This is a genomic window from Mycolicibacterium boenickei (assembly GCF_010731295.1).
Taxonomy (GTDB): Bacteria; Actinomycetota; Actinomycetes; order Mycobacteriales; family Mycobacteriaceae; genus Mycobacterium; species Mycobacterium boenickei.
This window is the reverse complement of sequence record NZ_AP022579.1, coordinates 6,192,656-6,249,276: the sequence shown is the minus strand read 5'-3', so window position 1 is coordinate 6,249,276 and position 56,621 is coordinate 6,192,656. Positions and strand designations below refer to the sequence as shown.

The following is a 56,621-nucleotide window of genomic DNA, read 5'->3' as shown; positions in this document are numbered from 1 at the left end:
ACCTGCGGCGGGCCGCGGAGATGACCGCTCTCAGCTCGGAGGAGATGCTCGCCGCCTACGAGGCGCTGCGTCCCCGCCGGTCGAGCTTTGCCGAACTCGAGGAACTGGCACAGCGCCTCGCGGACCGGGACGCGCCGACCTGTGCGGCACTCGTCCGGGAGGCGGCGACGGCGTACCAGCGGCGCGGCCTGCTGCGGTGACCGTCTGGGCCGGTGTCGACATCGGCAACTCCACCACCGAGGTGGTGCTCTGCCGGATGGCCGACGAACTCGCGGTGCTGGCCAGTGCCCGCACTCCGACCCGTGGTGGCAAGGGTTCGTCCCGGGCGGTGCAGGGTGCCGCACAGTTGGTGCGGCGCCTGGCCGAGGCGCATGGGCTGGTGCTCGACCGGGCCGCGTTCGCCCCGACTCCGCCCGTGCACTCGACCGTCGAACAGATCCAACTGGAGACCCGGCGGACGGGCAGGCTGACGATCGTCACCCGGTCAGCGGCCACCACCGCCGGGGACGCGGTGGGTGTGGGCCGGCCGGTTCCGGTCGAGTGCCTCGGCGGTGTCGAGCCCGGGCGCCCGGTCGTCGTCTGCGCGACGGCCCAGTGGGGCTACCAGGAGGTGGCGGCGCGAGTGAATGCCGCTGTCGCCCAAGGGTGCAACGTCACCGCGGTGCTGACAGCCAACGATGAGGCCGTGCTGGTGTCGAATCGGCTGTGCGTGGCACTGCCCGTAGTCGATGACGTCGACGTCACGACGTTGTCGGCGTCAGCCCGCGTCGCGGTCGAAGTGCGCCAGGGCATCGCGCCGCTGCAACGGCTCACCGACCCGTTCTGGCTTGCCGATGTGTTCGGCCTGAGTGATGCCGAGCGGGCGGACGCGCGGGTGATCGCCGACCAGCTCTTCGACAGTGCCTGCGCGGTGGTCTGCCTCGGTGATGCCGAACCGGCGGTTCCGGAGCCCGTCGTCCGGCCGGCGGGGGACGGCGGCTACGTGGTTCATCTCGCCGATATCGCGGCGCAGGCGAATTCGCGTCGGGGGTCGGTCGCCGTGGACAGCCTGGTGATGGCGACCCTGGGCGGGGCGCAGGAACCGCCGGCAGGAGCCGACGAGCTGGCCCGGGCATTGGGGATACCGGTGACGAGTGTCGATTCGGAGGCTGCGGCGGCCCGCGTCGGCGCCCTCACCACACCCGGGATCACCCCTGATGTCGTCGTGGTGGATGTCGGCGGCGGCACCGTCGACGTCGTGTCCGACGGATCCCGCAGCGTGCTGCCGGGCGCGGGACAGCTGCTGACGGCGGCGACGGCCGCCGCGCTGGAGATCTCCCGAAGTGCGGCCGAATACGCCAAACGTGCCGAGGCGGTCACGGCGGTCACGGTCCAGCTCATCGAGGACGAACATGGCCGGCGGCAGTTCTTGGACACCCCGGTCAGCGGCCGGTGCAGCGGATGGCTGTTGACCGCGGCTCCCAGTGGCTGGTTGCCGTTCACGTCGCGGCTGTCGGGGGCCGAGTGGCGCAGTTGGCGCCTGGCGGCCAAACGGCAGGTCATCGGCGGCAATGTGATGCGGGGCATCGAGCGGGCGGCGCCCGGAGTGACCGGGGTGCTGCTCGTCGGAGGCGGCGCAGGCGACGACGAACTGGTCCGTGCCGTCACCGAACAACTCGGCCATGACGTGAGCGTCGGACGCGGAAACGTGGCTGGTCAGCTGGGGCATCGTTTCGCGGTGGCCTACGGGCTGGTGGCCATGGCGGCGCGGATGCCGGGCGGCCAGCCGTGCGATGAAGGGCTGGACCGGGACGACCGGTCAGGCGGTGGCGCGAAGGTGTACGACGTGGATGTCGCTGGAGAACACCCGAGCGCCCGTAGGTAGCGGTGGGGCGGTACTTCGATATGTGCGCCCGGTGGGCGTCGTGATCTCGGTGGTGTGGCGGCCGTACCGGTCGTAGGTGGTCGCGGTGTGCCACCCTGGGCTTTCTTTTGCGTAGTTGCAGCGTTCGCACAGCCCTTGGCCGTTGCCTGCGCTGGTCGGACCGCCGTCGGCGTGGCGGGTGATGTGATCGACGTGGCGAACCGGTGCGTCGCAGTAAGGGGTTCGGCAGCGCTGGTCACGCAGGGCGATCAGCCAGCGCAGTCCCTTGGGAAATGCCCGGGCGGCGGACTCCATCGCGACCAGGTTGCCGGTGGCCGGATCGGCGTAGAGCTTGCGCACCGCGGCTTCGACCTGGGGGTCCAGCAGTGCCGCCAAAGCCATCTGCCGGGCCACGGCCGCTGGAATGGGGCCGTATCCCTGCAGCACTGCCGGGTCGGGGCCGTCGGCCAACAAGCTCTCATCGGAGACCACCAGATTGAGCGCGACCGGGACCGCCGCCCCGACCTCCCGCCCGGTGACGCGCCGGTAGAAGGCGTCGGCCCTCAACGGGCCCCGTCCCTCGCATCCCTCTCCGGCGGCGATCGAGGCGGCCGCGGCCGCGGCGGCCTCCGCTTGCAACGCCTCATAGGCCGTGACGCCTTCGGCTGCGGTCAGCAGCGCCGTCACGTACGCCATGCCGTGCGGAGCGGGACGCAGCGTGACGGTGCGATCGCACTGATGGCGGCTGATGCGCTCCATCACCGCGTCGCGATCGAGCCGAAACGCCACCCGCCCTGCCTCGGCCTCAACCTTCCTGTCTCCCTGACCATCCAGCACGTCAGGGTCGGCACACAGTTCGGCATCCATCACGTGTCGGTCTGCTGGTGACAGGCAGGCGGCCTGGTCCGCGATGATCATTGCCCGGTTTTCGGTCAGCACGCCGGACTGCAGCGCCGCGAGCGTATAGGGCATGTCGTCGACCAGGATCCTGGACATCTTCAGATACTTGGCCCCGTGCCAAGGGGAGGACTTGCGGGCCAGCCCCACCTCGGATGCCAGCCCTTGGGCGCGTCTGGCGGCAGGCACACCCTCAGCGGCCCTACGTGCGAGGCGCTTGGCTTCCAGCATCGTCGTCACTCTTGCCTGGGCCGCGGCAATGCCGGCGGTCGCGCGGGTCATCGCAGCTAGTTGATCGACCAACGCTGCTTCTGTGGCGTCGGGGTCGATGTTCCAACTAACTTCGAACATATGTTCGACTATAGCACTGACTCGAACTTTTGGCAGGATTTCAGGCCTTCGCTGGGTTCGCGTGCGGCGCACAACCCACCCTTGAGTGCTAGCACTCGCATGTATAGAGTGCTAGGTGGCACGCGGCCAACCCCCCAGCGCCGGCACCCGCGACGACGGAGCGAGGGGCACGGGCGCATGCCGAACACCTGGTAACCGGCATCTGGGGATCCCCCCGGATCCACACCCAAACAAGTGGAGGGCTTCCATCGTGGCAGTCAACATCAAGCCACTCGAGGACAAGATCCTCGTTCAGGCCAACGCGGCCGAGACCACGACCGCTTCCGGTCTGGTCATCCCCGACACCGCCAAGGAAAAGCCGCAGGAAGGCACCGTCGTCGCAGTTGGCCCCGGCCGCTGGGATGAGGACGGCGAGAAGCGGATCCCCCTGGACGTTGCCGAGGGCGACACCGTCATCTACAGCAAGTACGGCGGCACCGAGATCAAGTACAACGGCGAGGAGTACCTGATCCTGTCGGCCCGCGACGTGCTGGCTGTCGTCGCCAAGTAAGTACTCGTGCGTCCGCCCCGGAGATCCCCGCGTTCAGTGCGGGCGGTTTCCGGGGCGGTATGCGTTAGGAGTCATGAAAGAGACTTATGAGCAAGCAGATTGAGTTCAACGAGACTGCGCGCCGGGCCATGGAGGCCGGCGTCGACAAGCTCGCCGATGCGGTCAAGGTGACGCTGGGTCCGCGCGGTCGGAACGTGGTGCTCGCCAAGGCCTTCGGCGGCCCGCAGGTCACCAATGACGGTGTGACCATCGCGCGCGAGATCGACCTGGAAGACCCGTTCGAGAACCTCGGTGCCCAGCTGGTGAAGTCGGTCGCCACCAAGACCAACGACGTCGCAGGCGACGGCACCACCACCGCCACCGTCCTGGCACAGGCCCTGGTCAAGGCCGGCCTGCGCAACGTCGCGGCCGGTGCCAACCCCATCGCCCTGGGTCAGGGCATCGGCAAGGCCGCCGACGCCGTGTCCGAGGCCCTCCTGGCCGCCGCCACCCCGGTGTCGGACGAAAAGGCCATCGCCCAGGTCGCCACGGTGTCCTCACGCGATGAGCAGATCGGCCAGCTGGTCGGCGAGGCGATGACCAAGGTCGGTCACGACGGTGTGGTCACCATCGAGGAGTCCTCGACGCTGAACACCGAGCTCGAGGTCACCGAGGGCGTCGGCTTCGACAAGGGCTTCATCTCGGCGTACTTCGTCAACGACTTCGATTCGCAGGAAGCCGTGCTCGAAGACGCCCTGGTGCTGCTGCACCGCGACAAGATCAGCTCGCTGCCCGACCTGCTGCCGTTGCTGGAGAAGGTCGCCGAGAGCGGCAAGCCGCTGCTGATCATCGCCGAGGACGTCGAGGGCGAAGCCCTGTCCACGCTGGTCGTCAACGCCATCCGCAAGACGCTCAAGGCCGTCGCCGTCAAGGCGCCGTTCTTCGGCGATCGTCGCAAGGCGTTCCTGGACGATCTCGCGATCGTCACGGGCGGCCAGGTCGTGAACCCCGACGTGGGCCTGGTGCTGCGTGAGGCCGGCCTGGACGTGCTGGGCACCGCGCGTCGCGTGGTGGTCAACAAGGACAGCACCGTGATCGTTGACGGCGGCGGTTCGGCCGACGCGGTTGCCGATCGGGTCAAGCAGCTCAAGGCCGAGATCGAGACCACCGACTCCGACTGGGATCGCGAGAAGCTGCAGGAACGGCTGGCCAAGCTGTCCGGCGGCGTCGCGGTGATCAAGGTCGGCGCGGCCACCGAGACCGACCTGAAGAAGCGCAAGGAAGCGGTCGAGGACGCCGTCGCGGCGGCCAAGGCTGCCGTCGAGGAGGGCATCGTCACCGGTGGTGGCGCCGCGCTCGTGCAGGCTCGCTCTGCTCTCGACAAGCTGCGCGGCGAGGTCAAGGGCGACGAGGCCCTCGGCGTCGAGGTGTTCGCCTCCGCGCTGTCGGCCCCGCTGTACTGGATCGCCACCAACGCCGGCCTGGACGGCTCGGTTGTGGTGAACAAGGTCAGCGAGCAGTCGAACGGGCAGGGCTTCAACGCCGCCACGCTCTCCTACGGCGACCTGGTCGCCGAGGGCATCGTGGACCCGGCCAAGGTGACCCGCTCGGCGGTGCTCAATGCCGCATCGGTGGCGCGCATGATCTTGACGACCGAGACGGCCGTCGTGGACAAGCCTGCCGAGGAAGAAGATCACGGGCACGGCCATCACGGTCACGCTCACTAGGTAGTCCCGTAGAACACCCCCGGTCCTCTTGAGCCGGGGGTGTTTTCGTTGGCGGGCTGAATTGCTCGCCGAGACTGCGGTGAGATCGCATTTTTCGGCCAAACAGCGATCCCAGCGCAGGCTCGATGATCCATGCGCAGACACGATGAGTTTGTGAACCCGTACAGGTCGGTACGGGTATGACTGACGAGACCATGAGCGCCGCGTGCGCCATCAATGCGCCGGCCGGCACCGTGTTTGCGGTGCTGGCCGACCCGACCACCCATCAGGCGATCGACGGCACCGGCTGGGTGCGGGAGTCGCTCGACGGCAAGCAGCTGACCGAGGTGGGCCAGATCTTCCGGATGGCGATGTACCACGACAACTACGGCGGCATGCACTACGAGATGGCCAACCGGGTCGAGGTATTCGATCCGCCGCACGCGATCGCCTGGCTGCCGGGGCAGGGCGATGACGACGCGCACCTCGAATTCGGCGGTTGGGTCTGGCGGTACGACCTCAAGCCGATCGGTGCCGACCAGACCGAGGTCACCCTGACCTACGACTGGTCGGCGGTGCCGGCCGAGCTGCGCGAGCACATCGAGTTCCCGCCGTTCGACCGGCAGCACCTGGACAACTCGCTCAAGCACCTCGCCGAATTGGCGCAGGCTCGGGCGTAGACCACCCGCGCCGGATCGTCAGCTCTCGATCGGCGCGTACCAATCCGCGTTGGTGAGCAGGACCCGCGTCCCCAGATCGCGGTTCCACTCCGGTTCGATGCCGTGGCGGCGCACGATCGGGAACACGACCTCGTCGAGCATGCGGGCCACATCGCTGAAGTACAGGCCTTCCTTCGCCTCGTCGCTCAGCTGGTTGTACGCGTCCTCGTCGAAGTTCTCGGGCGCGAACGCCCCGTAGCCGATGTAGGTGCTGCCGTCCTCGACCAGGCGGTCGGTGTCCTGGCTGTGGAAGTAGATGTAACCGCTCCAGTGGCGGCTGTCGTCGCGCTCGTCGCCGATCTCGGCGGAGGCGCAGGTGCCGCAGCAGGAGAAGTCGGCGCGGGCGATCACGCCGTTGGCGTTGAGTTCCTCGAACGCCGCCAGCGTCCGGGACCGGTAATCACCGATTTCGGTCTGCTGACGCAGCCTCGACTCGCGCAGCGCCGCGAAGGCCGCGGTGAGCTGCTCGTCGGTGAGTTCGTAGTCCTCGGCGTAGATCTCGAGGAACTCCTCGACGTCGTCGTTGCCGGTGACCAGCATGCCCCAGATCTCCGAGGTCAGGGTGGCGCGGTCCTCGTCGTCCAGCGAAAGATCGGGGAGCGTGGCGTAGGCGGGGATCACGTTCGGGTTCGACGGTGCGCTCACGGCGCTGGCCTCCAGATGTGCTGTCGGAACCGGGCGATCACCCGGCGCTGGCGATCGTAGCCTCGGGACAGAATCGGTATCGGACTGATACCTGGATCCACGTGTGGCACGGCGGTTTTTCGCCGCCGGTGGCCGACAATTCGGACATGACGGTACCGCGGGAGACACCGCGCGGGGTCTCGCGTCAGACATTCCTGCGCGGCGCGGTGGGGGCGTTGGCCGCCGGCGCGGTGTTCGGATCGAGCCGGGCAGCTGCCGAACCCCGGGCCTCCGGCTGGGGTGACCTGTCGGCCGCCATCAACGGGCAGGTGATCCTGCCGGACAACGGTGGACAATTCGCTTCCGCCAAAAGTGTTTTCAACACCAACTTCAACGGCCTGACCCCGGCGGCGGTCGTCACGCCGACATCGGCGGCGGATGTGCAGAAGGCGATGACTTTCGCTGCGTCCCACAACCTCAAGGTCGCTGCACGCGGTGGTGGGCATTCCTACGTCGGTGCGTCGACGGCCAACGGCACGATGGTCCTGGACCTGCGGCAGTTGCCCGGCGACATCAACTACGACGCAGGCACCGGGTATGTCACCGTGACGCCCGCGACCGGTCTATATGCGATTCACCAGACTTTGGCCGGAGTCGGCCGGGGGATCCCCACCGGTACCTGTCCGACGGTCGGCGCCGCCGGGCACGCCCTGGGCGGAGGACTGGGCGCCCAATCGCGGCATGCGGGTCTGATGTGCGATCAGTTGGTGTCGGCGACGGTGGTGCTGCCCGGCGGCGCAGGAGTCACAGCGTCGGCGAACGAGAATCCAGATCTGTTCTGGGCGTTGCGCGGTGGTGGCGGCGGCAACTTCGGGGTGACCACCGCTCTGACCTTCGCCACGTTCCCCATCGGCGACGTGGACGTGGTCGGCCTCCATTTCCCGCTGCAGTCTTTCGCGCAGGTTCTGGTCGGGTGGCAGAACTGGCTGCGGACCGCTGACCGCAGCAGCTGGGCGCTGGCGGACACCGTCACCGACCCGCAGGGCGCGCACTGCCGCATCCTGGCGACCTGCCCGGCCGGGTCAGGTGACAGCGTCGCCGCCTCGGTCGTCAAAGCGGTGGGCCTGCAGCCGGCCGGGACCGAGAACCGCACATTCAATTACCTGGACCTGGTGAAGTTCCTTGCCGCAGACAACCTCAATCCGTCACCGCTCGGTTATGTCGGCGGGTCCGATGTCTTCCAGTCGATCACTCCCGCTGCCGCGCAGGGGATCGCGGCGGCTTTCAATGCGTTCCCCGGCGGGGCCGGCCGGCCGTTGGTGATCATGCACGCGCTCGACGGCGCGTTGGCCACTGTGGGGCCGGGGGATACCGCGTTCCCGTGGCGGCGGCAGTCCGCTCTGGTGCAGTGGTATGTCGAGACCTCCGGTTCGCCTGCGCCGGCAGCCAATTGGCTCGCTACCGCACATCAGGCCGTGGCGCCGTATTCGGTGGGCGGCTATGTGAACTACCTCGAGGCCAACCAGCCGGCATCACGGTATTTCGGCGCAAACCTGCCGCGGCTGGCTGCTATTCGACAGAAGTATGACCCGGGCCGGATCATGTTCTCGGGTGTGAACTTCTGAACCGGACTCGCGCCTCGATGTCGGCGAGGGTTTCGAATTCTCGCCCGAACGAATGGACGGACGGGCAACTCGCGACCGGACAGTGAGCGCTCAACCTCGAACCGCGTTCACTCCCCGCATTCCGCCCACCGGCATAGCCTCGAGGCGTTGGGTCTCACCTGCCGTCTGGACGAGTGAAGGAACTGAGCATGCGAGCAACCGTGATGTATGGGGCCGGCGACGTGCGTGTCGAGAACGTGCCCGACCCCATCGTGAAGGAGCCGACCGACGCCATCGTGCGCGTCACCCGGGCCTGCATCTGTGGCAGTGACCTGTGGCCGTACCAATCCATGCCGCACAAGGACGGTGGTCGCCGGATGGGCCACGAGTTCATCGGCGTCGTCGAGGACGTCGGCTCCGACGTCTCCGGCCTGCAGCGCGGGGACGTGGTGGTCGCGCCGTTCGTCTGGGCGGACAACACGTGCGACTTCTGCCGGGAGGGGCTGCAGACGTCGTGCCGCCATGGCGGCGGGTGGGGTGCGCCCGGAGTCGACGCCGGCCAGGGTGAGGCCGTGCGCGTTCCCCAAGCGCAGGGCACGTTGGTGAAGCTCCCGGTGGCCGAGGATGCGGCGCTGATGCCGTCCCTGCTGACCCTGTCGGACGTGTTCTGCACCGGCCACCACGGAGTGGTGACGGCCGGGGTCGGGCCGGGATCCTCGGTGACGGTCATCGGTGACGGCGCGGTGGGGTTGTGCGCGGTGCTGGCCGCCAAGCGACTGGGCGCCGAGCAGATCATCCTCAACGGACGCCACAAGGTCCGGACCGACCTGGGGCGCGAGTTCGGCGCCACCGACGTCGTCGCCGAACGCGGTGACGAAGCCGTCGCGAAGATCCGCGAACTGACCGGTGGTGACGGCACCCACGCGGTGATCGAGTGCGTCGGTACCGAGCCCTCGGTCGCCACCGCGCTCGAGGCGGTCCGCGCCGGTGGCCGCGTCAGTCGGCTCGGGGTATCTCAATACACCCAGGTGCCAATGGGTTTCGGCACCTTCTTCCGAAATGTCACGCTCACCGGCGGAGTGGCGCCCGCGCGCGCCTACATCGAGGAACTCATGCCCGACGTACTCGACGGCACCATCGAGCCCGGGCGGGTCTTCGACCGCACCATCGGCCTCGACGAAACCCCCGACGGCTACCGGGCGATGGCCGACCGCGAGGCCCTCAAGGTGCTGATCGAGCCATGACACTGCTGCTGCAGGATCGCGACGATCGCGGTGTCGTCACGCTGACATTGAACCGGCCCCAGGCCTTCAATGCGTTGTCGGAGGCGATGCTGACCGCGCTCGGCGACACCATGGACGCGCTGTCCCGGGACGACACGGTGCGGGCCGTGGTGCTCGGCGCATCAGGGAAGGCGTTCTGCGCCGGGCATGACCTCAAGGAGATGCGGGCCGAGCCGTCGACGGAGTACTACGAGCGGCTGTTCGCCCAGTGCACCGCGATGATGCTGTCGATTCAACGGCTTCCGGTGCCCGTGATCGCCCGGGTTCAGGGGATCGCGACGGCGGCAGGCTGCCAGCTGGTCGCGATGTGCGATCTCGCGGTGGCAAGTGACGACGCACGGTTCGCCGTCAGCGGCGTCAACGTCGGGTTGTTCTGCGCGACACCGGGAGTGGCTCTCTCGCGCAACGTCCCGCGTAAGGCTGCCTTCGAGATGCTCGTGACCGGTGAATTCATCTCTGCCGAGCAGGCCCGGGTGCTGGGCCTGGTGAACAGGGTGGTGCCGGCCGACGCCCTCGACGCGGAAGTGGAGACGGTGGTCGCCAGCATCGTGGCGAAGCCCCGGGTGGCCATCGCGATGGGAAAGGCGTTGTTCTACCGCCAGATCGACGTCGGCATCGAGTCCGCATACGCCGATGCCGGGACGACGATGGCCTGCAACATGATGGACCCCAGCGCGCTCGAAGGGGTGCAGGCGTTCATCGACAAGCGTCCGCCCAGCTGGTCGGGGGAGCGGGTGTAGCGAGCGGGCCGGCTCAGCTGGGCATCAGGCTGGCATTGACCTCGAGGAGGATCTTGCCCCGGACGTGGCCCCCGGCGATACGGCGTTGCGCTTCGGCGGCCTCCTCCAGCTGCAGGATCTCGATGTGTGGGGCGCGGATGCGGCCGGTCGCGAGCGCGTCGACCAGTGCGTTGAGCTGGCGTTCCTGATTGGCGTAGTTGGACATGGTCGGGACCACCGACACACCGAGCTCGGCGGCCCGGACCGGATCGGGCATCGGCTCGTCGGCGATCAGCGTCGCGATCGGGGTGACGATGCCACCACGTCGCACCATCTCGATCGAGTCGGTCAGGGAGCCCTGCCCCACCGTGTCGACCACCAGGTCGACACCCTCGGGTGCCCACTCGCGCACCTGCTCTCGGACCCCTCCCTGTCGGTAGTCGATGGCCAGGTCGGCGCCCAGGTCGCGGACATAGCTGAGGTTTGACGGCCCGCATGTGGCGGCCACCCTTGCCCCGGCTGTCGCGGCGAGCTGGATCGCGTAGCTACCCATGCCGCCCGCGCCGCCGTTGATCAGCACCGACGAGCCTTCGGTGACACCGCCGACGTCGAACAGCGCCTCCCAACAGGTGCACCCCGCGGTCGGAATCGCGGCCGCCTCGGCGAAGCTGATCGAGTCGGGCAGCTTGACAACGCGTTCCCGGTCGGAGGCCACGTACTCGGCGTAGGTGCCGCGTTCCCCGCGGCCCATGTTCGACGCGGTGAGCACCCGGTCGCCGACCGTCAGGTCGGTGACGTCGGCGCCCACTTCCGTGATGACGCCGGCCGCGTCGAAACCCAGCACGAACGGGAACCGGTATTCGAAGAACTGGGCCAGCCACCCTTCGCGGTTCTTCCAGTCGGCCGGGTTCACCCCGGCGTAGGCGACGTGGATCACCACGCCGTTCGGCGCGGCCGACGGCCGGTCGATCGACGCCGGGTAGAGGACCTCGGGTCCGCCGAACTCGTCCAGCACCATCGCACGCATGGTCGGCTGTGATGTCATGGCCCGACGGTAGGGCCCGGGAATTCCGGTCCCGGAGTGCCGTTCCGCTCACCGGGACTCGAGCGCGGGCAGTATCAGCGGCGCTGCAATTCGATGACCGGGATGACCCGGTCGGTCTTGGTCTGGTATTCCCCGAATCCCGGTGCCTTTTCGACGATGCGTGGGTAGGCGGCGTCGCGCTCGGCCAGTGGCATCTCGCGCGCGTGCACGTCGTAGGCGTCGGTGCCGATCTCGATGTGGGCATCGGGATGCGCACGCAGATTGTGCAACCACGCGGGGTCGACGTCAGCGCCCGCGTAGGACCCGACGATGGCGAGTTTCCCGTCGAGGTCGAATGCCATCACCGGGTTGACGCGTTCCTTGCCGGACTTGGCCCCGGTGGTGTGTAGCAGGAGCAGCGTCGCACCCTCGAACGGCCCGCCGACCTTGCCGCCGTTGGCGCGGAACTCCGCGATGATCTTGTCGTTCCAGTTGTCGGTCATGCCTTCTTTCCTACGCCTGGCGGTCGTGACGGTGTCGGCAGATCACGAAATCGCCGTCGTGGTGATGTGGACCGACGAGGTCAGGGTCTGATGCACGGGGCAGCGTTCGGCGATGCCCATGAGGCGCTCCCGCTGGGTGTCATCGAGCTCGCCGACCAACTCGATCTCGCGATCGATATGGTCGATCATGCCCTTGGCGGTCTCGCAGTCGGCGCAGTCTTTGGCATGAATACGTGAGTGCCGCAACGATACTCGTACCTGCTCAAGCGGCCAGCCCTTCCGGTTGGCATACATCCGCACCGTCATCGACGTACACGCGCCCAGGCCGGCCAACACCAGGTCGTAGGGATTCGGGCCGGCGTCGTCGCCTACCGGAAGCGGTTCGTCGGCGACGAATTGGTGACGTCCGGCGGTGACCTGCTGGGTGTAGGTCCCGGCGCCGGTTTCTGCGACGGTCACCACGCCGTCGCGCTCGGCTTGCTCAGATGTCATGCCAGTCTCCTCAGCGGGTTGTCCGATCGCTTCGGGTCGGATCGTCGCATGAGTCTTCCCGCCGAACCCCGCAGTTGCGGATCGACGCGCGGCGGGGTTTCGGAATTGATCAAATGATCAAGCTTCTTGAGCTGGTCGTTGACAGCTCGATGTGGTCTGTGTCACCGTTCTTGATCGATCGACCAAATTATTGCGACGTCGTATGGAGTCGAATATGAGCAGCGACCGTCAACCCGTCAACCGTGTGCCCGCCCCGCTCGCATCGAGTACGCCGGCCTCTCGCGCACCATCCCGAACAGCAGGCCACACCGCCCTGAAAGTCAGCGGATACGGCGGCATGGCCGTCGCGGCGTGGTTGGTCGCCGCGGTGGCGACCGGGTACGGGATCTCCGCGGCCGAGACCGACGGCACATCGGCGGACTCGCCGTCGACAAGTTCGGAGTCCTCGGCCTCAACCGCGGGATCGGCCACCGGCGGAACCCCAACGGCCGCAGGTGCATCCACGAGCGCGAGCGATGGCGACCCGACGTCGGCGGGCGGACCTGCCGCAACCGGCGTGAAAACGGGCCCGAAGAATTCGGGAAAGACGTCGTCGAGCATCCAGGTCGCACCTGGCGTGACGATCAGCAGTAGCGGTGGGGCGCACAGCATCAAGATCGGCTCCCGCGACATCAAGCTCGGGCCGGTGAACGTGCCACATCGTCCGTCGGCGGTGATTCCCGGAATCGGGGCCCGACCGGAGTTGCCGGAGCCCGCCGCTTCGAACGCGACGGATGCGGTAGCTGAGGCCGGCGCCGAGTCGACGGCACCCATTCCGGCCGAGAACGATTCGAAGCCGACGCACCTCCCGTCGGTCAATGACGTTGAGAAATCGTTGAATACCGTGGCATCCGCACTGGACAACGCAGCCTCGAAGGTGAGCGCCTCGCTCGGAATCGGCAACGCCCGCGAGGCGGTCAAGCAGGTCTCCGACTCCGCAGCCGAGTCGATCACCGCGGCACCCGCGAAGTCGTTCGACGCCGACGCGGTCAGCGAAGCGGTGCAGACTCCGGCGGCAACGGCGGCGGTCACCCCGGTCAACGCCGTTGCCGCGGTCGACGAAGTCGGTTCTGGCGTATTCGGATTCGTGAACGGCATCGTCACCGAGATTCTCAACCCGTTCTTGGCGCCGGCTCCGGATTCACCGGAGCCGCTGACCCCGATGGCGTGGGCGCTGCTGGCCTGGGTGCGGCGCAACGCATTCAACCAAGCACCCACGATTTCCGACGATCCCACCACCACGGTGCAGACCGGACAGACCGTCACGGGCAACATCGGTGCCGTCGATGCCGAGGGCGACGAGCTCACGTACACCATCACCAAGCAACCCGAGCACGGCACGGTGACCATCGATCAGGAGACGGGGGAATACACCTACACCCCGGATGACATCGACTACGACTCGATCCAGACCGACTCGTTCACGGTGTCCGTCACCGACGGAAAGACCAACCTGCTCAGCCTGTTCCGCCCGCACAGCGCTCAATCGGACATCGCCGTGTCGGTACTGAATCCCGAAGTCGAACGGGTGATCCTGGAGATGCCTGACGGCGTCAAGAATCCGGTCAATCCGCGCTACTCCGAAGACGGGCAGTCCATCTACTTCTCGGGCACACCTACCGCCGGCGGCCGGACCGAGATCTACCAGATCAGCATCGACGGTTCGCATGTCGAATGCGTGACGTGCGGCGTGTCCACCGACGAGACCGGCAACCTGGCCAAACCGGTTCCCTTCACGGACGGTTCGGGACGGGTGCTGGTGCTGGTGAACGTCGAGGGGGAGGCGCCCCGCTACTCCGTCCTGGAAACCGGAGTCAACGGCAAGGAACTGGTGCCGGTCACGACGCCGGACGGCGGCGGGTACATCATCGACCGTCAGCGTGAGATGAGACCGTCTCCCGACGGAACGCACGTCCTGTTCACCCGAATTGTGGTGGGCCAGAACAACGCCCTGCAGGCCCTCCCGGTCGTGGGCACCTTGACCCGCACCGAGAACGGGTACGAGGTCACCGATGCGCGGGTGGTCTACGCGACCGGTGAAGGTAAGCAGTGGACCCCGGACGGCAAGGGCGTGATCATCCTCGGCGGCCAATATGACGCGGGCAATGTCGATGACATCATCGTCAATCTGGAGACCGGCGAGGTGACCCGGCTGACGGCCAACCCCGACTACGACGAAGACACCGATCTCTCACCCAACCAGCAGTGGATCGCGATCGGCAGCACGCGCGGCCTCGACGCACTCACACCGATGACGAGGATCGAGCGGCAGAACTTCCTGCCGGTCTACGTCGGCGCGCCGGTCTATGGGATGTACGCGCAACCGATCAACGTCTCGAATCAGGAGTGGGCGGTCGAGGTCGGCGACGAGCTGGAGGGCGAGAACGGAATTCCGTTGTTCGACACCGGCGACGGATACGCGGCTCGAAGCATGCCCAGCTGGAATCCCGATGGCACCGCGGTCACCTTCTGGGAGTCCAGTGTCGACGATCCGACCCAATCTCGACTGGTCATCGCGAACCTGAAGTACACGACCAGCGTCGGTCCGGTCGCAGCCGATCGCTCGACTCCGGACCCGGACTGGGCGCCCGAGCTCGGCAGCTATGTCGCCAACACGACGCCGCTGCCGGCAGCCGGAACGTACTCCGGCGCAAAGGGTGGCACCGCGGTGGTCACCGAGACCACCGACGCGACGGGGCATACCACCCGCAAGGTCGTCTACACCGACTACGTCAACGAGGACGGCATGATCCTCAACGGCTACGAGTCGGCCGACTACGCCGCCAGCCAGAACGAGGTGCACTATCTGGCGGACGTCACCGTCACCGGAACGCACACCGGCTCCCTGAAGGCCGACGCCACCATGAACGCCTTCCAGCAGTCACTGACCGGCTACATCACCTCTGATCTCGACGGCGATGTGCAGAGCCTGCCGGATCCGGATGCCGCGGAGGAGGCTCAGCAGAACGCCTGACCGGCGAGAAGACGTCAAAGTCCCCCAAATCAAGCGATCTGGGGGACTTTGACGTCTGTTCGTGCGCGCAGTGTCACGTTTCACGCTCGGCCCGCGTCAACACAGTGAACGATTCGCCAGCCGAACATTGGAGGCGACAAATCATGACGCTGCAACTCGGCGTGATCGCGACGTTGATCGTCGCGATCACCATCGCGGCCAATGCGGCGATGGCTGTCGGTGACCTGGTCGGGGCCAGTTTCGTGCTGGCCAACTCGGCAGAGGTCGGTGTCCCGCGGTCCTGGGTTCCGGTACTCGGGCTCCTCAAGGGCGCGGCCGCCGTCGGACTGCTCGTGGGCCTGTTCGTGTTCCCACCGCTCGGCATCGCCGCCGCGGTCGGACTGATCGCGTTTTTCATCGGCGCCGTCATCACCCACATTCGCGCGCAGGTCTTCTACAACATCGCCTTTCCTGCGGCGTTTCTCGTGCTCGCGGTGCTGTCGCTGGCCGCCTTCGTCGCAGGATGATCAACCCTGAAGCTGACAACTGAAAAGGCCCCACCCCGGTGGGATGGAGCCTTTTCAGATCGGCGAGTGAAGTTTTGCGGTATTGCTCAGGCGCTGCGGCGGATGCCTCGCTTGAGCAACAGCTCGCGCTCGGACTCGCTCAGGCCGCCCCAGATGCCGTACGGCTCACCGACGGCCAGCGCGTGGGAACGGCACTGGGTGATCACGGGGCAGCTGCGGCACATCTCCTTGGCGCGTAGCTCACGTTGAGCCCGAGCCCGTCCGCGCTCACCATCGGGGTGGAAGAACATCGACGAATCGACACCACGGCAAAGTCCCTGCATTTGCCAATCCCAGATATCCGCATTGGGTCCGGGAAGCTGCTGCGGTTGCGGCATATGGAAAACCCCTCTCTGCTCGCCCATTTCGCCAAAAGTGGGCGGGTATGAGTCGGTGGAACCGAACTGAGCTCGTGTCGCCGATGACCGCTCGTGCACACAAACTAGGGGGACTGAATAAAGCGAGTCAATAGGCCGCCGGTGTGCTAAAGGGCATAACCGCAGGTCGAGAATTTACATCACGTTCATCGTTGTGACGCTTCGGCTGAGACATGAGTGTTAAGACTCTGGCCACCCCGTTCGCGTTTCCCCTGTTCGGGCAGGCGGGGGCGTTGTATGCAATTCCGGGCGGGCGATAGTTAGTTGACATGCCATTAACATTCAAGCCATCAATTGTTAACTAATGACCGGGGAGCAAAGTGAATTTCGGTGTATCCGCCGGTACCGGGTTGCCCGGGGATCTGCATTGCCCCCGGGATTGATAGCGTCGCGAACCGATGACTGCAATCGCAGCGGCCGCTTCGGCCCTGGCTGACGCCGCCTTCGGGGCCGACCCCGGGCGGTGGCCGTTGCCATCCGCCACCACTCCGCAGGAGCGTTGGCTGCGGGCGGTCGCCGCAGGCGGGCAGGGGCGCTACGGCTGTGCTCTCGCCGAACTCGACGCGATCCTGCGGTGCCGGGATTCCGGTTCACTCGTGTCGCTGGCGTACAGCACGCGCGCCTCGTTCCTTCGCCAGCTGGGCGGGCATGCGCGCGCTCGCGGCGCCGACGGCCGGGCGTGGGCTGAGTACGGCGCCGATGCCGAGGCCGCGGCGGACGCGCTCGTCGGGCTGGCCGCCGATGCCCTCGGGCTCGGCCGGTTCGGTGTATCGGCCCGGCTGCTCGAGCGGGCGCGCGCCCTCGACACGCCCGAGGGCTCACGGCAGTCGATCCGGCTGGCGTGGGTGAGCGCCGAACTGGCGATGGTCCGGGGCGACGGTACGACTGCGCTCGCACACGCCCGCCGCGGTGTCGCCACGGCGGCCGGACACCGTTCGACGCGTCACGTCGTCAAGTCTGATGTCGTGCTGGCCGCGGCGCTGTGCAGCGCCGGTCAGATCGACGAGGCGCGGGAGGTCGCCGACGCGGCACTGCTGGCCACCGACAAATCCGGGTTGATCCCGCTGCGGTGGGCGGTGGCCTGCGTGCTGGCCGATATCGGCAGTGCCTCGCACGATGCTGAACAAATCAGCGCGATCCGGGACCTCAGCGCCGATACAGTGCGTCGCAGAGGCGGGGTGTGGGCCGGGCGCTAATCACGGTTACCCCACCCCGATCGTTATTGTTTAGCTGAGCCAATCGCCGCGAGTGTCGGTGCAACGTAACGCTGGAGAGATCGCCCACGATGACAAGTTCGGGAGACCGTCTCGACATTGTCGTTGCTGAGGCAGTGGCAGGTGATCGGAACGCGCTCTCGGAAGTGCTGGAGATCATTCGGCCGATCGTCGTTCGATATGTGCGGGCGAGGGTGGGGGCGACCGAGCGTAGTGGTCTGTCAGCTGATGACGTTGCGCAGGAGGTTTGCTTGGCCGCCATAACGGCGCTGCCGCGCTACAAAGATCAGGGACGCCCGTTCCTGGCCTTTGTCTATGGCATCGCTGCGCACAAGGTTGCTGACGCGCATCGCGCGGCGGCCAGGAATCGTGCCGAGCCCACGGATGTGGTGCCCGAGCGGTTCTCCCTTGACGCGGGGCCCGAGCAGTCCGCGCTCGACACCGAGTCGTCGGAACGGATGGCCAGGCTGCTGTCCGTGCTGCCCGAGAAGCAGCGCGAGATCCTCATCCTGCGGGTCGTGGTCGGCTTGAGTGCGGAAGAGACGGCCGAGGCCGTCGGCAGCACCGCCGGCGCGGTGCGCGTCGCGCAGCACCGGGCGCTGGCCCGGCTCAAGACCGAGATCATGGCGACGGGGCGTGACCATGCCTGACTTCGGCCGCTGGACTTCGAACGGTGGTGATCCGTCCCTCAACGAGATCAACCGGTCCGAGAAATTCATCGAGGCGTTGTCCCTCGAGCACCAGGTCTATGCCACCGACCGGGAAGAGGCCGAACTGGCCGTCCTGCTGGCCGGGTGGCGCGACGAGGCGCGGCGTACCCCGATGTCGGGTATCGCGACGCCCCGTGAGGCCGTGGCGGCGCTCAACAAGGCCACCTCGCAGGGCCGGGTGCGGATGCCGATGGCCCTGGTGGGGTCGATGGCCGCCGCGCTGCTGTGCCTGGGCGGGTTCGGTGCGGCGGTGTACGGCTCCGGTCCGGGTGACGCGCTCTACGGCGTGCGCGGCCTGGTCTTCGGCTCGGCGCCGGTGACGCGCGACGTGGGCGTCGAGTTGGCGTCCAGTGAGCTCAAGCAGGTTCAGCAGCTGATCGACGAAGGACAGTGGGAACAGGCGCAGCAGAAGCTGCAGACGCTGACCACCACGGTCGCCACCGTCGGTGACGAGCAGCGCAAGCAGGAACTCGTCGACCAGTGGCAGCAGCTGTCGGTGAAGGTGGAGAACCGCGATCCGAACGCGACCGTGCCGCCCGATGCGCCGCCGGTGGTGCTGCCCGAGGTGACGGTGACGACGACCCCGTCGACGCCGGCCGAGAGCCCGTCCGGGGAGACCCCGACGTCGACGCCGACGACCGGGCCTTCGACCTCGCCCACCTCGCCGACGGAAACCTCGCCCGGCTCGGAGACCTCCAACCCGTCGGCAACATCCACGCCGGCGGAGCCTGGGACCTCGCAACCGAGCACCACTGCGCCGTCGACGCCATCCTCGTCTGTGTCACCGGCACCGACGTCCAGCGCCGAGCCGAGCACGAGTGCCCCGTCGTCGCCCGCGCCGCAGCCGTCGGCGACGCGTACGACATCGGCACCCACCACTTCGGCCGCTCCGGCGGCTGAGGCACCGGTGACCACCACTACCGTCGCGCCGGCGGTGGAGCCCACGTCGGTGCCGTCGGCACCTCCGGCGCACACGTCGACGGCAGCGCCTGCCGAGACCGGAAGTGGCGCAGGTCACGAGGGCCCGTCGGGCGGGCGTAATGGTGAGGGCCCGGCATTGCCGGGGATCGAACTGCCCCTGTTGCCGGGGCTAGGCGGTCAGCGGTAGCCGTCGGTGTCCGAGGTGGCCTCGTTGAGGGACGCGTCGGCGTAACCGCGGCAGTAGTCCCACGTCACATAGGCGTCGGGCTCAGGATCGTAGGCCGGCTCGTGCGGGCGCACCGTGCCGTCGACAAGCAGCTGCAGCAGGTTGGCCCGCAGCATGTCCCAGTCGTGGTAGTGGTCCTGCTGGCATTCGTCACAGCAGACGACGAGGCCACGAATTCCCTTGTGTGCCAACAACGCTTCGTACACCGCCAGATCAGCGAGATCTGCCTCGACTGCCGTCCGTTCCTGGGGGTCCAGAGGCTGGCCCGGCTCGATCGCGTCCAGCGCAGCCGACGGATCGCAAGGATCGTCGGCAAACGGATCGGGCGGCAAACCAGGGGGGAGGTGGTCACGCACGAGTCCCACACTACGCAGCCGCACTCCCATCGCGCCAGCCGTCCTGATCTGCAGGCGCGGGTGCGAGGAGCGGCAACATCACTGTAAATATCCGAGCCGATAGAATCGGGTTATAAGCCCCACGCCTGCCACTGGAGGCCCCACCCATGTCGATCGCTGAAAGCAGCGTTCCCATCGCCGTACCGGTGCCGACCGGTGGCGATGACCCCACCAAGGTCGCAATGCTCGGCCTCACCTTTGATGATGTGCTGCTGCTGCCTGCGGCCTCCGATGTAGTTCCCGCCGCTGCCGACACCTCGAGCCAGCTGACCCGCAACATCCGTCTGCGGGTGCCGTTGGTCAGCTCCGCGATGGACACCGTCACCGAATCGCGGATGGCCATCGCGATGGCCCGCGCCGGCGGCATGGGTGTGCTGCACCGCAACCTGCCCGCCGCCGAACAGGCCGCCCAGGTGGAGATCGTGAAGCGCTCCGAGGCCGGCATGGTCACCGACCCGGTCACCTGCTCGCCGACCAACACCCTGGCCGAGGTCGACGCGATGTGCGCCCGGTTCCGGATCTCGGGTCTGCCGGTCGTCGACAACGACGGCCAGCTCGTCGGGATCATCACCAACCGCGACATGCGGTTCGAGGTGGACGAGAACAAGCCCGTCGCCGAGGTGATGACCAAGCCGCCGCTGATCACCGCGCAGGAAGGCGTTTCGGCCGAAGCCGCGCTCGGCCTGCTGCGCCGCCACAAGATCGAGAAACTGCCGATCGTCGACGGGCACGGCAAGCTGACCGGCCTGATCACGGTCAAGGATTTCGTCAAGACCGAGCAGTTCCCGTTGGCCACCAAGGACAGCGATGGCCGGCTGCTGGTCGGCGCCGCGGTCGGCGTCGGCGATGACGCCTGGGCCCGGGCCATGACCCTGGTCGACGCGGGTGTCGACGTGCTGATCGTCGACACCGCCCACGCCCACAACCGCGGCGTGCTCGACATGGTGGCGCGGGTGAAGCAGGCCGTGGGTGACCGCGTCGAGGTGGTCGGCGGCAACGTCGCGACCCGGGCTGCGGCCTCCGCACTCGTGCAGGCCGGTGCCGACGCCGTCAAGGTCGGTGTGGGCCCCGGCTCGATCTGCACCACCCGCGTGGTCGCCGGTGTCGGCGCCCCGCAGATCACCGCCATCCTCGAAGCCGTCGCGGCCTGCAAGCCCTACGGCGTCCCGGTGATCGCCGACGGCGGTCTGCAGTACTCCGGTGACATCGCCAAGGCGCTGGCCGCCGGCGCATCGACGGCCATGCTGGGCTCGCTGCTGGCCGGCACCGCCGAGTCGCCCGGTGAGCTGATCTTCGTCAACGGCAAGCAGTTCAAGAGCTACCGCGGCATGGGCTCGCTGGGCGCCATGCAGGGACGCGGCGGCGGCAAGTCCTACTCCAAGGACCGCTACTTCCAGGACGACGTGCTCTCCGAGGACAAGTTGGTGCCCGAGGGCATCGAGGGCCGGGTGCCGTTCCGCGGTCCGCTCGGGACGGTGATCCACCAGCTGACCGGCGGTTTGCGGGCCGCGATGGGCTACACCGGCTCGGCGACCATCGAGCAGCTGCAGCAGGCGCAGTTCGTCCAGATCACGGCGGCCGGGTTGAAGGAAAGCCACCCGCACGACATCACCATGACTGTCGAGGCCCCCAACTACTACACCCGCTGAATCGGTGGGGCAGGAGACTAAGAACAGTCATGCGCGACATGGTTGAAATCGGCATGGGCAGAACCGCCCGCCGCACCTACGAACTCGATGACGTCACGATCGTGCCGTCCCGGCGCACCCGTTCGTCCAAGGACGTGTCGACGGCCTGGCAGCTCGATGCCTATCGCTTCGAGGTTCCGGTTGTCGCGCATCCCACCGACTCCCTGGTGTCGGTGGAGTTCGCGATCGAGATGGGCCGGCTCGGCGGGCTCGGCGTGCTCAACGGTGAGGGGCTGATCGGCAGGCACGCCGATGTCGAGGCGAAGATCGCCCAGGTCCTCGATGTGGCGGCGAACGCCGACGACGATTCGGCTGCCATCCGGATGCTGCAGCAGTTGCATGCCGAGCCGCTGGATCCCGAGCTACTCGGCGCCGCGGTGGCCCGCATCCGCGAGGCCGGGGTGACCACGGCCGTGCGCGTCAGCCCGCAGAACGCCCAGGCCCTGACCCCCACTCTGGTGGCCGCCGGCATCGACCTGCTGGTCATCCAGGGCACCATCATCTCCGCCGAGCGCGTGGCCTCCGACGGTGAGCCGCTGAACCTGAAGACGTTCATCTCCGAGCTCGACGTGCCCGTGGTGGCCGGCGGTGTGCTCGACCACCGCACCGCGCTGCACCTGATGCGCACCGGTGCGGCCGGCGTGATCGTCGGCTACGGCTCCACGGCCGGGGTGACCACGAGCGACGAGGTGCTCGGCATCAGCGTGCCGATGGCCACCGCGATCGCCGATGCGGCCGCCGCCCGCCGTGAGTACCTCGACGAGACCGGCGGACGCTACGTGCACGTGCTGGCCGATGGCGACATCCACACCTCGGGCGACCTGGCCAAGGCGATCGCCTGCGGCGCGGACGCCGTCGTGCTGGGCACGCCGCTGGCAGTGGCGGCCGAGGCCCAGGGCGGTGGCTGGTTCTGGCCGACCGCCGCGGCGCACCCGTCGTTGCCGCGCGGCGCCCTGCTGCAGGTGGCGGTCGGCGAACGCCCGGGCCTGGAACAGGTGCTGACCGGTCCGTCCGACGATCCGTTCGGGTCGCTGAACCTGGTCGGCGGGCTGCGGCGGTCGATGGCCAAGGCGGGCTACTGCGATCTCAAGGAGTTCCAGAAGGTCGGCCTGACCGTCGGGAGCTGATTTTTCGCGCGCTTTTCGACCCCTGGGTTGTGCTGGGGCGATTTTCGCGACCCTCCGGTAGAAACCGGCGCGCGTCTACGTCCGCTGGGGACAAACTCTTCTTTACAAGTTAGGCCCTCCTGTCTAGAAGTTACCTATCGGTAGCGTCATACTGATCACATGAAGCCTGACTACGACGTCTTGGTGATCGGTTCTGGATTCGGCGGCAGCGTGAGCGCGCTACGGCTGACGGAGAAGGGCTATCGAGTCGGTGTACTCGAAGCCGGCCAGCGGTTCACGGACGCGGACTTCGCCAAGACCTCGTGGGATCTGCGCAAGTTCTTGTGGGCGCCGCAGTTGGGCATGTACGGCATCCAGCGCATCCACCTGCTGCGCAACGTGATGATCCTGGCCGGTGCGGGCGTGGGCGGCGGATCGCTGAACTACGCCAACACCCTCTACGTGCCGCCGGACCCGTTCTTCAACGACCCGCAGTGGAAGGACATCACCGACTGGCGGGCCGAGCTGATGCCGCACTACGACCAGGCTCAGCGGATGCTCGGCGTGGTGAAGAACCCGACCTTCACCGACGCGGACCGCATCGTCAAAGAGGTCGCCGACGACATGGGCTGCGGCGACACCTTCGTCTCCACTCCGGTCGGGGTGTTCTTCGGCCTCGACGGTGAGATGACGCCGGGCAAGACCGTGCCGGACCCGTTCTTCGGCGGAGTCGGTCCGGCCCGCACCGGGTGCATCGAGTGTGGGGAATGCATGACCGGTTGTCGGCACGGTGCCAAGAACACGCTCGTCAAGAACTACCTCGGGCTCGCGGAATCGGCTGGGGCACAAGTGCATCCGATGACCACGGTGACGAACTTCGAACAGCGCGCCGACGGTCTGTGGGAGGTCACCACTGTCCGTACCGGCAGCAAGCTGCGTCGTCGTCGCAAGACCTTCACCGCGACACACCTGATCCTGGCGGCCGGGACGTACAACACCCAGAAGCTGCTGTTCAAGATGCGGGACACCGGCAAGTTGGCGAAGTTGTCCTCTCGTCTGGGCGTGCTGACCCGTACCAACTCCGAGTCCATCGTGGGCGCCCAGACCCTGACGGTGCCGGAGGATCTGGATCTCACCCACGGTGTGGCCATCACCTCCTCGGTGCATCCCACCGCCGACACTCACGTCGAGCCGGTGCGCTACGGCAAGGGTTCCAACGCGATGGGGCTGCTGCAGACCCTGATGACCGACGGCACCGGGCCGCAGGGCACCGATGTGCCGCGCTGGCGGCAGTTCCTGGACCAGGGCCGTGAGCGGCCAGGGCTGTTGATCCGGCTGCTGAACCCGGCCCGCTGGAGTGAACGGACGGTCATCGCCCTGGTGATGCAGCACCTGGACAACTCGATCACCACCTTCACCAAGCGTGGGCCCGGCGGCAAGCGGATCATGACGTCCAAACAGGGCCACGGCGAGCCGAATCCGACGTGGATCCCGGTGGGGAACGAGTTCACCCGGCGGATGGCGGAGAAGGTCGACGGCGTCGCGGGCGGCACCTGGGGCGAGTTGTTCAACATCCCGCTCACCGCGCACTTCCTGGGTGGGGCCGCCATCGGCGACAGTGCCGAGCACGGCGTCATCGATCCGTACCAACGCGTCTACAACTACCCGACCCTGTACGTCATGGACGGTGCGGCGATCTCGGCGAACCTCGGGGTGAATCCGTCGCTGTCGATCACCGCCCAAGCGGAACGCGCGGCGTCGTTGTGGCCGAACAAGGGGCAGGACGACCAGCGCCCGGCGCAGAATGAGCCGTACCGGAAACTGGCGCCGATCGCGCCCGAGCATCCCGTGGTGCCAGCCGAGGCGCCCGCCGGGCTGCGGCGGCTGCCGATCGAGCCGGTCAACTCGGGCGGTTAACTCTCGCCCCGTTCCGGGTATCCAACCCTCGCCGGGCGGCGAGGTCCGGCCGGGAGGGGTTTGGCACATGCGGAAGGCGTTCCACGACGAGTTGACGGCGTTGTGCACTCAACTCGCCGAGATGTGCGAGTTGGCGGTGAGCGCGATGCAGCGGGCCAACGCGGCCCTGCTCGACTCCGACCTGTCGCTGGCCGAGCAGGTCATCGCCGATCACGAACACATCGCCGCCTACAACCGTCGCATCGAGGAGTCGGCGTTTCGGCTGTTGGTCCTGCAGCAGCCGGTGGCCAGCGAATTGCGCACCATCGTCGGGTCGATGCACATCGCGGCTGATATCGACCGAATGGGCGCGCTCGCGGTGCACGTCGCCGACATCTCCCGGTTGCGTCATCCCGAGTGCGCATTGCCCGATGAGGTGCGCGCGAGTTTCACCGAAATGGGATCGCAGGCGGTGCGGTTGGCGCAGACGGCACAGGAGGTGCTGGTGTCACGCGATCCGGACGCCGCGGCACGCCTGCGCGATGAGGACGACGCCGTCGACACCGAGCATCGTCACCTGTTCACCCTGCTGCTGGACCGTCGGTGGGAGGACGGGGTGTGCTCGGCCGTCGACGTCGCCTTGTTGGGCCGCTACTACGAGCGGTACGCCGATCACGCAGTCGAGATCGGCAGCCGGGTGATCTTCGAGGCCACCGGCGGGCGCCCGGTGCACAAGAAACTGGCGTGAGCCGTTACCGCGCGGCCACGGGGGAGGATTCCAGCAGCGCGGTGAACAGCCGGGTGAGGGTGTCGATGTCGACCGTCCCCGGTTGCAGCACTTCCTCGGTGGCGATGCCGGAGATGATGGTGACCACGAGTTGGGCCAGCGCCGCCAGCTGGTGACCGGGCAGGCTCGTTCCGGCCTGTTCGACGATGTGCAGGGCCTGATCGGCCGCCGCCCGGCGACGGGCCACCAGGCGTTCCCGCAGCTGGGGATCACGAATCGCGCGCAGCCAGTACTCGATCAGCACGATCTGGTACTCGGTCTGGTCGTGTATCGAGTCGAGCGTCGACCGGCTCAACGCCGCAGCGATTGTCGCGGTGTCGCCTTGGCCACTGTCGAGCGCGGTGGCGATGAGGGCTCCGCGACTCTCGAACTGGCGGTCCAACAGCGCCAGGAACAACTCGTCCTTGGATTCGAAGTTGGAATACACCGCGCCTTTGGTGAATCCCGCGGCGTGACCGATGGCGTCGATGGTGGCGCCGGCGAATCCCTCGGCCGCGAAAACCTTGAGTGCTGCGTCCAGGATCCGGTCACGCACCTCGTCACGGGTGGGCCGGGTGCGGGTGGGTTTGACAGCCGACATGACCAACACAATACTCGCTAGTATCGTATGGATACCAGTGAGTATCGAAAGGCCGGAGATGGAAGACAGGGACGACGCCGAGGACACCCAGGTGCCCGAGGGGGATGACGCGTCTGAGGTGCCCGAGGAGGACGACGCGCGAGACGCGCCGCAGATCATCGCGGCCGGGCTTGGGGTGGACGGCGAGCATGGGCCGCTGTTCACCGACATCGAGCTCGAGCTCACACCGGGATTCCACGCCATCCAGATGCCGGGCGGTTGGGGGCAGACCGCGCTGCTGCTGACGCTGGCCGGACGGCTCAAGCCCACCCACGGCACGGTGACGGTCTGCGGCGAGACGGACCCGAAAGCGATTCGGCGCCACTGCGCGATCGCGGCGTTCGCCGACATCGATGAGCTGGAGGACTCGGTCACCGTCCAGACGGTGCTCGCCGAGCAGCGTCGCTGGCTGGCCCCGTGGTACCGCCGGGTGCCGATCGAGGCAGGCGAATCCGCCTTGCGAGAGGTCTTCGGAGCGTTGACGCCGCCCGCGCCCGAGACCTACATCAGCGAACTGTCCGATCTCGACCTGTTCCTGCTGAAGGTCACCCTGGCGCTCTTCTCGAATCGTCCGATCCTGGTGGTCGGCGATCTCGAACAGGTCAGGGACAACTCGCGCCGGGCGATCGCGATCGAACGACTCGGTGCCGTCGCCACCCAACGCAGCGTCGTTGTCGGCGTGACCAATCCGCTCGGTGACGAGGCCCCCGACCACGGGCTGCACGACCACCGCATTCTCACCGGAAAGAACTCCTGATGCTGAATCGACTTCGCGCAAGCGGCTCATCCAGACTGAATGGTCTTCGCGCAAGCGGCTCATCCAGGCTGGATGGTCTTCGCGCAAGCGGCTCATCCCCGGCCGCCGGGCTCGCCTTCGGCTCAGAAATCAAACGCTTCGGCCGCAGCCGGATGACCCGCGCCGCCATCGTGGTGCTGATGCTGCTGCCGCTCGTGTACGGCGCGCTGTACCTGTGGGCGTACTGGGACCCGTTCGGGCAGGTCGACAAAATGCCGGTGGCGCTGGTCAATTCGGACCAGGGCGCGGTAGTTTCGGGCCAACACATCAATGTCGGCTCCGAGATCGCCAAGAGCTTGACCGACGACGCCAGCCTGAACTGGCATGTGGTGGATGCCGACGAGGCGCGGCAGGGTGTCGAGCACGGCCAGTACTACTTCATGCTCGAACTGCCTGCCGATTTCAGCGAGGCGATCGCGTCACCGCTGACCGGTAACCCCAAGCAGGCCAACCTGAATGCGGTCTACAACGACGCCAACAACTACATCTCGTCGAACATCGGTCGCACCGCGATCGATCAGGTGCTCAATGCGGTGTCGACGCGGATCTCGGGCCAGGCGGTCAATCAGGTGCTGTCGGTCGTGGTCAGCTCGGGTGCCGGGATCAAGCAGGCCGCCGACGGTGCGGCCCAACTCGCCGACGGCGCAGTGAAAGTCGACGACGGGGCCGGTCAACTGGCGACGGGGCTGCACAGCGCCCGGTCCGGCTCGGCCCAGTTGGCCACCGGTGCCAAGCAGCTCTCGGATGGGATCACCAAGGCCACCGATCCACTGGTCGCGGTGACATCCGCACTCTCGAAGGTTGGTGGCGACACCCAGAAACTGGAGGACGGCACCGCTGCGCTGCGGCAGGCCAATGATCAGATCGGTGCCATCACCGGGGCGCAGGATTCCGCTGCGACAGCGTTGACCTCGGTGATCGATCAACTGTCGGCCAGCCCGGATCCGATCGCCAACAACGCGGCCGGAACGCTGCGGGGTGTTCAGGACGACCTTCGGGCTCACCAGTTCACCCCGCAGATCCGGCAGCAGCTCACCGACGCCGAGAATGCGGCCATCTCGATGACGTCGTCGCTGCGTAACCCTGGTAGCCCGCTGAACACCGCGCTCGATCAGGTGGGCAGTAAGAACTCAGACCTCAATGCCAAGCTGAACCAGCTGCGCAGCGGTGCTCAGCAACTGGCTTCTGGCAACGCCGAATTGGCCAGTGGGATAGCCAAACTCGACACCGGCGCCGGCCAGCTGAAATCGGGCACCGCCCAGTTGCGTTCAGGCTCGGCCGAGTTGGCGACCAAGCTCGCCGACGGCGCCGGGCAGGTGCCCGACTGGACACCCGCGCAGAAGGCGGCGATCGCCGACACCATCGGCGGCCCCGTTCACCTGCAGAATTCGGCCGAGAACGCCGCGCCCAATTTCGGCACGGGAATGGCTCCGTTCTTCATCACACTCGCCCTCTTCTTCGGTGCGCTCGTGCTGTGGATGGTGTTGCGTCCGTTGCAGAACCGTCCGATCGCCGCGGAGGTGCTTGCGATCCGCGTGGTACTCGCCAGCTATCTGCCCGCCGCGGTGATCGGCCTGTTCCAAGCGGTCATCCTGTATTGCGTGGTGCGCTTCGCCCTCGGCATGCAGGTGGCCCATCCGGTCGCGATGCTGGCCTTCATGATGCTGGTGTCCTGCACCTTCGTCGCCGCGACGCAGGCGATCAACGCCCTCGTCGGCCCCGCGGTGGGGCGGGTGCTGCTGATGGCCCTGCTCATGCTCCAACTGGTCAGCGCCGGCGGCATGTACCCGGTGGAAACCACGTCACGGCCGTTCCAGGTGTTCCACAACTACGACCCGATGACATACGGCGTCAACGGATTACGTCAGCTCATTCTCGGCGGGATCGATCACCGGCTCTGGCAGGCGATCATCACGCTGCTGGTGATCTGGGCCGGTGCGCTGACCATCTCGTCGTTGTCGGCCCGGCGTAACCGACTGTGGAACATGACCAGGCTGATGCCCGCGATCAAGATGTGAGTCAGACCGCCTGCAGCAGAGCGGCATCTGCCAGCGGCCGGCTGGGCTGCCCGTGGACATCGACGGGCACCTCACCGGCGAGCGTCACCCGGTGCATCACCCGGCGCTGGTTGTCGTAGTCGTCGACCGCACGGTGCTGGGTGGCGCGGTTGTCCCAGATCGCGACGTCCCCGAGCGTCCAGTTCCAGCGAACGGTGTTCTCCGGCGCGGTGATTCGCCGCTGCAGCAACTCCAGCAGGGTGGCGGACTCGTGACTGTCCAGGCCGAGGAAACCGCGGGTGAAGTCGCCGGCCACCAGGGCGCGCTCGCCGGTCTCCGGGTGCACCCGCACCACGGGGTGCTCGGTGCGGAAATCGGGCTTCTCGAACGCGGCCCGCATCTGCTGCTGTTCTTCGCTGAGTGCGATGGCTGCTGCCGCGGCGTAATCGAAGCGGTTGCTGTGGACGGCCCACAGGTTTTCGGTGAGTGCCTTGAGCGGTGCGGGCAGCTGGTCGTAGGCGGCTGCGGTGGAGGCCCACAGGGTCGACCCGCCGTACTCGGGCAGCGTCACCGCCCGCAGGATCGAGATGGCGGGATAGTCAGGCACGAACGTGACGTCGGTGTGCCAACGGGTGGCCTTGGCGTACTCGGAATCGATCGGCGTGATCAGCGGGGCGTCGTCCGACTTGAGCGCGTGGTGGCCGATCGGCCGCCCCAGTAGCCGGGCGAATGCGTTCTGTTCCTCATCGGTGAGGTGGTGCTGACCGCCGAAGAAGATCACCTTGTGCTGCAGCAGGGCGCGCCGGATCTCGGCGACCGTGCTCGCATCGAGATTCCCGCCGAGCTGGACGCCCTCGATCCGGGCGCCGATGCGGCTGCCGAGCTTCTTGACGGTGAGGGGAGCGGTGGTGGAAGCAGTCATCGGCTTGTCCTTTTCGCTGGTGGGAACAACTGTAGTCAGGTGACTACACCTGCATGTGGGCTAGTGTAGCCACGTGACTACACCCACGCCACCGGCGAAAGATCCGGCGAACCCGGTGGGCCGGGACGAGGTGGTGGCGGCCGCGCTGTCCGCGGCGGCCGAGTTGTTCGCCGAGCGCGGGGTGTCGGCCACATCGATCCGGGACATCGCGTCGCGGTCCAAGGTCAATCACGGGTTGATCTACCGGCATTTCGGCACCAAGGAGCAACTGGTGGGCGCGGTCCTCGATCACCTCGGCGGGCGGCTCACCACTCTGTTGGACGACGGCGGCCCGGCTGACGAGATCGAGCAGAACATGGACCTGCACATGCGCGTGATGGCCCGGGCCCTGCTCGACGGTTACCCGATCGGCCGGTTGCAGACCCGGTTTCCGGGTGTCACGAGGCTGCTCGGGCAGGTCCTGCCTCAGTTCCAAGACGAGCGCAGTGGGCGAATCGCGGTCGCCAATGCCGTTGCGCTGCAACTGGGCTGGCGCTTCTTCGAACCCTTCCTCAAGTCAGCGACCGGCCTGGACTCACTCGGCGACGAGGACGTGCGCGCTGCGCTGGGCACCGAGATTGCTCGGATCCTGGACCCCGGTGCCGCGGATCACTGAGACGGGCTCGAGTCGATCGTCTTGATCGTCCGGGCGGGGACTCCGGCGACCAGGGTGTGCGCTGGAACATCGCGAGTGACCACCGCACCGGCAGCGACCACGGCCCCCGCACCGATGGTGACCCCTTGCGTGATCGTGGCTCCCGCACCGATCCAGACATCGTCTTCGATGACGATTGGGGCGAGGGAGAGGTACTCGCGGCGCTCGGCGAGCGGCAACGGGTGGCCCCCGGTGACGAGACTGACCTTCGGGGCGATCATGACACCGTTGCCGATACGGATACCGCCCTTGTCCATGAACGTGCAGCCTTGGTTGACGAAGACGTTCTCCCCGAACGATGTGTTCAGCCCGCACTCGGTGAAGAACGGCGGGTAGATCGTCACCGACTCCGGGAGCGCACCGCCGAACACAACCGAAAGTAGTTCAGCGCGACCTTCGCAGTCGCTGAACGGCAGCATGTTCAGCCGCGACGTCGCGTCGGTCACCCGTACGACTCGCTCCATATATGTTGCAAATTCAGGTGATTGAACGTAGATGATCTGCTTCTGGCGAGTGGACATGCACAGATCCCACCACCTCGAACTCGGCGTGATCAAACAACTTCAGGACCAATCTGAACAACCAATAGTTGTGAAACTAGGGTGGGAGTGTGGACGTTGCGGCGATGCGGACGTTTGTGGCCGTCGCGGAGACGGGCCAGTTCCAGGCGGCGGCGGACGAGCTCGGAATCAGCCAGCAGGCGGCCTCCAAGCGGATTGCAGCCCTGGAGAAACACCTCGGGGTCACGCTCCTGGTGCGGACCACCCGCGGCGCGCGGCTGAGCCTGGACGGGCAGGTCTTCTTGCCGCACGCCAAGAAGGTCCTCACCGCCGTCGAGCAGGCCGAGCTGGCTGTGCGCCCCGGTAGCCGGCCCTTGCGCATCGACGTCCTCAACCGGCGCATCGCCCCTGCCCAGACCGTCTACCGGTTCTACCGGTGCCACCCCGAGATGAACCTCGACGCGGTCACTCTGAGCAACGAGAACGCTGTCCAGGCGGCCCGTGCAGTACTCGAAGGGACGATCGACGCGTCCTTCCGGGCTTTGGCCGAGGGCGACGTTCCGATCGGGATCAGCACCGAACGACTCTTGGACACGCCCCTGGAGCTCATGGTCGGACCCGGCCACTCATTGGCCAACGCACCGCGAGTCAGGCCGGCGGACCTGGCCGGCCACCGGATCTGGATCCCGGGGATCAGGCCCGGCACCGAGTGGGCGTCGTTCTACCAGGCGCTGTCTGATGACTTCGGTCTGAGCATCGACGCGCTCGGCCCCAACTTCGGTGACGAGGCCCTGATGGACGCGCTCGCTGACTCGCGCTCGCTGGCCACCCTCGTCGGACGCGGGGACCGGTACCTGTGGCCTCAGGCCCACGACCTACGGCGCATCCCGTTGCACAACCCGACGCCGGTCTACCCGCACGTGCTGCTGTACCGCACGGGAGACCCGCACCCCGTTCTGGCCGCGCTGCGCGACCACCTGCGCATTTCCGGGCCGCCAGCCGCGGACGACGTGTGGGCCCCAGCGTGGATGGACCGCTGATCAGGCGCGCATCCAACGGTCGCGCCCGGGTCAGCCGCCCCTGTTGAACTCGGCCTCGACCTTCTCGCCCAACTGCTTGTCGACGTTCTTCCAATACTCGAAGGCCCGTTCCAGGACCTGCTGTGAGACGCCCTTCGACAGATGGCCGGCGATGTTGGAGACCAGCCGGGCCCGCGCCGCGTCGTCGAGCACGTCGCGCACCATGGTTCCCGCCTGGCCCCAATCGTCGTCCTCGGCGTGCAGCGTGTAAGCCGCGCGCACCATGTCGCCGTCGGCGCGCCAGACCGATTCGCCGGTACGCGCCGGATCGGCCTGCGGCCCGCCGTAGGAGTTCGGTGCGTACACCGGATCGGTCACATTCTTGATCCGCATCGCGCCGTCCTTCGAGTAGCTGTTGACCTCGACCTTCGGCGCGTTCACCGGGATCTGCTTGTAGTTGGTCCCGAGCCGGTGACGGTGGGCGTCGGCGTAGGAGAAGTCGCGGGCCAACAGCATCTTGTCGGGACTCAGACCGGTGCCGGCCACCCGGTTGTTCGGCTCGAACGCGGCCTGCTCGATCTCGGTGTGATAGTCGGTGACGTTGCGGTCCAGCGTCAGCGTGCCGACATCGTGCAGCGGGTAGTCGCCGTGCGGCCACACCTTGGTCAGGTCGAACGGGTTGAACCGGTAGTCCTTGGCGTCCTCGAACGGCATGAGCTGCACCTTCAGCGTCCAGCTCGGGAAGTCGCCGCGGTCGATCGAGTCGTACAGATCACGCTGATGGGCATCGCCGTCGACGCCGGCCATGCGGTCGGCTTCCTCCTGGGTGAGGAAGTCGATGCCCTGGTTGGTGATGAAGTGGTACTTCACCCAGGTGATTTCTCCGGCGGCGTTGATCCAGCTGTAGGTGTGACTGGAGTAGCCGTTCATGTGCCGCCAGTCTTTCGGGATGCCGCGGTCACCCATCAGCCAGGTGACTTGGTGCGCGGATTCCGGCGAAAGCGTCCAGAAATCCCACTGCATGTCGTGATCGCGGGTGTTGTTGTCGGATCGCCGCTTCTGCGAGCGGATGAAGTGCTGGAACTTCAACGGGTCCCGCATGAAGAACACCGGGGTGTTGTTGCCGACCATGTCGAAATTGCCCTCGGTGGTGTAGAACTTGGTCGCGAACCCGCGAGGGTCGCGCCAGGTGTCTGGGCTGCCCCGTTCACCGGCCACGGTCGAGAACCGGGTCAAAGTCTCGGTCTTGACGCCCGGCTGGAACACCGCGGCCTTGGTGTAGGCGCTGACATCGTGGGTCACCTCGAAATGACCGAATGCGCCACCGCCCTTGGCGTGTGGCTGGCGCTCCGGAATGCGCTCCCGGTTGAACATCGCCATCTGCTCGATCAGGTAGTGATCCTGCAGCAGGATCGGCCCGTCGGGACCGACCGTCAACGAGTGTTCGTCGCTGTATACCGGGATTCCGGCGTCGGTGGTTGTCGGCTTGGGCTGGGTACCGGTCACCCCACGCTCCTTTCGCTGTTCAGCGGTGAGCGCCGCGCAGCGACGCCACCGCCGTGACGTACGGGAGCCGGGTACCCCGTGATGCGCGGATTCCAAACCCCGCCGGGGCGATCGTCAGTGGTCGGAGTGGCCGGCGCGACGGCGTACCGGCTCCCGGCCGGCCGGCTGCGGTGGGGCGGGCAGCATCGGATGCCGGGGCCTGACCGCGACGGTGGTCGGCCCACCGGTGTTGAGCACCACGTCGTCTCCGGCGTGACGAATCGTCAGCGACCCGTCGGGCCCGTCGCGCAACGTGTAGGTGACGGTGTCGTGATGAGCGTCCACTGTCAGGCGGAAATCCTTCCACCGCAACCGGAATCGCAGACACGAGATGCCGTCGGGCAAGTGGGGATCGAGCGACAGGATGCCCTCATCGTCGCGCAACCCGCCGAATCCGGCCACCAGCGCGGTCCACGCCCCGGCCAGTGAGGCCATGTGCAGGCCGTCGCGGGTGTTCTGGTGCAGATCACGCAGATCGATCAGCGCGGCCTCGTAGGCGTAGTCGTGCGCCAGCTCCAGGTGCCCCACTTCGGCGCACATCACCGCCTGGGTGCATGCCGACAACGACGAGTCCCTGGTGGTGCGCCGCTCGTAGTAGTCGACGTTGCGGGCCTTCTGTTCGGGGGTGAACGCGTGGCTCTGCCACTGCATGGCCAGCACCAGGTCGGCCTGTTTGAGCACCTGGGCCGGGTAGAGCCGGACGTAGGGCTCGTGCAGCAGCAGCGGATAGGAGGTGTTGGCCGAGAAGTCCCATTCGGCCAGCGTGGTGAAGCCCTGGCACTGGGGGTGCACACCCAGTTCGTCGTCGTAGGGGATGTGGGCGGCATCGGCGGCGTCGCGCCAGGCCGCAGTCTCCTCGGTGGTCACGCCCATCGAGTAGGACGCGTCGGGATGGCGGGTGCAGGCGTCGACGGCCACCCGCAGGTTGTGTGCGGCCATGAGGTTGGTGAAGACGTTGTCGCGCACCACCGCGGTGTACTCGTCGGGTCCGGTCACGCCGTCCAGATGCCAGACCCCGTGGCGGTCATGGTGCCCCAACGACATCCACAACCGGGCGGTGTCCACCAGGACCGCCAGGCCGCACTCCTGCTCCAGCGAATCATCGCCCGTGACAACGCGATAGCGCTCGAACGCGGCGGCGATATCGGCATTGATGTGCCAGGCGGCCGTGCCGGCCGGCCAGTACGCCGAGCATTCCTCGCCCCTGATCGTGCGCCACGGGAAGCTGGCGCCCTGCAGGTCGAGCTGTCGCGCGCGATCTCGGGCGAGGTCCAAGGTGGACGCCCGCCACCGCAGCGCGTCGGCCGCCGCCTGGGGCTTGGTGTAGGTCAGCACCGGAAGCACGAAACCCTCGGTGTCCCAGAAGGCATGGCCGTCATAACCCGTGCCGGTCAGCCCTTTGCCCGCAATGGCACGCCGCTCGGCGCGGGCACTGGCCTGCAGCACGTGGAACAAGCCGAATCGCACCGCCTGCTGGCAATCCGGGTCACCTTCGACCTCGACGTCGGCGGAGTCCCAGAACTCGTCGAGGTAGGCGCGCTGGGAGTCCAGCAGGCCCTGCCACCCGCTGTAGCGGGCGCCAGTGATGGCCCCGGCGGCCTGATCTCGCAGGGCGGGACGCGACCGGAGGCTCGACCATCCGTAGCCGAGGTATTTGACGATGCGCAGCTTCTGCCCGGCCCGCAGGCCACAGATGACGGTGGTCCGGGCCAGGTCGTCGCGGGAGTCGGTAGTGACTTCCACGCGTCCGGGCACCTCGACGTCATGGTCCATCGCGGCCGCCATCATCACTGTGCTGCCGAGGGTGCGGTGCACCAGAAGTGCTCCGCTGTCGGTGTTTTCGTGGTGGACGGCGTGCAGCGGGTGTTTGAGCACTGCCGAGACCCGGGGATCGCCCGATGTCTCGGGCTGGTCCTCGTTGGTGACGAGTTCGGATTGCACTGTCACGCGCACGAATTCGTCGACCGCCTCGACGATGTACTCGATGGCGGCGACGCCGCGGTGCGCGAACGACACCAGCCGGGTGGACAGAATCCGGACCTGTTTGCCGGCCGGGGAACGCCAGTGGGCGAGGCGGGTCAGGGTTCCGGCGCGCAGGTCCAGGGTGCGCTCATGGTCGATCAGGTCGCCGTAGCGGACGTCGAAGGGTTCGTCATCGACCAGCAGGCGCAGCAGCTTGCCGTTGGTGACGTCGACGACGGTCTGCCCGGCCTCGGGGTAGCCGAATCCCGCTTCCGCGTAGGGCAAAGGGCGCACTTCGAAGAATCCGGCCAGGTACGTGCCGGGCAGGCCGTACGGCTCGCCCTCGTCGAGGTTGCCGCGCAACCCGATGTGGCCGTTGGACAGCGCGAACAGCGATTCGGACTGCGCCAGCAGGTTGAGGTCCAGACGGGTTTCGCGCACCTGCCAGGGCTCCACCGGGTACGCGTCGTGGGTGATCATCATGGCGCTACATCAACTCCGCCAGGTCGGTGACGACGACGTCGGCGCCGTCGCGGCGCAGCTGTTCGGCTTGCCCGACGCGGTCCACACCGACCACGAAGCCGAACTTGCCAGCCCGGCCCGCCGCCACCCCGGCCAGTGCGTCCTCGAACACCGCGGCCTGACCGGGGGAGACGCCGAGAAGTTCGGCGGCGCGCAGGAAGCTGTCCGGCGCCGGTTTGCCCGGCAGGTTCTCGTCGCGCATCGTCACCCCGTCCACCCGCTGCTCGATGAATGTGTCCAATCCGGTGATCTTGAGGACCTCCTCGGTGTTGGCGCTCGACGACACCACGGCCCGGCGCAGACCGGCCTGTGCGACAGCCTCCAGATAGCGCCGCGATCCCTCGAACACCTCGACTCCGTCCTGCTGGAGTGCCTGGTGGAACCTCGCGTTCTTGCGGTTGCCCAGACCCTCGATCGTGTCGGCGTCGGCCGCGTCATCCGGCGTGCCCTCGGGCAGCTCGATCCCGCGGCTGGCCAGGAACGACCGAACACCGTCCTGCCTGCGCTTGCCGTCGACGTAGTTCAGGTAGTCGCCGCCGATGTCGAAAGCCGCGAAGGGTTCACCGGTGCGTTCGGCCCGCCGGCGCAGATAGTCGTCGAACATGGCCTTCCAGGCCTTCTTGTGCACGCTGGCGGTATCGGTCAGCACGCCATCGAGGTCGAACAGGCAGGCGGTGATCTGCTCGGGCAGGCCCAGCACAGCGTCCTCGCTTTCGCCGACGTCCCTTCCATCATGCGCAATCACCGCGAGGTACGCGGCCTTGAACACGCCTTCGGCATTGACCCGGTTCTCAACATTTCCGGCACGTCGAGCACGCTCTGACCTGCCCACTAGACTGTTGCGGTGACGTCTGCATCCCCCCGTCCTGTCCTCGTCGTCGACTTCGGCGCTCAGTACGCACAGCTGATCGCTCGCCGGGTCCGTGAGGCGCGGGTGTTCTCCGAGGTCATCCCGCACACCACCACGGTCGAGGAGATCAAGGCCAAGGATCCGCAGGCCATCGTGCTCTCGGGCGGCCCGGCCAGTGTCTACGCCGACGGTGCCCCTCGGCTCGACCCCGCACTGTTCGATCTCGACGTCCCGGTGTTCGGCATCTGCTACGGCTTCCAGGCCATGGCGCAAGCGCTCGGCGGGACCGTCGAACACACCGGGACCAGCGAATATGGGCGGACTGAGCTGAGCGTCTCCGGTGGCGATCTGCACGCCGAGCTGCCGGGCACTCAACCGGTCTGGATGAGCCACGGCGACGCGGTCACCGCGGCACCTGAAGGCTTCAATGTGATCGCCTCCAGCGCCGGAGCCCCCGTCGCCGGCTTCGAGAACCGGGCGCGGCGGCTGGCCGGCGTGCAGTACCACCCCGAGGTGCTGCATTCCCCGCACGGCCAACAGGTGCTGAGCCGGTTCCTGCACGAGTTCGCCGGCATCGGTGCGACCTGGACCGCCGCCAACATCGCCGATCAGCTGATCGAGGCGGTGCGCGCCCAGATCGGTGACGGCCGGGCCATCTGTGCACTGTCGGGCGGTGTCGACTCCGCGGTGGCGGCCGCGTTGGTGCAGCGCGCCATCGGCGACCGGCTCACGTGTGTGTTCGTCGACCACGGCCTGCTGCGCGCCGGGGAGCGGGCGCAGGTCGAGCGTGACTTCGTCGCCGCGACCGGGGCCAAGCTGGTCACCCTCGATGTCGCCGATCGCTTCCTGGAGGCACTGTCCGGGGTGACCAATCCCGAGGGCAAGCGCAAGATCATCGGCCGGGAGTTCATCCGGGCATTCGAGCGGGTGGTTCGCGACACCCTGGGCGCCAGCGAGGGCGAGATCGAGTACCTGGTGCAGGGCACCCTGTACCCCGACGTCGTCGAATCCGGTGGCGGCACCGGCACGGCCAACATCAAGAGCCACCACAACGTCGGTGGCCTGCCCGACGACCTGAAGTTCAAGCTCGTCGAGCCGCTGCGGCTGCTGTTCAAGGATGAGGTGCGCGCGGTCGGCCGGGAGCTCGGCCTGCCCGAGGAAATCGTTGGGCGCCAACCGTTCCCGGGCCCGGGTCTGGGCATCCGCATCGTCGGAGAGGTGACGGCCGACCGGCTCGACACCCTGCGGCGTGCCGACGCCATCGCCCGTGAGGAGCTCACCGCCGCCGGTCTCGATCAGCAGATCTGGCAGTGCCCGGTGGTGCTGCTGGCCGACGTGCGCTCGGTGGGTGTGCAAGGTGACGGACGGACCTACGGTCATCCGATCGTGCTGCGGCCGGTGTCCAGTGAGGACGCCATGACCGCGGACTGGACGCGGGTGCCTTACGAAGTGCTGGAACGGATTTCGACCCGGATCACCAACGAGGTGCCCGAGGTCAACCGGGTGGTGCTGGATGTCACCAGCAAGCCGCCGGGCACCATCGAGTGGGAGTAGGCGCCGGTTACTCGGCGGCCTTCTCGACGTACTCGGTGAGCATCTGACTGACGACCGATTCGATCGTCGACTCGATCGAGGCGGCCAGTGTCGCGCTCACCGCGGAGACGGCCTGGGTACGGAACTGGATCAGCATCGTGATCAGTTCGGCCACTTCGGTATCGGCGGGCAGCGACTCGCCGGGCTTGATCTTCTGAGACACCTGCTCCACACCGGCCTGCACCAGGATCGAGCTGATCTGGTCCAGCAGCGGCACCACCTGCTCGTGGACGTTGATCAGGGTGTCGATCGGCACGCCGTATCGCCGGACCTCGTTGAACGCCTCGATCAGCTTGGGCCGCACGATTATCGCCTCATCTGAGGTCTTTTCGAGTTTGATCACGCCGTTGCCGACGAGCCGGTCGAACCCGGCTTCGTCGTCGACCAGACGTTTGGCGTCGGCCAGCGGCATGCGCTCGGGCTTCTCGGTGGCCCAGTTGCCCGCGATGGCATCTTCCAGGCCGAGAACGTCGCCGATGTCCTTGCCCTGCTCCCAGGCGCTGAGCATCTCGTGCACGTGGGCGATGTTGTAGCCGCGGTTCAGCATCGAGGTGATCAGCCGCAGCCGGGTCAGGTGGGTGTCGTTGAACAGCGCGATCCGGCCCACCCGCAGCGGCGGGTGCAGCAGCCCCCGGTCGCGGTACACCCGGATGTTGCGGGTGGTGGTGTCGGCCAGCCGCGCGAGTTCGTCGATCCGATATTCGCCGGACGCCGCGGCGCCGTGCGGCTGTACGGCGGCGTCGAAGAGTTGCGACACCGCAGTTTCGATGACGTCCCGCGATCCGCGCCGGATCTGCCGTGGGGCCCGACGCAGACCGGTGAGGATCGTCGAGATGGCGCCCGCCGGTGGCCGGGGCTGCTTGGCCGCCATCAGGCCGAGGAGCTGATCGCGACAGCTGCGTCGCGCGCCACGTGGTAGTCACCGAGCCGGAAATCCCGCATCTGTCGAAGATACTGGGTGGCGGTGCCGGGATACATCGACGCGTTGAATCCGTCGGCGGTGAGGTACCAGCTGGTGCATCCGGACATCCAGGTGGTTTTCGTCAGCCGCTGCTGTAGCCGGGTGTTGTGCCGCTCTTGGACGTCAGCGCGTACGTCGAGGTAGCGCAGATTCTTGCGCAAGATCGTGCTGATGCCGGTGACCGCGTAGTCGATCTGCCCCTCGACGTAGACCAGAAGCGAGTTGTGCCCCGGCCCGGAGTTGGGCCCGGTCATCAGGAACAGGTTGGGATAGCCGTGGACGTTGATGCTCTTGTACGCCTGGGCGCCGCCCGTCCACTCGTCGGCCAGGGACCGGCCGCCCAGGCCGGTGACGGGGTAGGGCGGACCGGTGAGGTGCACGTCGAAGCCGGTGGCGAACACGATCGCGTCGAGGTGGTGTTCGATGCCGTCGCTGGTGCGGATGCCCACCGGGCTCATGGTGGCGATGGGCCAATCGATCAGCTTGCAGTTGTCGCGCTGCAGGGCCGGATAGTAATCGCTGGAGACCAGCATGCGTTTGCAGCCGGGGGTGAAGTCCGGGGTCAGCTGGCGGCGCAGCCACGGGTCGGCGACCTGACGGCGCAGGTGCGCCTTACCGAGCCGGGCCACCAGCCCCGTCAGCGGGGTGTCCCACACCATCGCGGTCGCACTGGCCTCGTGACCCCAGAACAGGATCTGGCGGGCCAGCTGTTGCACGGCAGGCACTTTCGCGAACAAGCTGCGCGCCGCCGGTGGGGTGGCGATGTCCAGGCGGGGGATCACCCAGCCCGGGGTGCGTTGGAACACCTTGACGAAGCCTGCCGTCTTCACCAGCTCCGGGATGATCTGTACCGCACTGGCTCCGGTGCCGATGACGGCGACGCGCTTGCCGGTGAAGTCGTAGTCGTGATCCCAGTTCGCGCTGTGGATCTTGTGGCCCTGGTAGGTGTCCAGCCCGCGGATGTCGGGCCACTTGTGGTCGGGCAGAGGGCCGGAGGCCAGCACCACGGTGCGGGCCTGAAACTTCCTGCGGCCCGTGGTCTTCACGGTCCAGACGCCCTCGGTCTCGTCGAAGGTCAGGCCGTTCACCTCGATCCCGAATTGGATGCGCCGGCGCAGGTCGAAGGCGTCGACCATGTCCTCGATGTGTTGGCGGATCTCACCGGCCGGTGAGTAGGCCCGGGACCAGTCCGGGTTCTTGACGAACGAGAACGAGTACAGCAGGGACGGAATATCGCACGCCGCACCGGGATAGGTGTTGTCGCGCCAGGTCCCGCCGACCCGGTCCGAACGGTCCAGGATGATGAAGTCGTCGACGCCGGCCTCGATGAGTTTGATGGCGGTGCCGACGCCGGTGAACCCGGCGCCGACGATCAGGGTGTCGTAGGTGCGCATGTCAGGCCGCCGGCTCGTGGGTCAGCTCTTTGAACCAGCTGGGAATCGGGCGCAGCAACGTCTTCGGATAGCGGTCCGAGGCCCACACCATCGGGTTGGCGATCCAGTGGTACGGATGGCGCGGGTTGGTCACCATCCGGCCGTGCAGCTTGAGCAGCTGATAGGTCGGGACCCGCCAGGTGTACTCACCGCGCCCACCGATCTCCTTGAAGCGCATCATCGCCTTGTACAGCTTCTCCGGTTGCAGGCCCATGTCGACGATGTTGTTGCGCATCCGGTTGAGCAGCGGCACGTACATCAACGTGCCGATGATGACGCCGGGCGATGCCACGTTGCCGACGAACTCGACCGCCAGCCTGCGCACGGTGGAGTTGCCGATCATGTTCAGCACCTCGAAATCGACCGCGATATGCCGGGATTCGTCGTTGTTGATCTTCTCGAACACCTGATGGCAGACGGGGTCGTCGACCTCTTCGAGCAGGAACTTCAACAGCGCGCCGTCGAGAGCGACCTCGAGCATCGGGATGACGGTGCCCAGTACCGAGAGCGACATGTGGTCGGAGAAGGTGTCCAGCCACTCGATGGCCAACCGGATGTTGACGTTCGGTTCGGGCATCTCGCCGTCTTCGAGCATGCCCCAGCGCTTCATCAGCGCCAGCTCGGCATTGGCGTGCCGCTGTTCTTCGGCGTGGAAGTAGCGGTAGATCTCGGCGATGGTCGGGGTCGGTGCCTTCTTCGCCAGCGCGGCGAACCCGCGTGCACCGACGTTCTCGATCCAGCACAGGTCGGCCATGAAAGCCTTGAGCTTGGGCCGCATCTCGTCGGTGATGGTCTCGGCGCCCGGCGCGTCCCAGTCGATGTCGGCCAGCGCCCATTGCCGGTCCTTGATCTTCGCCAGCATTCGTTCCATATCCATGGCCATGGCTAAACCTCCTTGTGGGTGCGGACGTGAGGAGCAGAATGATCGTCTGCGATGCGGGTCGCCATTCCCACCGCGCGGGTGTACACGGTCGGGGTGAGTCGTTTGATGCCCCAGCCGATCCGGGCGTCCGGTTGCGGCATGCAGTACAGGCCGCCACGGTCGTTGGTGTCCAGGCACATCCGGGCGACGCGCTCGGGGGAGAAGCCGGTCCAGCGCATCAGCCGGTCGGCCAGTTGCGTGGATTGCGCTGTGATCCGGCCTGATTCGACGATGTTGGTCTTGACGAACGTCGGACACAACACCGTCACGTTGATCCCGGTGCCGGCCAGCTCGGCGGCCAAGGTCTCCGACAGCGACAGTGTTCCGGCCTTGCTCACGTTGTAAGCGGCCATTCCCGGGGCCGCGCCGAATGCTGCCGCGGAGGCGACGTTGATGATGCCGCGCGGCTGATCGCCCTGTGCGGCGCGCAGAATCGGCGTGAACACGTGACAGCCGTGGATCGGGCCCCACAGGTTGATGCCGAGCACCCAGTTCCAGTCGTCGAGGCTGACTTCGCCGATCGGCTGCCCTCCCGCGCCGACCCCGGCGTTGTTGACGATCAGCGAGGGCGGTCCGTCGAACCAGGCTTGCGCGGCGTCGGCGAGGCGCGTGACGTCGTCGATCTGCGACACGTCGCACCGCAGTGCGGTGGCCTGACCGCCGTCGGAGCCGATGGCCTCGGCGGTGGCGCGGGCGGCGTGCTCGTCGATGTCGCTGCAGACCACCCTGCCGCCGCGAGCGGCCAGTTCGCGGGCGAAGGCGGCGCCGATGCCGCTGCCCGCGCCGGTGACGACGGCGTCCGCATGGCGGCTGCGCTTGCGGCCCGATCCGAAGATGTTCATCCGGCGACCTCGATGGTGTTGCAGCGCAGGGATTCTGAAATGAATGCGGCGGCTTGCTGCATGGCCGGGGCGGCTTCCGGGCTGAGCCGGGGCAGGGCCTGGAACACGTGCACCTGATCGGGCCACACCTGCAGCTCGGCGTCGCCGCCTGCGGCACGGATGTCCGCGTCGAGCGAGCGCGCATCGGCAAGCAGCATCTCGGCGCCGCCGGCCTGGACCAGGGTTCGCGGGAGCACCCGCCCGCCCGCGATGTCGAGTTTCAGCCGGGGATGGTTGACATCTATCTTCCCGCAATACAACTCGACCAGCCGAGCCGCATCGGCGACGCGAATCGCCGGGTCTGGATGCCGGCTCTCTTGGGTGCGGGCGAGCGCGAACGTCAGGTCGATCAGCGGGGAGAACAGCACCAGCCCGGCGGGATGGGCGACATCGGGTTGCAGCAGCAGATCCACGGCGAGGTGTCCGCCCGCGGAGTCACCGGCCATCACGATGCGGTCCGGGTGGAGCCCGCGTTCGGTGCACAGCCAATCCCAGCCGGCGCGGACGTCGTTGGCGGCGGCAGGGAACCGGTGTTCGGGCGCCAGCCGGTAGTCGACGCAGAACACGGGGAGCCCGGTCAGCCGCGACAGCCACGCGGTGAGCCGGCGGTGCGTACGCGGCGAGCACAGCGCGAATCCGCTGCCGTGCAGGTAGTAGATGGCGCGTTCGCCTTCGATCACCCCGGGGCCGCGCACCCATTCGCCCACCACGCGCCGGCCGTCGGCCATGCGCACGTCGACGTGTTCGACCCGCGTACCCGACAGGGACGGCCCGAACGTGGACATGATCCGGGCGATCAGTCTGCGTGAGGTCCACAGCCCCCAGCCGGTATCCGGCGGCAGAGCGGCGCTGACATTTCGCAGGGTAAGGCTGCTGACTCTGGATGCGCTGCGGGATCGCAACGATCCATGACGCGGCACGGCCGGGCTACTTCCGGGCATGGGGCCTCCTCGTTGAAGCGTGGAAGGAGTACACCAGCAATTGATGACATTTGTCAATGTCACCAATTGGAAATGGAAAGGTCCGGCCGAGGGTCGCCCCGGGTCAGCGAATCGGGTCTCCGCGCCAGCGAAAACTGTTGACGTACTTGCCCATATCCAAGGCAAGGTCCAAGTTGGCGCCGGATGGAATACCGGGACCGAAATCCGGGCCGTACGCGTGATACGGGCCGGATGCGACCGCGATCAGGGCCAGGTCGTCCTTCACCGCGGCCAGGATGACCACCCGCATCCTCATGTAGTCGCCGGTGGCGTTTTGCGGCCAGCTGTCGAGGACCATGCCGTACCCGGGCTGATAGCCGACCATGGCATTCGGGATCTCGTAGTCCAGATCGGTGTCGGGATAGGTGTCCTCGACCAGGGCGGCGGCGATCTCCTTCGGTGTTCGGCCGGTCGCGGGCTTGCCGATGAGCTGCATGGTGCCGCCGTCTCCGGCCTGGAAGTCCGCCGTCACCCCGTCGTCGGCGGTCCTGACCGAGTAGGCCGCGCCGGTGGCCGGATACGCGACCGAGAACGCGCCGTCCGGGGCGGTGAACCGGGGGTTGGTCGCGACCGGCTCCATGGTCGGGGGACTGCCGCAGTCCGGTGGGCAGACATAGCGCGCGGGCGCGGTGCTGACCAATGCCGACACTCCGACGAGGGCGGCGGCCACCAAGGTGACCCCACCGGCCCACACCCCCAACACTCGGCGGTCGTCGGCTTGATGCGGCGGTTGCGACAACGCCCGGATCGCCACTCCGCAGTTGAGGCAGAACGCCATATCGGGAACGGCGCGGCCGCACTGTGGGCACGGCAGCGTTGCGGCGGCGTTGGTGGCGTCGTGCGCTTCATACAGCAAGGCGAGTTGCAGGCCGACTCGCAAGGCCAGTATCGCGAGCGCCATCACGACGAAATGCACTGTCAGGACCCATATCTGTGGCACCGGCGCGACGTCGATCATGCCGAGGATCACAAACCACGCGGGGATGGATGCGGTTGTCAGTGCCAATGCCGTGCGCATGTATCTCGGACGGTGAGGCGCGTTGTCCGATGGCGGGGTGAACCACAGGGCGACGCCGAAGAGGGCGCCGGCCGCCGCGGCGGTCAACGGCACCGCCACGCCCTGGATCCCGGCCTGGATCAACAGCCCGCTCAACGGGCGGTCATGGTCCACCATCCCGTCATCGAACTGCGGAGCCATCCGACTCAACGTCGCTGTCGCGGCGAAAGCAAGCGCGCCGAGGGCTCCGATGGCAAAGCCGTCCAAGGATTTTCGTGTTCGCTTCCCCAACAGTCGGACTACCGCTGCGGGGGTGAGCATCAGCAGCATGGCGCCGAGGGGGATCCCTATGCCGTCCCGCGTGATCCGAAACTGCGGGAGGTCGACGCCCATCGGCATGTCGTACTCCCGGGCCACGGCGGTTCCGGTGGTCAGCGTCCAGGCGACGCCCAGGCCGGCACCCAAGGCGGCGGTCAGCAGCAGCCTGCGTACTGGCACATCGTGAAGGACAACGGATTTGCGGACGTATGCGACGAACAACAGGGGCACCCCGAACGCGGCGAGCGCGTTCATCGCCGCAGGCAGCCGCAGCAGTGCGCAGGCGACCACAGCGACCACCAGCACAGCGACTGCGATCCGGAACGGCGCGCGCGAATGCCGTGGCAGTTGTGGGAACAGCGAGCTGACCACCGACGGCCGCAGCAGATGTTCGCGTCCGGCGCAGTAGGCCCGGATTCGCAACCACCCGAACCCATCACTCGACGGGGGCAGGGAGGCACCGCATCGGCCGCAGAAGGTCCCCGCAGGAACATCGGTTCGGCACACCCGGCATTCGACGGTCGGCACGGCGTCGCCGGGGCCGGTTCCGGTGCTCATGGTGTGAGCGGCCGCGGGGACAGCGGCCGGTTCCTGATGGCGCTATTGCCTGTGCGGGCTGCCGATCCCATGGCGCCCGGTGGGTGGCGCCGCCGGCTCCACGTGGGTGGGCGTGAAGCTGTTGGCGCCACCGGGGGTCACCTGTTTCTCGGTGGGCGCCGCAGGGGGCGGCGGCGTTGTGGTGGTTGTCGTCGTGGTGGTCGGGGTGGGGCTCGTGGTCTCGGGTGCTTTCTCGCCGGTACCGCAAGCGCTGAGCCCGACCATACCGATGATCGCGGCGGAGCCTGCGGCGGCTGCGAGGCGCCGCGTTGATGGGCGTGACCTCATGATTCGTCCTAACTGTCCCCCGGCGGGCGGTTCAGAAACAGCGCCTGAATCGGATTGCTAGCAAACTTTAACCCAGCATGCCCCGACATGGACGTCAATTGCGAGGATTTTCAGTCGGAGCCTCTACCTTCCGGAATGGCAGGTCAGCGGCTTGGATCGCCCCGCCAGCGGAAGCTGTTCACGTACTTGCCCATGTCTAGCGCCAACTGCAGGTTGGCGCCAGAGGGTTTACTGGCGCCGGAGCCAGGGCCGAACTCCCGGTACGGTCCGACCGCCGACGCCACGAGCGCGAGGTCGTCCTTCACCGCGACCAACACCAGGACCCGCATCCGCATGTAATTGCTCGCGGCGCCCTGGGGCCAGCAATCGGCGACCAGGCCGAACCCCGGGTGGTAGCCGACCATCGCGTTCGGGATGTCGTAGGCGGTCTTGGTGTCCGGAAACGTCTTATCGACCAGGGAATTGGCGATGTCCTCTGGGCTGCGTCCACCGGCAGGCTCGCTGAACAGCTGCAGCATGCCGCCGTCGCCGGCCTGGAATTCCGCGGTGACACCGTTCGGGTTGGTGGTGACCTTGTACGCCGAGGAAGCCACCGGATAGGAGACCGAGAAACTCCCGTCGGGTGCGGTGAACACCGGATTGATCGCCACGGCCTGCCCGGTCGGCGGCCGCCCGCAGTCCGGTGGACACATGTAGCGGGCCGGCGATTCGCTCGTCGCGTGGGAAACCCAGGCCAGCACGCCGGCCACCAGGGCGATCCCGGTGCCCAGCACGGTCAGCAGTTTGAGGGCCGAGGTGCCGCGGATGGCCCGCGTTCTGCCCGTCGAGATAGGTACCGCATATCCGGGGAAGAACGTGCTCATCCGGCGTCCGACCCCGGGTCACGGACCGGTCGGTGCTCGCGGCGTTCTTCACGGGAGGTGCGTGACGACGCATGGGTGGCCGCGCCGCAATGCGGGCAGAACGACATGTCGGGCACGATGTGGCCGCAGCGTGGGCAGAAGATGGGTTGGTCGGAGGCGATCTCGTCTTGCGCTTCGTGCAGCAGCGCCAGATGCAGACCGATGCGCAGCGCCAAGATCGCCAGCAACGCAACGGTGATGTGCACCGCCAACTGGAACCACTGGGGGATACGCGCCACATCGACCAGGCCCAATGCCGTGTAGATGATCAGCACGGCGAACGCGCAGGAGAACATCACGAGCCGGACGTAACCGACGTGTTTGTCGACCTTGGTGGCCGGGCGGGTGAACCACAACGCCGCACCGATCAGGCCTCCGATGGACGCCGCGGTCAAAGGTACTGCGATACCGCGGATCCCGGCCTCGACGAGCAGCCCGGACAGCGGGCGGTTGTGCGCCACCATCCCGGTGGACAACTGCGGTGCCAGCCGGGTCAACGTGGCCGCCGCGGTGAAGGCCGTCGCGCCGAGGGCGCCGATCATGAAGCCGTCCAACGATTCCCGGCTGGACGGCCGCAACAGCCGGACCGCGACGGCGGGCACCAGCATGAGGATTGCGCCGCCCACCGGAATCCCCAAGCCGTTGCGCACGATCCGGGATCCGGTCACCCCGACGCCGAGCGGGACGCCGTAGGACTTGGCCATGATGTGGCCGGTGAGCAGCACCCATCCCACGCCAAGCGCGATTCCCAGGAGAACGGTCAGGGCCAAATTGCCGCGGTGCAGGTCGCGGAAGGCGTCGGACTCATAGAGATAAATCAGGAACAGCAGTGGAAGTCCGAGCGCCGCGACTGCGATCAGGGCCGCGGGCAGCTTCAGCACGGCGCAGGCCACCAACCCGGCCAACAAGGCGAGCATCGCGAGGCGGAACGGGGTTCGGGATTGGTGCGACAGGTGGGGGAACAGCGAGCTGGCGATCGACGGACGCAGCAGATGTTCGTCGGGGGCGACACAGGATGCGCTCAGGCGCAGCCATTCCGGCCCGTCGCCCCGCTCCTTGTCGATCGGTACCCCGCACAGGCCGCAGTACTTGCCGTCGGGCACGTCGACCTTGCAGACGCGGCACTCGGTGGTCGGGACGTCGGTGTCGTCAGGCGTGTCGGTCATCGGTGCGCCTTCTGCAGGAAGAGAAGATTCTTGGCGAGGTTCTCCACATCGGGTGTGCCCAGCCCGGTCACCAGGTCGTAGCCGGGTGCCGCGGAGGCCACCGCGTTGCCGCCGAGGGTGACGTCACGGAAGGCCGGCAGTGGCGCTCCCTTGGCGACGCGGTACAGCAGTGGATTCAGGTCGCCGAGCGCGCGGCCACCGTTGGCGATCAGGTACTGGTTCATCACCGCGGCCATCGCGGCCCACAGCGGTGCGGACTGCGAAGTGCCGCCGCCGACCAGAACCTGGCCGTTCAGAACGATTTTCACTCCGGTGAACGGATCGGCGACAGCGGAGATGTCGGGGGTCAGCCGTTTCTGGTCGCCGCCGGCTTCACTGCTGCCGGGAGCGGACAGTCCGTGCTGCCAGTCCGGGCGGTCGAACAACGACGACACCCCGCCGCCGGTGCCCTGTGACAGCGGGACGTCGAACCAGGCCTGCTCGGCCAGCCAGCCGCCGCTGGCGTCGGTGGACAGCGTCGTGCCACCGACGTCAGTCATCTCCGGCACGGAGGCCACCGAGTCCAGGCCGATGTCATCCTTGCCGGGCGCCGACGACCAGTCTTGTCCGCCTTTGCATTCCAGGCCGGCCAGGTCACCGCTGGCGTTGAACGCCGTGGTGCCGTGGGTGTGTGCGGTGGCCAGTGCGGAGCGGACGGGGGCGAGATCGGCTGCGGTGATCAACTTGTCGCAGCCCCAGCCGATGGAGAAGCTCCACACCGCGCCGGGGAACTGCTGGTCCGCCGACTCGAGCATCTTGCCGATCTTCTCGTAGGCGCCGTCACCCTGAACGGTCGGCCGGGCATTGACCACGACCTTCTGTGCGTCCGGGGCGATGGCGTGGGCGACCTGCAGATCCATGGTGGTCTCCCCGCGCGGTGCACTCGGTTGCCCGCCGACCACGGTGGGGGTGAACCTGGGCAGGCCGAAGGTGGTGGAGAACGTGTCCAGATCGGTCTGATCGAAACCGTCGAAGGCGAAGAACACGATGGTGGTGCCCTTGCCGGTGAAGCCCTGCCCGGACAGGCCGGCGAGGTTGTAGGTGTTGAGCACGCCTTGTGGCGTCAGGCCCTGGTCCGGTACGTCGGTCGGCAGGTTCCGCAGGTCCGGCAGCGACATCCGGTACGGCGTGTAGCCGAGGATGCGGCCGACCTCGGCGACCTCCCCGGCCAGTGGTTCGGGGATCGACGGCTGTTGCGGTGAGGCGTAGAACTCCTGACCGCGCCGGCCTCGGTAGTCGTGGATGTCGACCCCGAAAGCGGTTGCCATGTCGGCGGATCGGCCCTCGGCGATCGCCCAGGCATCACCGGGTCGCCACCGGACCGACAGGGCATGCTGCTCGGCCCACCCGAACAGCGCGGCCGGTCGGGTGGCGTTGTGCAGCGTCATGGTGAGCTGCGCCGAACCGTTGTCGGCGGGGCCGAGATCGGTTGAGGCAGAAAGTAATTGGGCGTACGGGCCACTTATCGGAGTGGGCCCGTACGTCCAATTGCCCTTTGTGGGACCGGTTCGCAGGTCGGAGACCAGCAGGGCGCTGAACAGGATCAGCGCCAGTACCGCCCGCCCAGGGGCGATGTTCATCCCGGCCATGGGCGAACGACCGACTTTCTGTGCTCCGGGTCTAGTTGTCGCCGGGGATCGCGGTCGGGGCCGGGGGTGCCTTCACGCCGGGGGTGAACAGGTTGCCGCCGGTGGGGTTGATCGACTTCTCGGTCGGCTCGACCGATGGCGGCGGCGCGGGAGTGGCAGGCGGCGTGGTGGTGGTGGTCGTCGTCGTGGTCGGGGTGGTGGTCTCGGGACCCTTTTCCTCGGTACCGCACGCCGCGGTGAACGAGATCATCCCGATGACTGCCGCACCGCCGGCGATGACGGTGAGCCGACGAGTCAACTGCCCAGACTTCATGATGCTGTCCTCACTGTCCCCCGTGCTTTAACAGAACCTGGCCTTCGGTGAATCGCTGCGGATTCCCACAACCAGTAACGCAAGTCGTGGCCAGTCCCATCCCGAAGCGGGTTCTGGTGAACGGAACTCTAACTGAAGGCTCGGACCGCCGCAGAACCATTTCGCCCAGTCCGGTCCCCGGCGGTCGGCCGGCGGCTCGCGCGGCTTGACGCTGTCGGAGGGCGGGTGTTTACTCGAGCAATCGAACATATATTCGAACATGCTGGGAAACTGATGGTGCGGGAGGTGTTGTTGTGACTGCTGCGGCGGAACTCGATTTACTCCGGCTTACCCGCTCTGAGCAGGTGGAACACCTCCGGCGCAAGATTGCTTCGGTATCGGGGAAGGTTGGCCAGGCGCATCGTGGCGCGCCCCGGTCTCCGGGGGTCGTCCCGGCCCGGGAGGCTTTGCTGGAGCCGCCTGAAACGCTGGTTGAGGTGTTGCCCGAGGGCCTGCCGACGACGCTGCCACGCGGGTCAGTCGCGGTGGCCGCAGGTGCCCGTTCGCTGTCGCTGGGGATGGTGGCGGCGGTGACGGCTGCGGGCGGGCATGCGGCGATCATCGGGCAACCAGATGTCGGCTTGCTGGCCGCGGTGGAGATGGGCGCCGATCTGAGCCGGCTCGCGGTGATCCCGGATCCGGGCGCCGATCCCGTCGAGGTGGCCGCGGTGCTGATGGACGGGATGGATCTGGTGGTGCTCGGGTTGGGCGGGCGTTCGGTACCGCCGAGCCGGGCCAGGGTGATGGTGGCGCGGGCCCGACAGAAAGGTTGCACCCTGCTGGTCACCGACGGTGAGTGGCAGGGGGCATCGGCCCGGCTGGAGGCCCGGGTATCCGGCTATGAGGTGGCCGGTGCCGGTGAGGATGTTCCGATGCCCGGGCGAGGCCGGATCAGCCGGGTCCGGCTGGCGATGCGAGCCCGTGGGCGGGGCATCGGATCGGCTTGTGCGGTAGGCGGGTAACTCGTGCCTGCTGATTCCAGGGTGCTGGCCCTCTGGTGTATGGACTGGCCGGCGGTGGCCGCGGCGACGGCGGCAGGTTTGATGTCGACGGTGCCGGTCGCGGTCACTTTGGCCAACCGGGTGATCGCGTGCTCGGCGTCGGCGCGGGCGGCCGGGGTCCGGCGCGGGCTGCGCCGGCGCGAGGCACAGGCCCGCTGCCCGCAGCTGCATGTCGTCACCGCCGACCCGGCCAGGGACGCTCGTCATTTCGAGAACGTGACGCTTGCCGTCGACGATCTGGTGCCGCGCGCCGAGGTGCTGCGTCCGGGACTGCTGGTGCTCTCGGTACGCGGCGCGGCGCGGTACTTCGGGTCCGAACCGGTTGCGGCCGAACGATTGATCGACGCCGTCGCCGCGGCGGGGGCCGAATGTCAGGTCGGTATCGCCGATCAGCTTTCCACCGCGGTCTTCGCCGCCCGGGCGGGGTGCATCGTCGAACCCGGGAATGACGCGCGGTTTCTGTCCGGGCTGTCGATCCGGCAGTTGGCCACCGAACCGGCCCTGGCCGCCCCCGGCCGCGAGGACCTGGCAGACCTGTTGTGGCGGATGGGTATCCGAACCCTGGGGCAGTTCGCCGAGCTGTCCCGCACCGATATCGCCTCCCGGTTCGGGGCCGACGCGGTGACGGCGCACCGGTTCGCCCGTGGCGAGCCGGACCGGGGTCCCTCCGGGCGGGATCCGGCCGCTGAACTCGATGCGGTGATGAACTGTGACCCGCCGATCGAAAGGGTGGATGCGGCGGCCTTCGCGGGACGGTCACTGGCCAGTGACCTACATCGTCATCTGGAGGCGGCCGGGGTGGGCTGTACCCGGCTGGCCATTCACGCCGTCACCGCCAATGGCGAAGAGCTGGAACGGGTCTGGCGGTGTGCGGAACCGCTGACCGAGGACGCCACCGCAGACCGGGTGCGGTGGCAGCTGGACGGCTGGCTGAACCGCCGCACCGCTGATCGGCCTGGTGCGCCCCTCGTCATGTTGCGCCTGCGCCCGGTGGAGGTGGTGTCGGCGGCGGCGCTGCAGTTGCCGCTGTGGGGCGGGATGGGAGAGGAGGACCGGTTGCGGGCCCGGCGGGCGCTGCTGCGGGTGCAGGGTCTGCTCGGGCCGGAGGCGGTACAGGTGCCGGTGCTCAGCGGCGGGCGTGGGCCCGCCGAGCGCATCACCTTCACACAATTGGGGGATGAGCCGGTACCGCGAGCCGATCCGCGGCAGCCCTGGCCCGGCCAGCTGCCCGAGCCCTCACCGACCGTACTGCTCGATGACCCGGTGGAACTTCTTGACGTACAGGGAAACCCGGTCCGGGTCACCAGCCGCGGATTGTTCTCGGCCGATCCGGCGCAGCTGTCCGGCGCCGGCCGCCGTGACGGCAGGCTGCGCTGGTGGGCGGGGCCGTGGCCGGTCGACGAGCGGTGGTGGGACCCGGAGAACCGGGGGGCCGGGCGCACCGCGCGGGTTCAGGTGCTGCTGAGGCACGACGGGCGGGACGGCGGGGGAGACCAGGCGCTGTTGCTGTGTTACCGGCAGCGCCGGTGGTATCTGGAGGGCGCCTATGAATAGCCACTAACCCAGGCGTTGCGCGAATTCCCCGACCCGGCTGATGAACCGGTCGAAGAACACCGCCGGGTCCACCTCGGTGCCGATGAGGGCGTTGGGTGGGCGGCCCCAGTGTCCGCGCCAGTCGGCCACCGTCATCCCGCGGGTCAGGGTGCCGCTCAGCTCGACGTCGACCGTGGTTTCGCGGTAGCTCACCAATTCCGGGTCCAGGGCGACGGCGGCGGCCAGGGGGTCGTGCAGGTGCGCCAGGTATCCGTCGCCGGTGTCGAAGTGGAACTCGAAGTAGAACCGCATGGCGTCCTCGAGGACCCGGATCAACGGGTTGTCCGCCGTCGACCGCGTGCCCCGTTCGTCGAGCACGCTCATCGGAGCCGACGGGGAGCCGGCCGCGGCGGCCAACCGGTTCAGCAGCGCCGGCGTCATCGCGATGTTCTCGGTGAGGTTGAGGCCCAGCACGATTGGCACATGCGTCGCATCGTCGAGACCCCAGGCGGCATTCCAGCCGCTGAACACCTCGGCGGCGGATTCGGGATCCACACTGATGTTCCACTCCGACACCGGTGTGGTGTTGCCGCGATAGTCGAAGGCCCCGCCCATGATCACCAGCCGGCGCAGCAGCTTGGGCAGGGTCGGTTCGGCACGCATGGCCAGCGCGAGGTTGGTCAGCGGGCCGGTCGCCAGCCCGATCAACTCACCCGGGTACGCCCGGGCCGCCCGCACCCAGGCCTCGGCGGCGTCGTGCGCGGTGAGCAGCCGGTCGCTGCGCGGCAGGTGCGCGTATCCCAGACCCTGCGGCCCGTGGGTGACCTCGGCCGTACGCAGCGGCGCACTCAACGGTTGTTCGGCGCCCTTGGAGACCGGGATCCCCGCCACCCCGCACAGCTCCAGCAGACCCAGGTTGTTGGCGCAGACCTGTTGCACCGGAACATTTCCCGCGGTCGATGCGATACCGACCAATTCGGCTTCAGGGCTGGCGAACAGATACGCCAGTGCCATGGCGTCGTCGACGCCGGTATCGACATCGGCGAACACGGGCGCGGTGGGGGGTGTCACCACGTCACGATAAGACCGAATCCGTTACCAGTGCACCCCGGGCACCAGCCGCACCGCCCGCTTGACCGGCCGGGTCACCGCACGTGGGACCCGCAGGTTGCGGGCACTGCGGACCGGCCGCTTCGGCCGTCGTGACGGCTGCCCGCTCTCCGCTCCGTCGGTGCCGTCGCCGCCGAGCCCACGCGCGGCCGCCGAATCCGGGTAGCCCAGGTACAACTGGTGCAGGACCCGGCGGGACAGCTTCGGGGTCAGGTAGTTGCCGAAATCGGCGACGGTGCCCAGCGGGGTGTCGATCCGGGCCGGCTTGTCCACCAGGCCGCGCACCACCATGGCCGCGGCATGCTCGGCCGAGATCGGCGGCACCGGGTTGAGCTTGCGCGACGGTGCGATCATCGGCGTCTTCACCAGAGGCATGTGGATGTTGGTGAAGGTGATGTGATCGGAGAGGGTTTCGGTGCCCACCACCTCGGAGAACGCATCCAGCGCGGCCTTCGACGGCAGGTAGGCGCTGTACTTCGGGCTGTTGGCCTGGACGCCTGCGCTGGACACGTTGACCACATGACCGAACCGGCGTTCGCGCCAATGCGGCAGCAGTGCCAGCACCATCCGCACCGAGCCGAAGTAGTTGACCGCCATCACCCGCTCGTAGTCGTGCAGCCGGTCCGTCGAGTTCACCACGGATCGCCGGATGGACCGGCCGGCGTTGTTCACCAGGTAGTCGACATGACCGAACCGGCCCAGGATGTCCTTGACCGTGTGCTCGACCGACGCCGAATCGGTGACGTCGCAGGTGAATGCGTAGGCCTGCCCGCCGGACGAGCGGATCTCGGCGACCAGGTCGTCGAGCGCCTCACCGCTGCGGGCCAGGGCGAAGACGCACCCGCCGCGTTCGGCAACGGCGATTGCCGAGGCCCGGCCGATACCGCTGGAGGCACCGGTGATGATGACGTGTTTGCCGACCAGGGGGCCGGCCGGGTCGTCGCGCCGCGCCCGGTCGGGGTCGAGGTGCTCGGCCCAGTACCGCCACAGTTTCGGTGCGTACGAAGAGAATTCGGGCACCGCGATCCCGGTGCCGCGCAGTGCGGCGGCCGTGCTGTCCGCGGTGAACGTCGGCCGCAACTCCACCACGTCGAGTACATCGCCCGGGATGCCCAGCTGGGTGGCGACGATGTTGCGCACCGCTTTGACCCGTCCCCGTGCTCGCAACACCGGTGCCGCGGTGGCCCGCGGCAGCGAGCCGCGCAGCGGCGGCAGCCCGGCCTCGCCGGCCACCCCGCGGTAGATCTCGCGCAGCCCGATGGTCTTCGGCGCGGTGAGGTGGAACGTCTCGCCGTCCTTGTCCTCGACGTGCATCAGCGCGACCATCGCATCCACTACATAGTCCACCGGCACCACATTGGTCCGGCCCGAGTCGGGCAGCATCATCGGCGTGAACCTGGGCAGCGCGGCCAGCCGTGCCAGCACGCCGAAGAAGTAGTACGGGCCGTCGATCTTGTCCATCTCACCGGTCTGCGAATCGCCGACCACGACGGCGGGGCGGTACACCCGGTAGCGCAGGCCCGGCGCCGAGCGCACCAGCATCTCGGCCTCGAACTTGGTCTGGTGATACGGCGTGGGCAGGTCCTGGGCGACGTCGAAATCGGCCTCGGTGAACACACCCCGATGGTTGCCGGCCACCGCGATCGAGGACACGTGGTGCAACGTGGCGTCCAGCCGGCGGGCCAGCTCGATCACCGCGCGGGTGCCCTCCACGTTGGCGGCCCGTTGTTCGGATTCACCGACGGTCATGTCGTAGATGGCCGCACAGTGCACCACGTGCGAGACGTCGCCCAGCTCGGCGACATCGGTGTCGGACAAACCGAGGTCGGCCGCCGTCAAGTCTCCGACCAGGGGATGTACGCGGTCATCCCAGTCTTGGGCGAGTCGCTCGAACCGATTCAGCGACTCACGGCGCACCAGCACCCAGACTTCGGCGCCGGGTTCTCGGGACAGAATCCGGGTGATCACTCGGCGGCCAATAAACCCGGTACCGCCGGTAACGACATAGCGCATGCGAGCCATCGTGGCCTGAGATCGGGCAAACGTCAATGTAGATTCTCAAAACCAGTGTCATATTCTCGCGATGAGCGTCACATCGATGTCATATATGACAGGAATCTGAGACGAACCGTCCGCTGGTGCCGACCACGAAATAGCTTGGCGGATACCGACGAATGCCCTACTAGTAGGGCTACGATCGGCGAGTGGACGAACCTGACGGCGACAATCCGAACCCCTCAACGCGAGCCGGTGGAATGAGTCTTTCGGCGCAGCGGCGTCGTTACGTCGGCTCGCGCATCACCCGCTTTCGGGAACATCGCGGACTCAGTCTGGAGGAGCTGGGCCAACGGGTCGGCCTTTCGGCTGGCGTTCTCGAAGCTGTCGAAAGTGGTAGGCGCGGAGTCACCTTTGAATGCTTGATCGATATCGCCAATGAGCTCCACGTGGCCGCTTCGGACCTTGTTGAGGGGATGGAGTAGTGGCCTGCTCGATGCAGGGACTGCGCCTCGTCTCGATGCCGAAGAGCTGACTAGATGTGATCGCCCGGCGTTCCCGCCTGATAGCTTGAGCACGTGCCGACCCGCCCCAGTCAGGACGATCCCAAACGAGTAAAGGTATGGGAGCGACGGCGGCGTGCTGTAGGCGCTCGCATTGTCGAACTGCGCACCGAAAAAGGCATGACGCAACAGCAGCTCTCGTCCAAGTCTGGTGTGTCCAGGAACATCATCATCGATGTTGAGTTCGGTAGGCGCGGGCTTCTGTATGAGCGACTCGGTGACTTGGCGAAGGCGCTGGGCGTGACGGCTTCCGACTTGCTTGAGGGCATCAAATAGTGCGCAGGTCGCGCCTGACTTGCCAGCTCAAGCCGAACGCCATCAAGACAACGCCGCCAGCGGCGGACTAGCAATGCGCCATGCGGGACAGGTGAAAGTGCTGCAACACCACAGCACGGGGCACGGGCATAAACCGCAATTGTCCCCAGAGAAACAAGGAGGCCCCCGGCCCACCGGCGGGAGGCTTCTGTATGAACAGCCATCTCAATGGCATCTGACAATCAGTATGCACCGGAAGCGGTCTGTATCCACTCTCAGTTACGTCGCGCGGCCGAACGACCTGATTGCTAGCGGACTCGATGCGGCGCTGGCGCGAAGCGGTCCGGTCGACGCGCGGCCCACAGGTGATGCGGCCATACAACTTTCTGCCTATTTCACGACATGCCCGAACTGTACTGTGGCGCACCGACGATCAAGGCTTGCTGGCGCTCGACTATGCCCGTCGACCCCAGAAGCTGACCGCTGAGCTCGCTCGTAGTTTCGCAGATGCTGCTGCGGTTAGTTCGCGATTTTTCGAATCCTTGTGG

53 protein-coding genes (1 of these 53 cut by a window edge) are annotated in these 56,621 nt (G+C 67.3%); 26 read left to right on the top strand and 27 right to left on the bottom strand.

The genetic code is table 11. From position 1 onward, the window contains the following. Together G6N57_RS29935 and G6N57_RS29930 are read left to right on the top strand one after the other, a co-directional pair. Positions 1-200: the 3' portion of a diol dehydratase small subunit gene (locus tag G6N57_RS29935; RefSeq protein ID WP_077743932.1), read on the top strand. It extends 160 nt beyond the left edge of the window; only the last 200 of its 360 coding nucleotides appear in the window; the start codon falls outside the window, past its left edge; its stop codon occupies positions 198-200. Further along, entirely contained in the window at positions 197-1,864 is a 1,668-nt protein-coding gene (locus G6N57_RS29930) for a diol dehydratase reactivase ATPase-like domain-containing protein (RefSeq protein WP_077743931.1), read from the top strand. Before G6N57_RS29935 ends, G6N57_RS29930 begins: the two co-directional genes overlap by 4 nt. On the opposite strand, the gene G6N57_RS29925 is transcribed toward G6N57_RS29930, so the two are convergent. Further along, positions 1,799-3,091: an HNH endonuclease signature motif containing protein gene (locus G6N57_RS29925; protein WP_077743930.1), complete on the bottom strand. Its 1,293-nt coding sequence runs from the start codon at positions 3,089-3,091 to the stop codon at positions 1,799-1,801. The genes G6N57_RS29930 and G6N57_RS29925 overlap by 66 nt on opposite strands. 247 nt (positions 3,092-3,338) lie before the next feature. Between G6N57_RS29925 and groES the strand changes: the two genes are divergently transcribed. From groES to G6N57_RS29910, 3 genes are all read left to right on the top strand, one after another. After that, on the top strand, positions 3,339-3,641 hold the full coding sequence (gene groES / locus G6N57_RS29920) for a co-chaperone GroES (protein ID WP_036390082.1): 303 nt from the start codon (positions 3,339-3,341) through the stop codon (positions 3,639-3,641). An 86-nt stretch (positions 3,642-3,727) separates the two neighbouring features. Beyond that, complete coding sequence (gene groL, locus G6N57_RS29915) at positions 3,728-5,347, top strand: chaperonin GroEL (protein WP_077743929.1); 1,620 nt, start codon at positions 3,728-3,730, stop codon at positions 5,345-5,347. Between the two features lie 179 nt (positions 5,348-5,526). Then, positions 5,527-6,006 carry an SRPBCC family protein gene (locus G6N57_RS29910; protein ID WP_077743928.1) on the top strand — a complete coding sequence of 160 codons (480 nt, stop codon included), beginning with the start codon at positions 5,527-5,529 and terminating at the stop codon, positions 6,004-6,006. A gap of 18 nt (positions 6,007-6,024) precedes the next feature. Here the strand turns inward: G6N57_RS29910 and G6N57_RS29905 are convergent, their stop codons facing one another. Beyond that, positions 6,025-6,690 (bottom strand): DUF6891 domain-containing protein, encoded by a 666-nt coding sequence (locus G6N57_RS29905; RefSeq protein ID WP_234815560.1) that lies wholly within the window; start codon positions 6,688-6,690, stop codon positions 6,025-6,027. 146 nt (positions 6,691-6,836) lie between these two features. Between G6N57_RS29905 and G6N57_RS29900 the strand changes: the two genes are divergently transcribed. The 3 genes from G6N57_RS29900 (at position 6,837) to G6N57_RS29890 (ending at position 10,296) form a co-directional block, all read left to right on the top strand. Beyond that, the gene (locus G6N57_RS29900) at positions 6,837-8,294 is read left to right on the top strand and encodes an FAD-binding oxidoreductase (RefSeq protein WP_077743927.1); all 1,458 of its coding nucleotides are present in this window, start codon (positions 6,837-6,839) and stop codon (positions 8,292-8,294) included. A gap of 188 nt (positions 8,295-8,482) precedes the next feature. After that, entirely contained in the window at positions 8,483-9,517 is a 1,035-nt protein-coding gene (locus tag G6N57_RS29895; protein WP_077743973.1) for a zinc-dependent alcohol dehydrogenase family protein, read from the top strand. Then, the gene (locus G6N57_RS29890; RefSeq protein ID WP_077743926.1) at positions 9,514-10,296 is read left to right on the top strand and encodes an enoyl-CoA hydratase; all 783 of its coding nucleotides are present in this window, start codon (positions 9,514-9,516) and stop codon (positions 10,294-10,296) included. The genes G6N57_RS29895 and G6N57_RS29890 overlap by 4 nt, the downstream gene beginning before the upstream one ends. Positions 10,297-10,309: 13 nt before the next feature. Here G6N57_RS29890 and G6N57_RS29885 read toward each other — a convergent pair whose 3' ends face one another. The 4 genes from G6N57_RS29885 to G6N57_RS31870 form a co-directional block, all read right to left on the bottom strand. Continuing rightward, positions 10,310-11,320 (bottom strand): NADP-dependent oxidoreductase, encoded by a 1,011-nt coding sequence (locus tag G6N57_RS29885; RefSeq protein WP_234815561.1) that lies wholly within the window; start codon positions 11,318-11,320, stop codon positions 10,310-10,312. 74 nt (positions 11,321-11,394) lie between these two features. After that, positions 11,395-11,802, bottom strand: a complete 408-nt coding sequence (locus G6N57_RS29880; RefSeq protein ID WP_077743925.1) for a nitroreductase family deazaflavin-dependent oxidoreductase — start codon at positions 11,800-11,802, stop codon at positions 11,395-11,397. A 42-nt stretch (positions 11,803-11,844) separates the two neighbouring features. Further along, positions 11,845-12,294, bottom strand: coding sequence for an OsmC family protein (locus G6N57_RS29875; protein ID WP_077743924.1), 450 nt, complete (start codon positions 12,292-12,294; stop codon positions 11,845-11,847). A gap of 228 nt (positions 12,295-12,522) precedes the next feature. Beyond that, positions 12,523-13,254, bottom strand: a complete 732-nt coding sequence (locus G6N57_RS31870) for a hypothetical protein (protein ID WP_220096900.1) — start codon at positions 13,252-13,254, stop codon at positions 12,523-12,525. On the opposite strand from G6N57_RS31870, the gene G6N57_RS29870 reads away from it, so the two are divergent. Continuing rightward, the gene (locus tag G6N57_RS29870) at positions 13,211-15,307 is read left to right on the top strand and encodes a cadherin-like domain-containing protein (RefSeq protein WP_234815562.1); all 2,097 of its coding nucleotides are present in this window, start codon (positions 13,211-13,213) and stop codon (positions 15,305-15,307) included. The two genes, G6N57_RS31870 and G6N57_RS29870, sit on opposite strands and share 44 nt — an antisense overlap. A gap of 143 nt (positions 15,308-15,450) precedes the next feature. Next, entirely contained in the window at positions 15,451-15,813 is a 363-nt protein-coding gene (locus G6N57_RS29865; protein ID WP_077743922.1) for a DoxX family protein, read from the top strand. An 86-nt stretch (positions 15,814-15,899) separates the two neighbouring features. On the opposite strand, the gene G6N57_RS29860 is transcribed toward G6N57_RS29865, so the two are convergent. Further along, a complete protein-coding gene (locus G6N57_RS29860; RefSeq protein ID WP_036390075.1) occupies positions 15,900-16,190 on the bottom strand; it encodes a WhiB family transcriptional regulator in 291 nt (96 codons plus the stop codon). A 437-nt stretch (positions 16,191-16,627) separates the two neighbouring features. On the opposite strand from G6N57_RS29860, the gene G6N57_RS29855 reads away from it, so the two are divergent. The 3 genes from G6N57_RS29855 to G6N57_RS29845 all read left to right on the top strand — a co-directional run bounded on the left by G6N57_RS29855 (position 16,628) and on the right by G6N57_RS29845 (position 19,261). Next, entirely contained in the window at positions 16,628-17,425 is a 798-nt protein-coding gene (locus G6N57_RS29855) for a hypothetical protein (RefSeq protein WP_097925765.1), read from the top strand. A gap of 89 nt (positions 17,426-17,514) precedes the next feature. Then, positions 17,515-18,093, top strand: a complete 579-nt coding sequence (locus tag G6N57_RS29850; protein WP_077743971.1) for a sigma-70 family RNA polymerase sigma factor — start codon at positions 17,515-17,517, stop codon at positions 18,091-18,093. Then, positions 18,086-19,261, top strand: a complete 1,176-nt coding sequence (locus G6N57_RS29845; protein WP_077743981.1) for an anti-sigma-D factor RsdA — start codon at positions 18,086-18,088, stop codon at positions 19,259-19,261. Before G6N57_RS29850 ends, G6N57_RS29845 begins: the two co-directional genes overlap by 8 nt. On the opposite strand, the gene G6N57_RS29840 is transcribed toward G6N57_RS29845, so the two are convergent. Continuing rightward, positions 19,252-19,656 carry a DUF5319 domain-containing protein gene (locus G6N57_RS29840; protein WP_003882245.1) on the bottom strand — a complete coding sequence of 135 codons (405 nt, stop codon included), beginning with the start codon at positions 19,654-19,656 and terminating at the stop codon, positions 19,252-19,254. The two genes, G6N57_RS29845 and G6N57_RS29840, sit on opposite strands and share 10 nt — an antisense overlap. 146 nt (positions 19,657-19,802) lie before the next feature. Between G6N57_RS29840 and guaB the strand changes: the two genes are divergently transcribed. The 4 genes from guaB to phoU all read left to right on the top strand — a co-directional run bounded on the left by guaB (position 19,803) and on the right by phoU (position 25,133). Then, the gene (gene guaB / locus G6N57_RS29835; protein ID WP_077743970.1) at positions 19,803-21,344 is read left to right on the top strand and encodes an IMP dehydrogenase; all 1,542 of its coding nucleotides are present in this window, start codon (positions 19,803-19,805) and stop codon (positions 21,342-21,344) included. Between the two features lie 29 nt (positions 21,345-21,373). After that, positions 21,374-22,510 (top strand): GuaB3 family IMP dehydrogenase-related protein, encoded by a 1,137-nt coding sequence (locus G6N57_RS29830; RefSeq protein ID WP_097925766.1) that lies wholly within the window; start codon positions 21,374-21,376, stop codon positions 22,508-22,510. Positions 22,511-22,669: 159 nt separating this feature from the next. Beyond that, positions 22,670-24,406, top strand: coding sequence for a GMC oxidoreductase (locus G6N57_RS29825; RefSeq protein WP_077743969.1), 1,737 nt, complete (start codon positions 22,670-22,672; stop codon positions 24,404-24,406). A 67-nt stretch (positions 24,407-24,473) separates the two neighbouring features. Then, positions 24,474-25,133, top strand: a complete 660-nt coding sequence (phoU, locus tag G6N57_RS29820) for a phosphate signaling complex protein PhoU (RefSeq protein ID WP_077743968.1) — start codon at positions 24,474-24,476, stop codon at positions 25,131-25,133. A 4-nt stretch (positions 25,134-25,137) separates the two neighbouring features. Here the strand turns inward: phoU and G6N57_RS29815 are convergent, their stop codons facing one another. Continuing rightward, positions 25,138-25,764, bottom strand: a complete 627-nt coding sequence (locus tag G6N57_RS29815; protein ID WP_077743980.1) for a TetR/AcrR family transcriptional regulator — start codon at positions 25,762-25,764, stop codon at positions 25,138-25,140. Positions 25,765-25,810: 46 nt separating this feature from the next. On the opposite strand from G6N57_RS29815, the gene G6N57_RS29810 reads away from it, so the two are divergent. Together G6N57_RS29810 and G6N57_RS29805 are read left to right on the top strand one after the other, a co-directional pair. Beyond that, positions 25,811-26,548: a P-loop NTPase family protein gene (locus G6N57_RS29810; RefSeq protein ID WP_077743967.1), complete on the top strand. Its 738-nt coding sequence runs from the start codon at positions 25,811-25,813 to the stop codon at positions 26,546-26,548. 152 nt (positions 26,549-26,700) lie between these two features. Next, entirely contained in the window at positions 26,701-28,605 is a 1,905-nt protein-coding gene (locus tag G6N57_RS29805; RefSeq protein ID WP_077743966.1) for a YhgE/Pip domain-containing protein, read from the top strand. 1 nt (position 28,606) lies between these two features. Here the strand turns inward: G6N57_RS29805 and G6N57_RS29800 are convergent, their stop codons facing one another. Continuing rightward, complete coding sequence (locus tag G6N57_RS29800; protein ID WP_077743965.1) at positions 28,607-29,506, bottom strand: TauD/TfdA dioxygenase family protein; 900 nt, start codon at positions 29,504-29,506, stop codon at positions 28,607-28,609. A gap of 73 nt (positions 29,507-29,579) precedes the next feature. On the opposite strand from G6N57_RS29800, the gene G6N57_RS29795 reads away from it, so the two are divergent. Next, positions 29,580-30,161 (top strand): TetR/AcrR family transcriptional regulator, encoded by a 582-nt coding sequence (locus G6N57_RS29795; protein ID WP_077743964.1) that lies wholly within the window; start codon positions 29,580-29,582, stop codon positions 30,159-30,161. On the opposite strand, the gene G6N57_RS29790 is transcribed toward G6N57_RS29795, so the two are convergent. Beyond that, the gene (locus G6N57_RS29790; protein WP_220096901.1) at positions 30,155-30,646 is read right to left on the bottom strand and encodes a DapH/DapD/GlmU-related protein; all 492 of its coding nucleotides are present in this window, start codon (positions 30,644-30,646) and stop codon (positions 30,155-30,157) included. The two genes, G6N57_RS29795 and G6N57_RS29790, sit on opposite strands and share 7 nt — an antisense overlap. A 164-nt stretch (positions 30,647-30,810) precedes the next feature. Here G6N57_RS29790 and G6N57_RS29785 point away from each other — a divergent pair, with 164 nt between their 5' ends. Beyond that, the gene (locus G6N57_RS29785; RefSeq protein ID WP_077743963.1) at positions 30,811-31,740 is read left to right on the top strand and encodes a LysR family transcriptional regulator; all 930 of its coding nucleotides are present in this window, start codon (positions 30,811-30,813) and stop codon (positions 31,738-31,740) included. A 30-nt stretch (positions 31,741-31,770) separates the two neighbouring features. Here G6N57_RS29785 and G6N57_RS29780 read toward each other — a convergent pair whose 3' ends face one another. From G6N57_RS29780 to G6N57_RS29770, 3 genes are all read right to left on the bottom strand, one after another. Beyond that, positions 31,771-33,225: a catalase gene (locus G6N57_RS29780; RefSeq protein WP_077743962.1), complete on the bottom strand. Its 1,455-nt coding sequence runs from the start codon at positions 33,223-33,225 to the stop codon at positions 31,771-31,773. Positions 33,226-33,339: 114 nt separating this feature from the next. After that, on the bottom strand, positions 33,340-35,706 hold the full coding sequence (locus G6N57_RS29775) for a glycoside hydrolase family 65 protein (protein WP_077743978.1): 2,367 nt from the start codon (positions 35,704-35,706) through the stop codon (positions 33,340-33,342). A gap of 7 nt (positions 35,707-35,713) precedes the next feature. Beyond that, positions 35,714-36,448 (bottom strand): beta-phosphoglucomutase family hydrolase, encoded by a 735-nt coding sequence (locus G6N57_RS29770; protein WP_077743977.1) that lies wholly within the window; start codon positions 36,446-36,448, stop codon positions 35,714-35,716. A gap of 144 nt (positions 36,449-36,592) precedes the next feature. Here G6N57_RS29770 and guaA point away from each other — a divergent pair, with 144 nt between their 5' ends. After that, the gene (guaA, locus tag G6N57_RS29765; RefSeq protein WP_077743961.1) at positions 36,593-38,152 is read left to right on the top strand and encodes a glutamine-hydrolyzing GMP synthase; all 1,560 of its coding nucleotides are present in this window, start codon (positions 36,593-36,595) and stop codon (positions 38,150-38,152) included. A gap of 7 nt (positions 38,153-38,159) precedes the next feature. On the opposite strand, the gene G6N57_RS29760 is transcribed toward guaA, so the two are convergent. From G6N57_RS29760 to G6N57_RS29710, 11 genes are all read right to left on the bottom strand, one after another. Then, complete coding sequence (locus tag G6N57_RS29760; protein WP_077743960.1) at positions 38,160-39,062, bottom strand: MerR family transcriptional regulator; 903 nt, start codon at positions 39,060-39,062, stop codon at positions 38,160-38,162. Next, positions 39,062-40,546, bottom strand: a complete 1,485-nt coding sequence (locus G6N57_RS29755) for a flavin-containing monooxygenase (protein WP_077743959.1) — start codon at positions 40,544-40,546, stop codon at positions 39,062-39,064. Before G6N57_RS29755 ends, G6N57_RS29760 begins: the two co-directional genes overlap by 1 nt. Position 40,547: 1 nt before the next feature. Next, a complete protein-coding gene (locus G6N57_RS29750) occupies positions 40,548-41,468 on the bottom strand; it encodes a ferritin family protein (RefSeq protein ID WP_077743958.1) in 921 nt (306 codons plus the stop codon). A gap of 2 nt (positions 41,469-41,470) precedes the next feature. Further along, the gene (locus G6N57_RS29745; RefSeq protein ID WP_097925767.1) at positions 41,471-42,349 is read right to left on the bottom strand and encodes an SDR family NAD(P)-dependent oxidoreductase; all 879 of its coding nucleotides are present in this window, start codon (positions 42,347-42,349) and stop codon (positions 41,471-41,473) included. Next, positions 42,346-43,329 carry an alpha/beta hydrolase gene (locus G6N57_RS29740; RefSeq protein WP_077743291.1) on the bottom strand — a complete coding sequence of 328 codons (984 nt, stop codon included), beginning with the start codon at positions 43,327-43,329 and terminating at the stop codon, positions 42,346-42,348. Before G6N57_RS29740 ends, G6N57_RS29745 begins: the two co-directional genes overlap by 4 nt. 103 nt (positions 43,330-43,432) lie before the next feature. Next, positions 43,433-45,241, bottom strand: coding sequence for a zinc ribbon domain-containing protein (locus G6N57_RS29735; protein WP_165777751.1), 1,809 nt, complete (start codon positions 45,239-45,241; stop codon positions 43,433-43,435). A gap of 42 nt (positions 45,242-45,283) precedes the next feature. After that, a complete protein-coding gene (locus G6N57_RS29730) occupies positions 45,284-45,568 on the bottom strand; it encodes a hypothetical protein (protein WP_077743292.1) in 285 nt (94 codons plus the stop codon). A gap of 143 nt (positions 45,569-45,711) precedes the next feature. After that, the gene (locus G6N57_RS29725; RefSeq protein WP_077743293.1) at positions 45,712-46,431 is read right to left on the bottom strand and encodes a hypothetical protein; all 720 of its coding nucleotides are present in this window, start codon (positions 46,429-46,431) and stop codon (positions 45,712-45,714) included. Further along, entirely contained in the window at positions 46,428-47,636 is a 1,209-nt protein-coding gene (locus G6N57_RS29720) for a zinc ribbon domain-containing protein (protein ID WP_077743294.1), read from the bottom strand. Before G6N57_RS29720 ends, G6N57_RS29725 begins: the two co-directional genes overlap by 4 nt. Next, entirely contained in the window at positions 47,633-49,255 is a 1,623-nt protein-coding gene (locus tag G6N57_RS29715) for a S53 family peptidase (RefSeq protein WP_407665956.1), read from the bottom strand. The genes G6N57_RS29720 and G6N57_RS29715 overlap by 4 nt, the downstream gene beginning before the upstream one ends. A 40-nt stretch (positions 49,256-49,295) precedes the next feature. Further along, complete coding sequence (locus tag G6N57_RS29710; protein ID WP_075924073.1) at positions 49,296-49,577, bottom strand: hypothetical protein; 282 nt, start codon at positions 49,575-49,577, stop codon at positions 49,296-49,298. 293 nt (positions 49,578-49,870) lie between these two features. Between G6N57_RS29710 and G6N57_RS29705 the strand changes: the two genes are divergently transcribed. After that, positions 49,871-50,578 (top strand): DnaE2-dependent mutagenesis accessory factor ImuA', encoded by a 708-nt coding sequence (locus tag G6N57_RS29705; protein ID WP_077743296.1) that lies wholly within the window; start codon positions 49,871-49,873, stop codon positions 50,576-50,578. Positions 50,579-50,617: 39 nt separating this feature from the next. Next, on the top strand, positions 50,618-52,171 hold the full coding sequence (locus G6N57_RS29700; RefSeq protein ID WP_174814600.1) for a DNA polymerase Y family protein: 1,554 nt from the start codon (positions 50,618-50,620) through the stop codon (positions 52,169-52,171). A 3-nt stretch (positions 52,172-52,174) separates the two neighbouring features. Here the strand turns inward: G6N57_RS29700 and G6N57_RS29695 are convergent, their stop codons facing one another. Further along, positions 52,175-53,164 carry a nucleoside hydrolase gene (locus tag G6N57_RS29695; RefSeq protein WP_234815582.1) on the bottom strand — a complete coding sequence of 330 codons (990 nt, stop codon included), beginning with the start codon at positions 53,162-53,164 and terminating at the stop codon, positions 52,175-52,177. An 81-nt stretch (positions 53,165-53,245) separates the two neighbouring features. Then, complete coding sequence (locus G6N57_RS29690; RefSeq protein ID WP_097925769.1) at positions 53,246-55,273, bottom strand: SDR family oxidoreductase; 2,028 nt, start codon at positions 55,271-55,273, stop codon at positions 53,246-53,248. Between the two features lie 191 nt (positions 55,274-55,464). Between G6N57_RS29690 and G6N57_RS29685 the strand changes: the two genes are divergently transcribed. Continuing rightward, the gene (locus G6N57_RS29685; RefSeq protein ID WP_234815564.1) at positions 55,465-55,740 is read left to right on the top strand and encodes a helix-turn-helix domain-containing protein; all 276 of its coding nucleotides are present in this window, start codon (positions 55,465-55,467) and stop codon (positions 55,738-55,740) included. Between the two features lie 93 nt (positions 55,741-55,833). Beyond that, positions 55,834-56,094: a helix-turn-helix domain-containing protein gene (locus G6N57_RS29680; protein ID WP_077743299.1), complete on the top strand. Its 261-nt coding sequence runs from the start codon at positions 55,834-55,836 to the stop codon at positions 56,092-56,094. The last annotated feature ends 527 nt before the right edge of the window (positions 56,095-56,621 follow it).

What these genes read in the sequence shown, in the direction of transcription:
- G6N57_RS29810 (WP_077743967.1), top strand. Translation starts at nt 25,811, where the DNA reads ATGGAAGACAGGGACGACGCCGAGGACACCCAGGTGCCCGAGGGGGAT.
- G6N57_RS29855 (WP_097925765.1), top strand. Translation starts at nt 16,628, where the DNA reads ATGACTGCAATCGCAGCGGCCGCTTCGGCCCTGGCTGACGCCGCCTTC.
- G6N57_RS29700 (WP_174814600.1), top strand. Translation starts at nt 50,618, where the DNA reads ATGGACTGGCCGGCGGTGGCCGCGGCGACGGCGGCAGGTTTGATGTCG.
- G6N57_RS29690 (WP_097925769.1), bottom strand. Translation starts at nt 55,273, where the DNA reads ATGCGCTATGTCGTTACCGGCGGTACCGGGTTTATTGGCCGCCGAGTG.
- G6N57_RS29925 (WP_077743930.1), bottom strand. Translation starts at nt 3,091, where the DNA reads ATGTTCGAAGTTAGTTGGAACATCGACCCCGACGCCACAGAAGCAGCG.
- G6N57_RS29910 (WP_077743928.1), top strand. Translation starts at nt 5,527, where the DNA reads ATGACTGACGAGACCATGAGCGCCGCGTGCGCCATCAATGCGCCGGCC.
- G6N57_RS29740 (WP_077743291.1), bottom strand. Translation starts at nt 43,329, where the DNA reads ATGCCCGGAAGTAGCCCGGCCGTGCCGCGTCATGGATCGTTGCGATCC.
- guaB (WP_077743970.1), top strand. Translation starts at nt 19,803, where the DNA reads ATGTCGATCGCTGAAAGCAGCGTTCCCATCGCCGTACCGGTGCCGACC.
- G6N57_RS29730 (WP_077743292.1), bottom strand. Translation starts at nt 45,568, where the DNA reads ATGAGGTCACGCCCATCAACGCGGCGCCTCGCAGCCGCCGCAGGCTCC.
- G6N57_RS29725 (WP_077743293.1), bottom strand. Translation starts at nt 46,431, where the DNA reads ATGAGCACGTTCTTCCCCGGATATGCGGTACCTATCTCGACGGGCAGA.
- G6N57_RS29890 (WP_077743926.1), top strand. Translation starts at nt 9,514, where the DNA reads ATGACACTGCTGCTGCAGGATCGCGACGATCGCGGTGTCGTCACGCTG.
- phoU (WP_077743968.1), top strand. Translation starts at nt 24,474, where the DNA reads ATGCGGAAGGCGTTCCACGACGAGTTGACGGCGTTGTGCACTCAACTC.
- G6N57_RS29865 (WP_077743922.1), top strand. Translation starts at nt 15,451, where the DNA reads ATGACGCTGCAACTCGGCGTGATCGCGACGTTGATCGTCGCGATCACC.
- groL (WP_077743929.1), top strand. Translation starts at nt 3,728, where the DNA reads ATGAGCAAGCAGATTGAGTTCAACGAGACTGCGCGCCGGGCCATGGAG.
- G6N57_RS29845 (WP_077743981.1), top strand. Translation starts at nt 18,086, where the DNA reads ATGCCTGACTTCGGCCGCTGGACTTCGAACGGTGGTGATCCGTCCCTC.
- G6N57_RS29895 (WP_077743973.1), top strand. Translation starts at nt 8,483, where the DNA reads ATGCGAGCAACCGTGATGTATGGGGCCGGCGACGTGCGTGTCGAGAAC.
- G6N57_RS29885 (WP_234815561.1), bottom strand. Translation starts at nt 11,320, where the DNA reads ATGACATCACAGCCGACCATGCGTGCGATGGTGCTGGACGAGTTCGGC.
- G6N57_RS29850 (WP_077743971.1), top strand. Translation starts at nt 17,515, where the DNA reads ATGACAAGTTCGGGAGACCGTCTCGACATTGTCGTTGCTGAGGCAGTG.
- G6N57_RS29805 (WP_077743966.1), top strand. Translation starts at nt 26,701, where the DNA reads ATGACCCGCGCCGCCATCGTGGTGCTGATGCTGCTGCCGCTCGTGTAC.
- G6N57_RS29875 (WP_077743924.1), bottom strand. Translation starts at nt 12,294, where the DNA reads ATGACATCTGAGCAAGCCGAGCGCGACGGCGTGGTGACCGTCGCAGAA.
- G6N57_RS29750 (WP_077743958.1), bottom strand. Translation starts at nt 41,468, where the DNA reads ATGGCCATGGATATGGAACGAATGCTGGCGAAGATCAAGGACCGGCAA.
- G6N57_RS29830 (WP_097925766.1), top strand. Translation starts at nt 21,374, where the DNA reads ATGCGCGACATGGTTGAAATCGGCATGGGCAGAACCGCCCGCCGCACC.
- G6N57_RS29710 (WP_075924073.1), bottom strand. Translation starts at nt 49,577, where the DNA reads ATGAAGTCTGGGCAGTTGACTCGTCGGCTCACCGTCATCGCCGGCGGT.
- G6N57_RS29800 (WP_077743965.1), bottom strand. Translation starts at nt 29,506, where the DNA reads ATGACTGCTTCCACCACCGCTCCCCTCACCGTCAAGAAGCTCGGCAGC.
- G6N57_RS29735 (WP_165777751.1), bottom strand. Translation starts at nt 45,241, where the DNA reads ATGAGCACCGGAACCGGCCCCGGCGACGCCGTGCCGACCGTCGAATGC.
- G6N57_RS29715 (WP_407665956.1), bottom strand. Translation starts at nt 49,255, where the DNA reads ATGAACATCGCCCCTGGGCGGGCGGTACTGGCGCTGATCCTGTTCAGC.
- G6N57_RS29900 (WP_077743927.1), top strand. Translation starts at nt 6,837, where the DNA reads ATGACGGTACCGCGGGAGACACCGCGCGGGGTCTCGCGTCAGACATTC.
- G6N57_RS29720 (WP_077743294.1), bottom strand. Translation starts at nt 47,636, where the DNA reads ATGACCGACACGCCTGACGACACCGACGTCCCGACCACCGAGTGCCGC.
- G6N57_RS29775 (WP_077743978.1), bottom strand. Translation starts at nt 35,706, where the DNA reads ATGATCACCCACGACGCGTACCCGGTGGAGCCCTGGCAGGTGCGCGAA.
- G6N57_RS29860 (WP_036390075.1), bottom strand. Translation starts at nt 16,190, where the DNA reads ATGCCGCAACCGCAGCAGCTTCCCGGACCCAATGCGGATATCTGGGAT.
- G6N57_RS29755 (WP_077743959.1), bottom strand. Translation starts at nt 40,546, where the DNA reads ATGCGCACCTACGACACCCTGATCGTCGGCGCCGGGTTCACCGGCGTC.
- G6N57_RS29745 (WP_097925767.1), bottom strand. Translation starts at nt 42,349, where the DNA reads ATGAACATCTTCGGATCGGGCCGCAAGCGCAGCCGCCATGCGGACGCC.
- G6N57_RS29695 (WP_234815582.1), bottom strand. Translation starts at nt 53,164, where the DNA reads ATGGCACTGGCGTATCTGTTCGCCAGCCCTGAAGCCGAATTGGTCGGT.
- G6N57_RS29825 (WP_077743969.1), top strand. Translation starts at nt 22,670, where the DNA reads ATGAAGCCTGACTACGACGTCTTGGTGATCGGTTCTGGATTCGGCGGC.
- G6N57_RS29880 (WP_077743925.1), bottom strand. Translation starts at nt 11,802, where the DNA reads ATGACCGACAACTGGAACGACAAGATCATCGCGGAGTTCCGCGCCAAC.
- G6N57_RS29760 (WP_077743960.1), bottom strand. Translation starts at nt 39,062, where the DNA reads ATGGCGGCCAAGCAGCCCCGGCCACCGGCGGGCGCCATCTCGACGATC.